Here is a 57671-nt window from a genome sequence, read left to right on the forward strand (position 1 = left end):
CGATTATGAAGTCCGACCTCGGACTTACGCCGGCCAATGACGGCAACATCATTCGTCTTTCGATTCCGCCGCTGACCGAAGAACGCCGCACGGAACTCGTAAAATTGACGAAGAAGTTCGGCGAAGAGGCGAAAGTGGCGATCCGCAACATTCGCAGAGATGCCAACGACGACATCAAAAAGATGGAGAAAACCGATATTTCTGAGGATGAATCGCACCGTCATCAGGAAGACATCCAGAAGACGACGGATAAATTTATTGCGGAAGTCGACAAGGTGCTCGTAGCTAAAGAAAAAGAGATCATGGAAGTATAAGAGACTTGCGGCCCCTCCTTTTATGGTGGGGTTTGTGTCTTTTTTGCAGAAACCCGCTTGGAGGAACTAGAATGATCAAACGAGTTCGATCGTGGTGGAAACAGAAGGACCCGCAGCTTTTGCCAGAGCGATCCGTGGACAACGTTCCTGAGCATGTGGCCATCATTATGGACGGCAACGGGCGTTGGGCCAAAAGTCGTGGGCTGCCGCGAATCGTCGGGCACCAGACCGGGATGAAGGCAGTGAAGCGGGCAACCATTGCTGCCGACGAGCTGGGCATTAAATATTTAACGCTGTATGCTTTCTCTACGGAAAACTGGAAGCGTCCCAAAGACGAAGTCGACTTTCTGATGCGTCTGCCGCAGGAATTTCTGGCGATCGAGTTGGACGAATTGATCCAAAAAAATGTGCAGGTCCGCATGATGGGTGACCGCGACGGTCTGCCGCAGCATACGCTGAATGCCATGGAGGAAGCGATGCGCCGGACGGCCGGCAATGACGGGCTTGTCCTCAATTTTGCCCTCAACTACGGCAGCCGTAAGGAAATGACGGATTGCATGAAGGAGCTGGGCAAGCAAATTCAGGAAGGCGCGCTGTCGCCTGACGACATTTCCCCTGAGCTGATTGACCGTCATTTGCTGTCGGGAGGCATGCCGGATCCGGACCTCATTATCCGGACGAGCGGCGAAATGCGGCTCAGCAATTTCATGCTGTGGCAGCTCGCATACAGCGAAATGTGGTTTACTGATATTTACTGGCCTGAATTTAACCGAAATCATTTATACGAAGCGGTTGCTGAATACCAGCGCAGAACGCGTCGATACGGCGGACTGACTTAGCCTGATGGGGGATGAATACCGTTGAAACAACGACTGATCACAGGAATTGTTGCGGGTGTCGTTTTTCTGGGATTTTGCCTGCTTGGCGGCCTGCCGTACCACATTCTAGTCCTGGCGATGGCAATGATCGGATATTATGAATTTGTAAAAATGACCCGGGTATCCCCGTTTAGCGGTACGGCCATGCTGGGATACCTGGGCGTGCTTGTGTTTATGTTCCCGTGGAAGCTGCTGGATATCAGCTTTCCGCTTCCACTTGGGCACGTCATCTGGCTGCTTCTGTTCCTGTTCCTGCTGGTGACCGTCGTTACCAAAAACAAGGTGGGCATTCAGATGACCTCCCTGCTCTTTCTGGGAGCCGTTTATGTGGGCGTCGGCTTTTCGTACATTGCCGAATCCCGCAGCGCCCCGGATGGGCACGGGGTGTTTTGGACGTTTTTGCTGCTGGTGTCGATCTGGGCGAGCGATGCAGGAGCGTACTTCGTGGGCAAATGGATCGGCAGCCACAAGCTGTGGCCGGCGATCAGCCCGAATAAAACGATCGAAGGCGCCCTTGGCGGTGTCATCATCGCCATGTTGACATCGGCGGTCTTTGCGCTTCTGTCGGGCGGTCTGCTCACGATCGGACGAGCGCTGGCGATCGGCCTGGCATGCGCGGTGGCCGGTCAGCTTGGGGATCTGGTCCAATCGGCGTACAAGCGTGTATACGGCATCAAAGATTCGGGAAATCTGCTGCCGGGTCATGGGGGAATCCTGGACCGCTGCGACAGCTGGATTATCGTATTTCCGTTCGTACATATCATGATGCTGATGCCTTATTAATACGAGAGAAGGTTCAATATGAAGAAATTAAGCGTTCTCGGCTCTACCGGCTCGATCGGCACGCAGACGCTGGATGTCGTATCGAAGCATCCGGAGCATTTTCAAATCGAAGGGCTTGCGGCCGGGTCGAACGTGGAGCTGCTGCTTCGGCAGGTTCATCAGTTCAGACCGAAGAAGGTTTCGGTCGCGACCAAAGAATTGGCTGAACAGGTGAAGACGCAGGTTTCGCTAGGTACGGAAATTTTCTATGGAAATGAAGGGCTGGTGGAGGTAGCGGCCGGCACGGACGCCGATACGGTAGTAACGGCAGTGGTAGGCAGCATGGGGCTCCATTCCACGCTGGCGGCGATCGAAGCCGGGAAGCACATTGGACTGGCCAACAAGGAGACGCTTGTAACCGCAGGACATCTTGTCACTGAGGCCATTAAGCGAAAAGGCGTGAATATGCTGCCGATCGACAGTGAGCACTCGGCTATATTTCAATGCCTGAACGGTGAACGCCGCGATGACCTGGCCGGCATCACGCTGACCGCTTCCGGCGGTTCGTTCCGGGATTTGACCCGGGAGCAGCTCCAATCGGTGACGGTGGAGGATGCCTTGAAGCATCCCAACTGGTCGATGGGGGCGAAAATCACCATCGATTCGGCGACGATGGTCAACAAGGGGCTGGAAGTGATTGAAGCCCATTGGCTGTTCGGCCTACCGTATGAGCAGATCCACGTGCTGCTTCACCCCGAGAGCATCATTCATTCTTTCGTGGAGTTCCGCGATACGAGTATCATCGCCCAGCTGGGCAATCCGGACATGCGCGTACCGATCCAGTACGCACTGACCTACCCGGAACGCTGGGATTCGCCTGCCAAACGGCTGTCGCTGGCCGATGTGGGCAAGCTGCATTTTAGAGAAATGGACATGGAGCGGTTCCCTTGTTTAAGACTTGCCTTTGAATGTGGTAAAATGGGTGGTACAGCAACCACCGCTTTTAACGCAGCCAACGAAGTGGCGGTAGGCCGGTTTCTAAACAGGGAGATTTCGTTTTTACAAATAGAGGATATTATTGAGGAAGTGCTTGACCGGCACGCCAACATTTCGAATCCGCAGCTGGCGGACATTGAGGAGTGCGACCGGAACACGCGGCTGCTTGCTGCCAAGTTGTAAGCGGGCACGCAAGCGGCATAACAATACATCACTCTACTCCCCTGATTTTAAAAAATGACGAGAATGTGATTCTCTTGTGCGGGACCGGAGAATAATGATAATCTATATAGACTGAATTAAAGACGAGCTTCTTTTCGCGCTGTGGGCTTTAATCCATCTGATGATATAGATGCGACAGAAACTTCGGTCTCAGACAAATTAAGGGGGATGCGACGCTTGGAAATGGTGCAGGTAGTATTTTTGACGGTACTCATGTTTTTCGTCATCGTGACGGTGCATGAATGGGGCCATTTTTACTTTGCCAGACGCGCCGGCATACTGGTACGGGAATTTGCGATCGGTTTCGGTCCGAAACTGTTTTCTTATAAACGGAATGAAACGCAGTTTACGCTGCGGCTGCTGCCTTTTGGCGGTTATGCCCGGATGGCGGGGGAAGATCCTGAAATCGTGGAAATTCACCCCGGCCAGACCATCGCGGTACGCGTCAGCGGCGGCGAAGTCAAGAAGATATATCTGGATCAGCTGGACAACCGAAAGAACGTCATCCGCGGGGAAGTGGAATTCATCGATATGGTCGATGATTTGAAGGTCCGCCTGAACGTGGACGGCGAGAGCCAGCAGTATCCGATTTATCCGAAGGCGATGCTGGTCGCCAAATCCCATGAGACGCAAATAGCCCCGAGAGACCGCCAGTTTGCCAGCAAGACGGTGGGGCAGCGCGCGCTTTCGATTTTTGCGGGGCCGCTGATGAACTTTATTCTGGCCTTCGTACTCTTCGGGGTCCATCTGCAGATGGCGGGGATTCCGCTGGAAAATCCGACGTACGTGCAGATCGGCGACATCTCCAAAGGAATGCCTGCCTATGAAGCGAACCTGAAGAAGGGCGACATCATCGAATCGATCGATGGCGTGCAGATCGGCGCGGATTATCAGAAAATGATCGATCTGACCTCCAAATCCAAGGACAAGCCGATGAAATGGACGATCCGCCGGGGAGACGAGGTATTTAATGTAACGCTGACACCTCGTGCAATGGAAGGCCAGGAAGGCGGCAAGGTAGGCATTACGCCGCAGCTGCCAAGCCGCAAAGCGTCGATCGGCGAAACGTTCAGCGGAGCGGGAGTCGCGATGGTCGATACGACCAAGATCATTTTCCAGGGCTTCGGCCAGCTGATCAAGCAGTTTAACATGGACGATCTGGGCGGACCTGTCCGGACGTTCGAAGTAACGGGCCAGATCGCGAAGCAGGGCATCGTGCAGCTGACGTATTGGGCGGCGATTCTCAGCCTCTACCTGGGGATCTTCAACCTGCTGCCGATCCCGGCGATGGACGGAAGCCGGCTGGTGTTCCTCGGTGTCGAAGCGCTGCGGGGCAAGCCGATCGATCCGAGCCGGGAAGGCATGGTCCATTTTGTGGGCTTCGCCATGCTGTTCCTATTAATGATTGCCGTAACCTACAATGATATATTACGATTGATTAACGGATAACTAATGATGTCCCCGGCTAGAACGGGGTGAACTTGGGAGGAAGTCCATTTTTATGTCAAACGATAAACAATTTGTGACGGAGATTACGCCGCAGGGAGAAGATTTCTCCCGCTGGTATATTGATGTAATCAAGAAAGCCGATCTGATGGATTATTCGCCGGTTCGCGGCTGCATCGTCTTCCGTCCGGACGGCTACGAAATCTGGGAGCACATCCAGCGTGATCTGGACCGCCGTTTCAAGGAAACGGGTCATCGCAACGCCTATTTTCCGCTCTTTATTCCGGAGAGCTTTTTCCAGAAAGAAAAAGAGCATGTCGAGGGCTTTAATCCCGAGCTTCCTTGGGTGACTGAGGCAGGCGGAGACAAGCTGGAGGAGCGTCTGGCGATCCGTCCGACGTCGGAGACGATGTTTGGGCACATGTACGCCAAATGGATCCAATCCTACCGCGACCTGCCGGTGCTCATTAACCAGTGGGCCAACGTCGTCCGCTGGGAGAAGCGCACGCTGCCGTTCCTCCGCACGAGCGAGTTTTTGTGGCAGGAAGGCCATACCGCTCATGAGACGGAAGAAGAAGCACGCGAAGAAACGATGAAGATGCTGGAAGTGTACCGTCAATTCGTGGAAGAGTTTTTGGCGATTCCGGTCATTACCGGCCAGAAGACGCCTTCCGAGAAATTCGCCGGTGCGGTGGAGACGTTCTCCATCGAGGCGATGATGAAGGACGGCCGCGCGGTTCAGGCGGGAACCTCCCACTACCTGGGCACGAACTTTGCGGTGGCGTTTGACATTCAATACTTAAGCAGAGACAACAAGCAGGAATACGTGCATACGACATCCTGGGGCACAAGCACGCGCCTGATCGGCTCGATGATTATGGTGCACGGCGATGACCGCGGCCTGGCGCTGCCGCCTAAGGTGGCTCCGACGCAGGTGATCATGATTCCGATCGGCCCGCCGAAAACATGGGATGCTGTCGTTGGCCGCACGGACGAGCTGTTCGCCGAGCTGAAGCAGGCAGGCATCCGCGTGCGCGTGGACGACCGCAGCGACCTTCGTCCGGGATGGAAATTCAACGAATACGAAATGCGCGGCGTTCCGGTCCGTTTGGAAATCGGTCCACGTGACATGGAGAACGGTGTCTGCGTGCTCGTCTCCCGGATTACCGGCGAGAAGAAGGTTGTCCAGCAGGCCAACCTGGTCGAAGAAGTTCAGACGATGCTGGATCAGGTCCAGAAGGAAATGTTTGATCGTGCGAAGCAGTTTATGAACGACCATTTCTATTCGGTGGATACGCTGGAGGAAATGAAGAGCAGCATGGAACAGCAGCGCGGATTTACCTTGGCGGGATGGTGCGGTTCGGAAGCCTGCGAGAGCAAGGTGAAGGAAGAGACCGGGGCAACCAGCCGGAACATTCCTTTCGAGCCTGCGGAAGAGAAGCATACCTGTCTGGTATGCGGGCAGCCTGCCAAGCACACCGTCGTTTTTGCAAGAGCGTATTAATACTGCGGCAGCCAAGCTGCGAGTTTGATTCGTTTCCCGCATAAGCAGGGAAGAACCCGGCGGATCGGTAGAGAGGCCGGATGAAATAATGATGAGGAGCTTCTGCCAGAAATGAGTCGGTGCACGAGATCGAGACATTTTTGTGAACAGAGGCTCTTCATGTTTATGGATTAGCGCTTTAAAGGGGGAGGAGAGCATGGAAAACGTGGGGGAAAAGAGAAAACGGTTCGAGCTGCTGATGAAGCAGGGGGAAATACCGCCCGCGATCGTGGATCCCTATTTTCTGGATGGTCATATCGAACAGGTGGAGATCAGCCGGAGCAATCAGGAATGGAGAATCACCATCTGGAAGGAAACCTTGGTCCCCGGTGAGGTGTACCGGACGTTCTGTCTGAGGCTTCAGGAGAAAATGCAGCATATTGCAAAGCTGTCGTTTGTGTTCAGATATGCAGAAGAAGTAGACCGCAAAGATATCGTCGGCGCATACTGGAACCTTTTCCTGGAGTGGGTTCACCGCGAAATTCCTTCCGTCAACGGCTGGATGGCCCGGGCTAAGCATGAGCTGGACGGAGAAACCCTGACGGTCACGATGTCCGACAATACGTCGCTGGAGCTGGCGAGAAAGAAGCAGATCGATCAGGCGCTCACTCGTTTCTTCGCGCATTACTTCGAGGTTCCTCTCCGCGTCAAAATTCAAGTTGGCGAAATCCAGCGGGAAATGTACGAGGAATTCGAGCAGAAGAAGCTCGAGGAAGAGCGTGAGGTCATCCAGAAGATGATCACCAGCATGGAGGCGGAGACGCGCGCCGCTGAGGGTGACGATGAGGAAGTCTTTCTTCAGGTCGGTTACGATATCAAGGAGCAGCCGGTTCCGATTCAGGAAATCCAGGACGAAGAGAAGAAAATTACGGTTCAGGGCACGATTTTTGGCCTGGACCGTAAAGAGCTGCGCAACGGCAGCACGCTGTTCATGTTTAACCTGACGGACTTTACGGATTCCCTGCAGATGAAAATGTTCGCCAAGACGAAGGAAGACGTCAAAGTTCTGAGCCTGCTCGCCAACGGCAAATGGGTGAAAGCCCGCGGACGCGTCGAGATGGACCGCTTTATGACGATTCCCGAGCTGGTCATGATTCCTTCGGATTTGATCGAAGTCCAGGCGCCGCCTACCCGCAAGGATAATGCTCCGGAGAAGCGGGTGGAGTTCCATTTGCATACAACGATGAGCACAATGGACGCCGTGACGCCAATCGACCAGTATATCAAGACAGCCGCCAAGTGGGGCCACAAAGCGATTGCCGTGTCCGATCACGGTGGCGTGCAGTGTTATCCCGAAGCGGCGAAAGCCGCGAAGAAAAACGGGATCAAGATGATTTACGGCGTCGAGGCCAATGTGGTGAACGATTCCGTTCCGGTCGTCATGCAGCCGAAGCCGATGGACTTGAAGTCTGCGACTTACATCGTATTCGATATCGAGACCACCGGCCTGTCGATCACGAACAACAAAATCATCGAGCTTGCGGCCGTCAAAATGCATGAAGGCAAGGAAGTCGACCGTTACGCTACGTTTGTCAACCCGCATGAAAAAATACCGTATCACATCCAGCAGCTGACCAACATTAACGACGAGATGGTCAAGGATGCGCCGGAGCTTGATCCCGTCATCCAGGACTTCGTCAAGTTTGTCGGTGACGGCGTACTTGTGGCTCACAACGCACGGTTCGACGTGGGCTTCATCCAGGCTGCCCTGAAGGGGCTCGGCATGCCAGAACTGGACAACCCGGCGCTGGATACGCTGGAGCTGGCCAGATTGCTTCACCCGACGATGAAAAACCACCGCCTCAACACGTTGGCGGATAAGTATAAAGTGGCGCTGGAAAGCCACCACCGGGCGATTGACGATACGATTGCCCTCGCCGGCATTCTGGACGGACTGCTCGCCGATGCCGAGAAGATCAAAGGGCTGACCCGCCTGGAACGCCTGAACGATTACGTCGGCAAGGATCTGTCCAATTCTCGTCCGTTCCACTGCGGAATCTACGCGCTGAACCCGATCGGCAAGAAAAACTTGTACAAGCTGGTGTCGATGTCGCACACCGAATATTTCAAACGGGTGCCATGCATCCCGAAATCGAAGCTGGAGGAGATGCGCGAAGGGCTGCTGGTCATCTCCGGCTGCGAGAAGGGCGAGTTCTTCGAAACCGTGCTGAACAAGACGGTGGAGGAGGCGACCGAGGTGGCGGAGTTCTATGATATTTTGGAAATTCAACCGCTGACGATGTACATGCACCTTGTAGATAAAGGGCTCGTCGGAAGCACAATTGAGCTGAAGAACGCCATCAAGACGGTGTGCGAGATCGGGGAAAAGCTGAACAAGCCCGTGATTGCCACCGGCAATGTGCACTATCTGGAGCCGCGGGACAAGCTGTTCCGGGACATTACGATACACGGCATTACAGGCTTCAGCCCGCTGAAGGATATCCGCAAGCCGGATGCCCATTTCCGGACGACGGAAGAGATGCTGGAGGAATTCGAGTTCCTTGGTCCGGAGAAGGCGATGGAAGTGGTTGTGAAGAATACCAACGATCTGGCCGACCGTTTTGAGGAATACGAGCTGTTCCCGGACAAGCTGTTTACGCCGATTATCGAGGGGGCGGATGAGGAAATCCGCAACACTTGCTATGCAACGGCGCGGTCGATTTATGGCGAAGACCTGCCGGAAGTTGTCGTCGCACGGCTGGAGAAGGAACTGGAGCCGATTATCAAATACGGCTTCTCCGCCAACTATCTCATTTCCGAGCGGCTGGTGAAAAAGTCGAACCAGGACGGCTACCTTGTCGGTTCGCGGGGTTCCGTCGGATCGTCTGTCGTCGCGACCTTCCTCGGCATTTCCGAGGTTAACCCGCTGCCCGCGCATTATATTTGCAAAAATCCGGAATGCAAGCACAGCGAATGGTTCCTGGACGGCAGCGTGCCGAGCGGATTTGACCTTCCGGACAAGCAATGCCCGAACTGCGGCCAAATGCTGAAGGGCGAAGGTCAGGATATCCCGTTCGAGACGTTCCTTGGCTTTAAGGGCGACAAGGTTCCCGATATCGACTTGAACTTTTCCGGGGAATATCAGCCGACGGCACACAACTATACAAAAGAGATTTTTGGCGAAAAATGTGTGTTCCGTGCAGGAACGATAGGTACCGTGGCGGAAAAAACGGCATTCGGTTATACAAAGAAATACGAAGAGGAGTACCATAAAAAGTGGCGCGGAGCGGAGCTGAACCGGCTCGCCGCCGGATGCACCGGCGTCAAGCGGAGCACGGGCCAGCACCCGGGCGGCATCGTCGTTGTCCCTGATTACATGGAAGTGGAAGACATCACGCCGGTTCAATTCCCGGCTGACGATACGAACGCGGAATGGAAGACGACCCACTTCGATTATCACGCCTTCGACGCGAACCTGCTCAAGCTCGATATCCTGGGGCACGATGATCCGACCATGATGCGGATGCTGCAGGATTTAACAGGGGTCGATCCGACGACGATTCCGATGAACGATCCGAAGGTCATGAGCATGTTCAACTCAACGGAGGCGCTCGGGGTAAGGCCCGAACAAATCCGGACACCGGTGGCCACCTACGGCGTGCCGGAGATGGGGACGAAGTTCGTCCGCCAGATGCTGATTGAGTCGAAGCCATCCTCCTTTGCCGACTTGCTGCAAATCTCGGGCCTGTCCCACGGAACAGGCGTATGGCTCGGCAATGCGCAGGAACTCATCAAGAACGGCACCTGTAACATCAAAACGGTAATCGGCTGCCGTGACGACATCATGCTGTTCCTGATTTACAAAGCTGGCATGGATGCGAGCCTGGCGTTTAAAATTACGGAAAGCGTGCGTAAGGGCAAGGGCTTGACGCCAGAGTGGATCGAGGAGATGAACCGGTGCAAGGTGCCGCAGTGGTATATCGATTCCTGTCTCAAAATCCAGTACATGTTCCCGAAAGCGCACGCCGCTGCATATGTTATCTCTGCGGTGCGCACGGCTTACTTCAAGCTGTACCATCCGATCGAATATTATGCCACTTACTTCTCGGTCCGGGCAGAAGACTTCGATATCGAGCTGTGCTGCCAGGGCTATGAGGCCATCTACCGGCAAATCGAAGAGATCGAGCAGAAGGGCTTCCAGGCGACGACCAAGGAAAAAAGCATGCTCTCGATCCTCGAGATGGCGCTGGAAATGACCGCACGCGGCTTTACGTTCAAGCCGATCGATCTGTACCGTTCCGATGCGACCCGGTTTACGGTGGACGGAGAATCGCTGATTCCACCGTTCTCGGCGCTGGCCGGTATCGGGGATAACGCGGCCAAGAACATCGCCGCCGCCCGTGAATACGGGGAGTTTCTCTCCATTGAGGATTTCCAGCAGAAATCCAAAGCGAGCAAGACGATCATCGAACTGCTCACGGGTATGGGCTGCTTCAGGGGGCTTCCGGAGAGCAACCAGCTTTCGTTATTTTAATTCCGTCTTTTGCGTGCAACGCCCTAACCCCTTGCTGCACAAGGTTTAGTCAAGGCATCATACTTGTCAGTACTGCCAGACTATGTTATAATTTTTTTGGTAATCATGTAGATAAAACCGTTGTTTAAAGAGTGGGGCGACCCACTCTTTACTCTTTGGTATATAGGATATTTGAAGCCTTGGAGGTTATAATCTTTGAGCACACCGAAGATCAAAGGAATTGTGGAACAAATGGTACAGCCCTATTTGGATGAGCATAACTTCGAGCTTGTCGACATCGATTACGTGAAGGAAGGCAGCAACTACTTTCTTCGCGTCTTTGTTGACAAGGAAGGCGGCATCGACATTGATGACTGCGGGATGATCAGCGAGTATCTGAGCGGGAAGCTGGACGAGAACGATCCGATTCCCGAAGCTTACTTTCTGGAAGTCTCCTCCCCTGGCGCCGAACGTCCGCTCAAGAAGAAGGAAGACGTAGCCAAAGCCGTCGGCAAAGATGTTTTTGTAACGGTTTACGAGCAGGTAGAAGGCCAGAAGGAATTTGAAGGCCGGCTTCTTTCGTTCGAGGACGACGTTCTTGTCATTTCTGCGGGCAAGAAGGAATACAGCATCCCGTATGCAAAAGTTGCCAGCGCCAGACTGGCGATTATTTTTTAAATACAAGGCTGCACTTTGAAAGGGGGAATTGATTTCCAATGAGTATGGATTTTATTGAAGCGATGAATGAGTTGGAAAGAGAGAAAGGAATCAGCAAGGACATTTTGTTCGAAGCCATTGAGGCAGCGCTGATCTCCAGCTACAAACGGAATTTTAACACGGCGCAGAACGTTCGCGTCGACATGAACCGGAATACCGGGGTTATCAAAGTGTTTGCCCGCAAGCTGATTGTGGAAGAGGTGCTGGATCCCCGCACCGAAATTTCCCTGCCTGCCGCCCGCGAAATCAATCCGCATTTCCAAATTGACGATATTGCGGAAATCGAGGTCACTCCCCGGGATTTCGGCCGGATTGCCGCCCAGACGGCCAAACAGGTCGTTACGCAGCGGATCCGTGAGGCGGAGCGCGGCCTGATTTATAACGCCTTCGTCGACAAAGAAGAGGATATCGTGACCGGTACGGTCCAGCGCCAGGATCCTCGCAACTTCTACGTGGATCTGGGCAAGGTGGAAGCGGTGCTGCCGCTCAACGAGCTGATGCCGAACGAAAAGTTCAAGCACGCCGACCGGATCAAAGCCTACATCACGAAGGTGGAGAATACGACCAAGGGGCCGCAAATCATGCTGTCCCGGACGCATCCGGGGCTCTTGAAGCGATTGTTCGAGCTGGAGGTTCCGGAAATTTTTGACGGTGTCGTGGAAATTCGCTCCGTCGCCCGTGAAGCCGGATTCCGCTCGAAGATCGCGGTGTATTCCCGCAACCCGGAAGTGGATCCTGTCGGCTCCTGCGTCGGGCCGAAGGGCTTGCGTGTGCAGACCATTGTCAATGAGCTGCGCGGTGAAAAAATCGACATCGTCCGTTATTCCGAACAGGTGGAAGAGTATGTGGCCAATGCCCTCAGCCCTTCCAAGGTTCTGGAAGTGATTGTATTTGAAGACGAGAAGATGGCACGTGTCATCGTGCCGGATTATCAATTGTCTCTCGCGATCGGGATCAAAGGGCAAAACGCCCGCCTTGCAGCCAAGCTGACAGGATGGAAGATCGATATTAAGAGTGAGAGCCAGGCGGAACAGGAATTCGGCAGACCGAAAACATCCTCGGGTGAAATGCATCAAGATTCCGTCTCCGTCGATTAATTCCAAACAGGACGGGGGTCGCGGCATGAAACAAAGAAAAGTCCCGCTGCGCAAATGCGTGGCATGCCAGGAAATGATGCCCAAGAAAGAACTGATCCGTATTGTCAAAACGCCGGAAGATGAAGTGCTGATCGACCTGACTGGCAAGAAGTCGGGCCGGGGGGCTTACCTCTGCGGCAAAGTATCTTGCTTTAAACTGGCACAGAAGAACAAATCACTGGATCGGGCTCTGAAGCATCATGTCAAACCGGAAATTTACGAACAGCTCGCAGATGACTTTGTGCTCGTGGAAGACGAATTTTTGGCCGTAAAGGAACGTTCGGTTGATGAGTAAAACTTTATCCCGCCTGGGTCTTGCCATGCGGGCGGGGAAAGTGGTCACCGGCGACGAAATCGTCCTGAAAGCGATCCGGTCTTCCGAAGCGAAACTGGTCATGCTGGCGGCTGACGCCTCAGCCAATACACAAAAAAAGTTCCGCGACAAATGCGGAACATACAACATTCCTCTGGTGATCGGATTTGACCGGGAAAGCCTGGGCACAAGCATTGGAAAGCCCGAAAGGGTTGTGCTCGCCATTACGGATCAAGGATTCGCAGAAATGATCTCCAAGAGTCTTGGAGATAATTCGGAGGTGGAGTATATTGAGTAAACAGGACAGTAAAGATAAGCTGCGCGTGTACGAATATGCAAAATCACTTAATATGAGTAGTAAGGAAATCATAACCATTTTGAAAAGGCTTGATATTCCCGTTAACAATCATATGAGCGTTATGGAGAATGATGCGGTCTCGAAGGTGGAACAATTTTTCAAGGATATTAAGTCGAATGCGGCCGCCAAGCGGGAAGGCGGAGACCGCCAGACCGTGGCGAGCACTTCCGCGGTCAGAAACGAGGCAGGCACTCAGCGTAACCAGGGCGGCCGGGCAGCCGGATCGGACCCATCACAAAAACAACAGGAAAAGCAGGTAGGTATGAATAATAAATTGAATAACACCACACAATCAGGGTCGCAAAGACCGCAGGGCGGGCAAGATTCCCGCAGAAGTCACTCAGGATCTCAGCAAAGCAGACCGCAAGGTCAATCGAATGGATCGGGCAACCGTCCGCAAGGCGCGGGTGCCGGATCGAATAACCGGAATCAAGGTTCCCAAGGAGGCCGTCCGCAAGGATCCGGCCAAGGCGGCAATCGCCCCCAAGGATCCGGTCAAGGCGGCAATCGCCCTCAAGGATCGCAGCAGGGTGGCGGCCAGCGCTCGGGCGCAGGACGCCCGCAGCAGCAATCCACCGGAAACCGCGGTCCGCAAGGAAACGCCGGCGGCGACAACAACTTCTCCAGAAGCAACGATAACCGCGGCGGCGGCAATCGCGGTCAGAACCGCGGCAACAGCAACGGTTCGAAACGCTTTGACGACAACCGCCAGGGCGGAGGATTTAACCGGAACAATCGCGGCGGTAAGAACAACCGCGGCAGACAACAGTCTCAGCAGCCGCCGCGCGAGAAGATCGACAACACGCCGAAGAAGATTATCGTCCGCGGCAACATGACCGTTGGCGAAACGGCCAAACTGCTTCATAAGGATGCTTCCGAAGTCATTAAGAAGCTGATCCAGATGGGCGTCATGGCAACGATCAACCAGGAACTCGACATCGATACGATTTTGCTGCTTGCCGGCGAATTCGGCGTCGAAGTCGAAGTGAAGATCGTGGTCGAGGACGATCGCTTCGAAACCGTCGAAGAGAACGACGATCCGGCTGATCTGAAGTCGCGTCCGCCGGTTGTCACCATTATGGGTCACGTCGACCATGGTAAAACGACGCTGCTGGATGCCATCCGTTCCACGAACGTAACCGGCGGCGAAGCCGGAGGCATCACCCAGCACATCGGTGCTTATCAGGTGGAGATCAACAGCAAGAAGATCACGTTCCTTGATACGCCGGGCCACGAAGCGTTTACGGCCATGCGTGCGCGCGGTGCGCAAATTACCGACATTACGATCATTGTGGTCGCTGCCGACGACGGCGTCATGCCGCAGACGGTGGAAGCTATCAACCACGCGAAGGCGGCCGAGCTGCCGATCATCGTTGCAGTGAACAAAATCGACAAACCGGATGCTAATCCGGATAAAGTGAAGCAGGAGCTGACCGAATACGGTCTCGTTCCGGAAGAGTGGGGCGGAGACACGATTTTCGTCAACGTATCCGCGAAGCAAAGAATGGGGCTTGAGGATCTGCTTGAGATGATCCTTCTGGTCGCCGAAGTGAACGAATACAAAGCGAATCCGGACAAACGCGCCCGCGGTGCGGTGATCGAGGCCGAGCTGGATAAAGGCCGCGGACCGGTAGCCCGCGTGCTGGTACAGCACGGTACGCTGAAAGTCGGGGATGCGTTTGTGGCAGGCAACTGCTTTGGCCGCGTCCGGGCGATGGTCAACGACAAGGGACGCCGTTTGAAGGAAGCCGGACCGTCTACGCCGGTGGAAATCACCGGTCTGACCGAGGTTCCGCTTGCCGGCGATCCGTTCATGGTATTTGAAGACGAGCGCAAGGCCCGTTCAATTGCCGAGAAACGCGCCATCACACAGCGTCAGTCCGATCTTGGCAGCAACGTCCGCGTCACGCTGGACGATCTGTTCAAGCACATCAAGGACGGCGAGATCAAGGACCTGAACGTCATTATCAAAGGCGACGTGCAGGGTTCGGTCGAAGCGCTGAAAGGCTCGCTCTCCAAGATCGAAGTGGAAGGCGTTCGCGTCAAAATCATCCACAGCGGCGCAGGGGCAATTACCGAGTCCGATATCATTCTGGCAGCGGCGTCCAATGCGATCGTCATCGGCTTTAACGTCCGTCCAGATCCGCAGGCTGGCGCAACCGCCGAGCAGGAAAAAGTGGATATCCGCCTGCATCGCGTCATTTACAACGTCATTGAAGAAATCGAGCAGGCCATGAAGGGCATGCTGGATCCGGAATATAAAGAAGTGGTTATCGGCCACGCGGAAGTGCGCAACCTCTTCAAAATCAGCAAAGTGGGTACGATTGCCGGATGTATGGTTACATCAGGCAAGATCGCGCGTAATGCCGAAGTCCGCCTGATCCGCGACGGCATCGTTATCCATGAAGGTAAGATCGATACGCTCAAACGTTTCAAGGACGACGCTAAAGAAGTGGCACAGGGTTATGAATGTGGCATTACTTTGGAAAGCTATAATGACGTCAAGGAAGGCGACGTTATTGAAGCGTTCATCATGGAAACGGTGGAGCGCAAGTAGAGAGGTGAACAGGCATGGCTAAAATTCGGGCTGGACGGGTTGGAGAGCAGATCAAGAAAGAGCTGAGCCAGCTTATCCAAAGCGAACTGAAGGACCCGCGCATCGGTTTCGTTACCGTAACCGGTGTGGATGTGACGAACGATTTGTCGCAGGCGAAAGTTTATTTAAGCGTTCTGGGGGATAACGAGCAGAAGAACAACACGCTGAAGGCTCTGGAGAAGGCGAACGGCTTTCTCCGCTCGGAGCTCGGCAAGCGAGTCCGGCTGCGCCATACCCCGGAGCTGATTTTCAAGTTTGACGAATCCATCGCGTATGGCAGTCACATCGAGAAGCTCCTCGGTGAAATCGGAAAAAACGAAGATAACTAAATAAAAGATTTAAAGGAGACGGCCAATGCAGACCTATGAACAATCGCTTGAGCAGGCAAAGGAGTTTTTGCTGACACATGATGATTATCTAGTAGTGTCTCATATTCAGCCGGACGGAGATGCAGTCAGTTCCACAGTTGCCGTGGGCTGGCTTCTCTCATGTCTGGGCAAAAAATTTACTCTGATCAATGAAGGGCCGATTCCTGAACGGATGAAATTTTTATGCCTGTCAGAGCAGATCGTGAATATGGAGCTTCATCCACCGGAACGTTCATTCAAGCATGTCATTTGTGTGGATTGCGCCGATTTTGGGAGAGTGGGATTAACGCAGCAATGCTTCGCTCCGGATGCCTTGATCTTGAACATCGATCACCACCCGACCAACAACGGTTACGGGAGCGCGACGCTGATCAAACCTGACGCTGCGGCGACGGCCGAAATTTTGTATGATCTGATCCATGCTTTCGGATTTCAATGGACGAAGGAGATTGCGACCGCGATCTACACCGGGCTGCTGACGGACACCGGCGGTTTCCGTTATTCCAATACGTCCCCTAAAGTGATGGCGGCGGCTTCCGAGCTGCTCGGCTATGGTGTCAACGGGCCGGAGCTGTCGGAAACCCTGCTCGAGGCAATGACCCTGCCCCAGATGAAGGTGCTGGTCAAAGCGTTGAATACACTCGAGATGACGCCGGACGGCAAAATCAGCTGGGTATACGTCACTCCCGAGCATATGGTGGAAGCCGGCGCGGCCAACGATGACCTGGAAGGAATCGTGAACTATCCGCGAAATATTCAGGGCGTCGAGGTCGGCATTTTATTCAAAGTGATCAATGACCAAGCGGTCAAAGTAAGCCTGCGCTCTGCAGGCAAAGTTGACGTGGCCGCCCTGGCGCAGACGTTTGGCGGCGGCGGGCATGTCCGCGCAGCGGGGTGCCGGATCGAAGGAACGCTGGATACGATTATTCCTCAGGTTATAGAACGGGTGAGACAATTTTTATGAGCAGCTTAGAAGGTGTATTGGCCATCGACAAGCCGGCGGGGATGACTTCGCACGATGTCGTTGCCAAGGCGCGCCGTATATTGAAAATGAAGCGGATTGGGCACACCGGAACCTTGGATCCCGAAGTTACCGGTGTTCTGCCGCTCTGCCTCGGCCGGGCGACCCGGGTGGTGGAGTACATGCAGGAGCTTCCGAAGGAATATGCAGCCACCCTGCGGCTGGGCATTGCCACCGACACTGAGGATTTGACCGGTACGGTCACAGAATCTGTGGACGAGGTCCATGTCACGCCGGAAGATGTGGAGAAGGTGCTCCGCTCTTTTAAAGGGAAGATTTCCCAGGTGCCCCCCATGTACTCTGCGGTCAAGGTCGGAGGCAAACGGCTCTACGAGCTGGCCCGGGAGGGTAAGACGGTTGAGCGCAAAAGCCGCGAGGTGACGATTCACGAAATTGAAATGACCGGCTCGGCCTGGCAAGGGCCTTATCTGGACATTTCCTTTCGGGTTCTGTGCTCCAAGGGGACGTACATTCGGACGTTATGCGTAGATATCGGACGGGCTCTGCATCTGCCGTCAACGATGGTGAAGCTGGAGCGCACGATGTCGGCAGGAATTCCGGCTTCGAAGTGCCTCACGCTCGAAGATATCGAGCGCCTGACGGCGACGGGTGAGCTGGACGAGCATTTGATTCCGGTCGACGAAGCGGTCCGGCATCTTCCGGCCCATACCGTGGCCGAGGACAAGGCGGCTGCCGCCTTGCAGGGTCAGAGGCTCTCGGGCAGAGCGGTTACGCCGGAGGTCATGCTGCCCGGATGCATACGACTGTATGATCCAAAGGGAACGTTTCTCGGTATTTTCGAAAAACAGGCAGAGACGGGGGCCATTGCTCCGGTCAAGGTATTTCTGCCAGAGTCATAATGATTATCTATGGAATTGCAGGTGAAAGAACAGTGAAGACCGTATATTTATCGTACCCGCTGCCTGCGGAGGTCATCCGGGAGCATACCCAGCCGCAGGTCGCAGCCATCGGACAGTTCGACGGAGTGCACCTTGGTCATGCCAGCGTCATCTCTTCTGCGGTGAATCTGGCAAAGGGCAAGCACATCCCTTCGGCCGTCATGACATTCCATCCGCATCCGAAGGACGTTATGAAGAAAGGGGACTACGAAGGCAGCCTGACGCCCCTGCAGGAGAAGCAGGAGCTGCTGGCCGGCCTGGGGGTCGATATCGTATACGTCGTTGAGTTTAACGATTCCTTTTCCCATGTAAGTCCGCAGGAATTCGTGGAAGGCGTGCTGTTTCCCTTGGGCATCGAGGCGGCCGTGGTCGGTTTCGATTTCCGCTTTGGCCACAAGGGGGAAGGCAATGCTGAGATGCTCCGCCTGCTGGGGAACGGCCGGCTGGACGTCGAAGTCATCCCGCCGTTCGAGCTGGAAGGCGGCAAGGTCAGCAGTACGGAAATTCGCAAAGCGCTGCAAAGGGGTGACCTGGAGCGGGCCGGCCGTCTGCTCGGCCGCAGCTACCGGCTGCGCGGAACCGTGGTCGGCGGAGAAAAACGCGGCCGCACCATCGGTTTTCCGACGGCCAACCTGAAACTGGACGATAAGTTCGTCATTCCGGTTAAGGGTGTCTACGCGGTACGAGCCTTTTTGAACGGAAGGATTTTTCCCGGCGTCATGAATGTGGGGGTCAAACCGACGTTTCATGAGAACGAAACGGTGCCAAGCTTTGAGGTTCACTTGTTTGACTTTGACCGGGAAATTTACGGCGAGCAGGTCTCGGTGGAACTGGTCCATTTTATCCGGAATGAGCGGAAGTTCCCTTCCGTACCGGAACTCATCGCCCAGATCCAGGCGGACGCGGATCGCGCAAGAGAACTTTTGAAGTCGGGCCGCTAAAGCTTACGCGCTGGCGAACATTTACTTTTGCCGGTGAAGTATGCTATACTGATAAACGTTGCTGGATGCCCATGGGCTGAAGGAAACCTTAGCTTGGATACACGATCTCACCGACGGTTTCTAGGCTAACGGCGATTATTTATGTTAAGGAGGTGAACAGGATGGCATTGACTCAAGAACGCAAACAACAACTGATCGAAGAGCACAAAACTCATGAGTCCGATACAGGATCTCCTGAAGTGCAAATTGCTATCCTTACGGAGAACATCGTTAATTTGACAGACCACCTGCGTACGCACAAGAAGGATCATCATTCCCGTCGCGGTCTTTTGAAAATGGTCGGTCAACGCCGTAAGCTGTTGGCATACTTGAAAAACAAGGATGTTAAACGCTATAGCGCTCTGATTGAAAAACTTGGATTGCGTCGTTAATAATCCATATTGTTCTACGGAAAGCAGCCTGGTTGTTCACCGTTTGTCCTTCTAGGAGTGACAGCGGGGCAACCGGGTTGCTTTTTATGCAGGACTATATGAATTATCCCCATCTGGGGAATACTGATTGAGTAATAAAGGAGGGATTTCATGGAAAGTCGTGTTGAAATGCAGTTGGGCGGCAGAACCCTGGTTATGGAGACCGGACGCCTCGCGAAGCAGGCTAACGCCGCCGTGATGGTCCGCTACGGGGAAACGGCCGTACTTTGTACAGTGACCGCCTCCAGCGAACCGAAGGATCTGGACTTTTTTCCGCTGACTGTAAACTATGAAGAAAGATTGTATGCCGTAGGTAAAATCCCGGGGGGCTTTATCAAACGGGAAGGCAGACCGAGCGAGAAGGCCATTCTGGCCAGCCGTCTGACCGACCGTCCGATTCGTCCGCTGTTCCCGGAAGGCTTCCGTAACGATGTGCAGGTGCTGAACCTTGTCATGAGCGTGGATCAGGACTGCTCGCCGGATATTGCGGCCATGATCGGTACTTCCGCAGCGCTGAGTATTTCGGACGTGCCGTTTGACGGACCGATCGGCGGTGTCATCGTAGGACGCGTAGACGGACAATTTATTATTAATCCGGACATCGCGCAGCAGGAGAAAAGTGACATTTACCTGGTCGTTGCAGGCACCAGAGACGCCATCATGATGGTTGAAGCCGAGGCGAACGAGGTTCCTGAGGAAACGATGCTGGAAGCGATTATGTTCGGTCACGAGGAGATCAAAAAGATCGTGTCCGTCATTGACGAACTGACGCAAAAAGCCGGCAAACCTAAAATGGAAGTGAAGCTCCATGCGGTTGACGCCCAGGTTAATGCCGAAGTACGCGAATTCGCTGCACAGCGCCTCGTAGAAGCGGTACGTATCGCCGAGAAGCATGCCCGCCAGGACGCAATTGATGCGATCAACGAAGAAACGGTAACTTTCTTTGAACAAAAATACATAGAGACGCCTGAGCTCTTGAAAGATGTCAAAGAAGTGCTGCATGATATTGTCAAAGAAGAAGTAAGACGCCTGATCACCCACGATAAAGTCCGTCCTGACGGCCGGGGTCTGGACGAGATCCGTCCGATCGAATGCGATACGAACATTCTGCCGCGCACGCACGGTACAGGCTTGTTCACTCGCGGTCAAACCCAGGCTCTCAGCGTATGTACGTTGGGTGCGCTCGGTGACGTGCAAATTCTGGACGGGATCGATTTGCAGGAAACCAAACGCTTTATGCACCATTATAACTTCCCTCCGTTCAGCGTAGGCGAAGCCCGTCCGCTTCGTGCACCGGGACGCCGCGAAATCGGCCACGGCGCGCTGGGTGAACGCGCTCTGTCGAAGGTCATTCCATCGGAGACCGAGTTCCCGTACACGATTCGTCTCGTTTCCGAAGTGCTGGAGTCGAACGGTTCCACATCCCAGGCAAGTATTTGCGCAAGCACACTGGCCATGATGGATGCCGGGGTACCGATCAAGGCGCCGGTTGCCGGTGTAGCCATGGGTCTGATTAAAGACGGAGAGCATGTATCCATTCTGACGGATATTCAGGGGATGGAAGACCATCTGGGCGATATGGACTTCAAAGTGGCCGGTACGGCTGAAGGGGTAACCGCCATTCAGATGGACATCAAAATTGCCGGCATTGACCGCCAGATTTTGAACGACGCTCTGAAGCAGGCCAAAGAAGGACGGATGTTTATCCTGAGCAAAATGATGGAAGCGATCCAGAAGCCAAGAGAGACGTTGTCTCCTTATGCTCCGAAGATCATCGTCATGAACATCAATCCGGACAAGATCCGCGACGTGATCGGCGCAGGCGGCAAGATCATCAACAAGATCATCGAGGAAACCGGCGTGAAGATCGACATCGAGCAGGACGGACGCGTCTTCATCGCATCGTCCAATGAGGAAATGAACCAGAAAGCCCGCTCTATTATTGAAGGCATCGTCCGTGAAGTTGAAGTCGGCGAAATTTATGTCGGCACCGTCAAACGGGTCGAGAAATTCGGTGCTTTCGTCGAAGTGCTTCCGAATAAAGAGGGACTTGTGCACATTTCCCAGCTCTCGACCGAGCGTGTCGGCAAAGTTGAGGACGTCGTGAATGTCGGGGATACGATCACCGTCAAAGTGACCGAGATCGACCAGCAGGGACGTATCAACCTGTCGCGCAAAGCGGTATTGGTTGCAGAATCCAAGGCTTAAATCAAGCGGAACGGCTTCGTCTAGAAGCCACGCTTGCTACCATATGCAGTCTAAGAGACAGAAAGTACTCACTTCTGGCTCTTTTTTTATAATATCAGAATGCATAAACTCCAGAGCCATTGCTTCCTGATATTGCAAGAAAAATTACCTTTGAATGCGGTCTGTCTTCTCTGAAGGTACATCGATAGACGCTTTTCTTATAATATCAGAATGTATAAACTCCAAAGCCATTGCTTCCTGCGGCCGCTCATTCATAATCCCGCTCGTCCCTTCATATGATGGGACAAAGTATGTTAAGGGAGATGAGCGGAAAAATGAACGGGAGACGGACAGCCATCGTGCTTGCCTGTTTTGCCACCATCGTCGGGCTCGCGCAGACCGGTGCGGTCGGGGACTATTTTCAGGACGTACGGCACCACCTGACTGCTCAGACCGCGTTTGAGCCCCAGACGGATGAGAAGCAGCTGGATCCGCTGTACAAGCAGATTCAGGAGAAGGCCGAGGCCACGCGGATTCCGCCGGTAGATGCGGTCGTGGACCGCGTCTGGAAGGCCATTCCGGGGTACAACGGCCTGGAGATCGACGTAGACGAGACCTATAAGCGGGCCAAGGCCCAGGGAGCCACGGCTCCGATTACATATGTGTACCGTCAAATTCCCCCCAAGGTGAACCTGGGCGATTTGGCGGTTGAACCGATTTATAAAGGGAACCCGAAAAAGCCGATGGTTTCCCTGATGATTAACGTCGCATGGGGGGACGAGTACATCGTTCCGATGCTCGATACGCTGGATGCGGAGAACGTAAAGGCAACCTTCTTCTTTGACGGTAGCTGGTTGAAGAAAAACCCGGAGATGGCCAAGGAGATTCAGAAGCGGGGGCATGAGCTGGAGAACCACGCGTATACGCATCCCAACATGAGCCAGCTGAGCCGCGAACGGGCAACGCTCGAAATCAGCAAAACCCAGCAGCTGCTGAAGGATACGCTGGGTGTGACGAACAAGTGGTTTGCGCCGCCTTCCGGAGACTTTAATCAGCAGACCGTCCAAATCGCCGCCAGCCTCGGCCTGAAGACGGTGCTGTGGACACTGGACACGGTGGATTGGCGGAAGCCTTCACCTGATTCCATCGTCAACAAGATCTCGGCCAAGGTGGAGCCGGGCACCTTGATTCTGATGCATCCGACCTCCTCCTCCTCCCAGGCGCTGAAGGGTATGATCCGGGTGATCAAGGCGAAAGGCCTTGTACTGGGCACGGTCAGCCAGACGCTGTCCCCCGAGAGGGTGACGGCGCCCAAGGTTGAGTGAGACGGCTTTTTTTGATAGGATAGGGATTGCGCTGGCTGTAGTCAGGAAAGTTACGGCTCGGCCATCATTTGCATGAAGAACGGATTACTAGTTAGAACTGGACAGGGGCAGCCTGGAGGTTCATTGGATTAATTTTAGGAGGGCCTCTCGCGTGAAAAAAATAAACTTAAGCAACGGCCTTAGAGTAGTCATGGAGAAAATTCCGACGATGCGGTCGGTGTCCTTTGGCATATGGGTTAAGACGGGCTCCCGCCACGAAACCTTAGCCAACAACGGCATTTCCCATTTTATCGAGCACATGCTGTTTAAAGGGACTGAACGGTTTGACGCCAAGGCGATTGCCGAGGAATTCGATGCCATTGGCGGCAATGTGAATGCCTTTACTTCTAAGGAATATACCTGTTTTTATGCCAAGGTGCTGGATGAGCATCTGCCGATCGCCGTAGACGTGCTCGCCGATATGTTCTTTCGTTCCAAGCTGGACGGTGAGGAGCTGGCCAAGGAGAAGAACGTCATTCTGGAAGAGATTTCGATGTACGAAGATACGCCGGACGACATGGTGCACGATCTGATGGCTAAGGCGGTCTACGGGGATCATCCGCTCGCCTATCCGATTCTGGGAACGAAGGAACAGCTGGAAAGCATGGGATCTTCCGACCTTCGGGCCTACATGGATGAGCACTATACGATCGAGAACACCGTCATCAGCGTGGCAGGTAACATTGACGATAACATTGTGGAGCTGCTGGAACGCCATTTCGGCGGTTTCCAAACCAGCGGGCGGGTGAGCGAATTGACCGTGCCTTCATTCCAGAGCGGGATCTTGTATCATAAAAAGAAGACGGAGCAGAATCATATCTGCCTGTCCTTCCCGGGGTGCTCGATCCATGACCCGCTTCAGTACGCCATGATTCTGCTCAATAACAGCATCGGCGGCGGGATGAGCTCTCGATTGTTCCAGGAAATCCGGGAAAAGCGGGGGCTCGCTTATTCGGTCTACTCGTACCACAGCTCCAACGAAGACAGCGGTTTGTTTACGATCTATGCCGGAACCGCGCCGAAGCAAACCAATGAGGTCATGGGCTTGACCAAAGAGGTGCTAGCGGATGTGGCCGTTCATGGGATGAGCGAGGACGAACTCCGGAAAGGGAAGGAGCAGCTGAAGGGCAGCCTGATCCTGAGCCTTGAGGGCACTGGAAGCCGCATGAACCGGCTCGGCAAAAACGAGCTGATGCTGGGCAAGCATTTCTCGCTCGATGACATGATCGAAAAGATCGAAAACGTGACGATGAACGATGTGAACGCCGTGCTAGACCGGATGTTCAGTCAGCCGTTCGCGCTGGCGATGGTCGGATCGACGGACCGCGCCATTGCAGGGTTAAGGAGGGACGATTTTGTCACACTACGTACAAATTCATAAATTGCCGGGTCACGAGGATGTGCGGCTGCCGGAGAAAATGTCCGGCTCCGCCTCCGGCTATGACCTGTACGCCGCTGTTGAAGAAGAAATTGTCCTCCAGCCGGGGGAGCGCAGGCTCATCCCGACCGGGTTTGCCATCGCCATGCCCGACGGGCTGGAAGCACAAATCCGCCCGAGAAGCGGGCTGGCGCTGAAGCACGGTATCACCTGCCTCAATACGCCGGGGACGATCGACGCCGATTACCGCGGGGAAATCAAGGTGCTGCTGATCAACCTCGGCCAGGAGCCTTTTGCGATCACCCGAAACGAGCGCATCGCCCAAATGGTGTTCATGGAAGTGCCGCAGGTGACGTTTGAGCAGGTGGACGTGCTGTCCGAAACCGTTCGCGGTGAGGGCGGATTCGGACACACCGGCAAATAATTTATAGTTCAATACAGCCTGGAGTTCGTTCCCGAAAGGGTTCGGTCTCCAGGCTTTTTTACATAGAAGGAAATATAAGCTTCAGAGACCCTGCTTCCTATATCGCAAGGGAAATTGCTGCTAAATGCGGTCCGGCTTCCTGAACAGTGCGCCTACAGACGTTTTTTATTTGACGGGCGTCTTTCACCCCTCCTTAGGCAGCGGCATATGATGGATTCATAACAGTGTTTTTGAAAGGAGTGACATCCTTGTGCTGACTGGAGTTCATATTGTGTTCCTAGGCGGGGATGCACGGCAGATCGAGGTGATCCGTAAATGTTCGGAGATGGATGCCACCGTCAGCGTAGTCGGATTCGACAAGCTGAATGAAAGGGTCCTGGGAGTCTCGTGGGAACGCCTCTCTTCTGAACTGCTTTCTGCGGCAGACGTTCTCGTGCTGCCTGTTGTCGGGTGTGATGATACAGGAGCGATCCAAACGCCATATTCTGGAGAGTCCTTAAAGCTGCTGGATGAGCATTTGGCCGCTCTTCCGTCGCATTGTACCGTTTATACGGGAATGGCCAAACCCTATCTGCGCAGCCTATGCGCAAGCCACGAGGTACGCCTGTTGGAACTGCTGGATCGGGATGACGTTGCCATTTTTAATTCCATCCCAACGGCGGAAGGCGCACTGGTGATGGCAATCCAGAATACGCCGTTTACGATCCACGGTTCGGATTGTATTGTGCTGGGATTGGGGAGAACCGGGTTTACGATGGCGAAAAGCCTGCAGGGACTCGGGGCGAAGGTGAGGGCCGGCGTCAGGTCGGAAAAGGATTTTGCCAGAGCGGAGGTCATGGGCTGGGAGCCTTTCCTGACAAGGGATTTGGAGGATCACGTGCGAAGTGTCGACTTGATTTTTAACACGATTCCGACTATGATAGTCACAGCGCAAATCCTGTCAAGAATGCCCCAAAGCGCCGTCATTATTGACCTTGCTTCGGCTCCCGGAGGATGTGATTTCCGGTATGCGGAGAAGCGGGGAATTAAGGCCTTGCTTGCTCCCGGATTACCTGGAATCGTAGCTCCCAAAACAGCTGGAATGATTATTGCCAATGCTTTGGTACAGTTGATTTCGGACGAGATCAAGATTCGGGGGGATGGGGAATGAACTTGCAGGGTAAAACGGTAGGTTATGCGATTACGGGTTCACATTGTACGCTTGCTGAAATTATGCCGCAGATTCAACGATTTATGGACGCCGGTGCCAAAGTGGTGCCGATTGTCTCCAATTCGGTGCAGGTAACGGACACCCGCTTCGGCACATCCGCGAGCTGGCTGGAACAGCTGAAGAACATCACGGGGAGCGAGATCATCACCTCAATTGTGGATGCGGAGCCTCTGGGACCGTCCAAACTGCTCGACGTGCTGGTCATTGCGCCTTGCACGGGCAATACGACAAGCAAGCTGGCCAATGCCATTACGGACAGTCCTGTCTTGATGGCCGCCAAGGCACAAATGCGGAATTTGCGTCCGCTGGTGCTGGCGATTTCCACCAATGACGGATTGGGATTAAACGCAGCGAATATCGCCAAGCTGCTTGTGACCAAGAACATTTATTTTGTTCCGTTCGGTCAGGATAATCCGGTGCAGAAGCCCAATTCGCTGGTTGCGAACATGGAGCTGATCCCCGAAGCGTGCGATGCGGCTCTTGAAGGAAGACAACTGCAGCCTATGCTGATTCAACGCATGTTTTCCGCGTAATCCAGATCGGCTGCATTCGTTTCGAGTTCCGGCACCCGAAACTGCATTGTCCAGCCCCTAGCAGATGCTGCGGGCGGTAATTTTGCGCCCCATGCCGTAAGACACGGGGCTGTTTGCATCGTTTATTCCGGGCCGCCGTAATCGGATAAATATCAGTGTACAGGACATAAGTTGAATGATCCAAATGGTCGTAAAGACCAAATAGTAAATGTAGGACGACTCGATCGAAGTGATCGCAGCCTGTTTTGCTTATCCCGATTGGATGCGGCACCGGATCTTGTTAGGATGCCGATTCGGGCGGGAACAGGAAACTAGGCTGCGATTACGAACTGCTGGCCAAAGCGCATGTGTTCATGCTTTGGCTCTGAGGAAGGTACAGCCGTCATGGCTGTACACGTCACAGGAAATCGACGCAGCTAAACGTTCTGCCGTTCTTATCTAGCATGGGGGAATTGAAATGAGCATCTTAGTACAGAAATTCGGCGGTACATCTTTGTCGACTCCGCAAGCAAGGGAACTCGTCATCAAGCACATCAGACGCGAGCTGGACAACGGTTATCAGCTTGTTGTCGTCGTTTCCGCTATGGGACGCAAGGGGGAGCCATATGCGACCGACACGCTCCTGGACTGGGTCTCCCAGAACGGGAACGCTCTTCCGTCGCGGGAGCGGGATTTACTGCTGTGCTGCGGTGAAATCATATCGGCTGCCACGCTGTGCAGCCTGCTGGAGGATGAAGGTATCACCTCCACAGTGCTGACCGGGGCTCAGGCCGGATTTGTCACCGATGATCAATACGGCAACGCGCGGATTAAGGACGTGCGTCCGGAGCGGATTGTGAAGGAGCTCGAAACGCATCAGGTGGTCATCGTCACCGGTTTTCAGGGTCAGACCGAAACCGGGGACTTCACCACTTTGGGGCGGGGCGGAAGCGATACTTCGGCAACGGCGCTGGGTGCGGCGCTGCGTGCCGAAATGGTTGACATCTACACGGACGTCAACGGGATTCTGACAGCGGATCCCCGGATCGTCGAAGACGCCAAACCGCTCTCCGTCGTAAGCTACGCTGAAATTTGCAACATGGCCCAATACGGAGCCAAGGTTATCCACCCGAGAGCCGTTGAAATCGCGATGCAGGCGCATGTGCCGGTGCGGGTGCGGTCCACCTTTTCGGAAGATGAAGGAACGCTGGTTACCCAGCCGGAAGGCTTCAGGGACGTTCAGCTGGGCTTCATGGACCGGTATGTGACGGGAATCGCCTACGTGAGCAACGTCACTCAAATCACGGTGGAATGCGAGAACGAAGGAGATAATCTCCAGCTCAGAGTGTTTAAAGCTATGGCTGAAAATTCCATCAGCGTCGATTTTATTAATGTTACCCCGACTGGGGCGGTCTATACCGTTTTTGACCATGATTCGGAGAAAGCGATCCGGGTGCTTCAGGATTTGGGATTCCGGCCTAAGAGCCTTTCTGGCTGCGCCAAGGTTTCCGTCATCGGGGGCGGGATCAACGGAGTGCCGGGTATCATGGCCAAAATCGTCGAATCCCTAAGTGAACAAAATATCCAAATTCTTCAGTCGGCAGATTCGAATACGACCATATGGGTGCTGGTGAAAAAAGAGGACATGGTACAGTCTCTTCGGGCGCTGCACGCCAAATTCGAGCTGCATCGGTAGTCATAAATCTGGAAAACGCACTTTTACGTCCTATTAGGAGGTTGTACAAGATGGATTTCGGTAGGTTGATTACGGCCATGGTGACTCCCTTTGATGAGCAGGGGAATGTGAACTGGACAGAAACCGCCAAGCTGATCGATTACTTAATTGAGGAGCAGCGGTCCGAATCACTGGTTGTCTGCGGAACGACCGGTGAGTCCCCGACGCTGACGGAAGAAGAAAAGCTCAAGCTGTTCGAATTTGCGGTGGACCATGCCAAAGGGCGCTGCAAAATTATTGCCGGTACCGGCAGCAACAGCACCGCGCATTCAATCCATCTGACCCAGGAAGCCGAAAAGCTCGGGGTCGATGGCGTTTTGCTCGTTGTGCCTTATTACAACAAGCCGAACCAGGAGGGGTTGTACCGTCATTTCGAAGCCATTGCCCACAGCACGAAGCTGCCGGTTATGCTGTATAACGTCCCTGGACGGACCGTCGTAGGCCTGAGCACCGAGACGACGCTTAGACTGGCTGAGATTCCGAACGTGGTCGCCACCAAGGAATGCGCTTCGCTCGAGCAGGTAACCCAGATCGCGGCCGGTGCGCCGGCGCATTTCCGGGTTTATTCCGGTGACGATGCAGCGGGTCTGCCAGCCATGGCCGTAGGAGCATACGGTATCGTGAGCGTGGCCGGACATATCATTGGCGCTTCCATGAAGGACATGATTACGGCCTATCTGGAAGGTGAGCAGGCGCAGGCCGCACGGCTTCACCAGAAGCTGTTTCCTGTATTCAAGGGCCTGTTTGAGTCCCCGACTCCGCTGCCGAATCCGGCTGCTGTCAAGTATGCGCTCAATTTGCTCGGTCATTCCGTCGGAGGCGTACGGCTTCCGCTCATTGGACCGAATGAGAAGGAAGCGGAATTTATCGAACGGTTGGTTCATTCGCTTGCGGAATAATTGAATCCTCTTATAAGCTGACAGAAACAGCGCCCTTACCAGGGCGCTGTTTTTTGGTGTTTAGGATGCATACCTTTGGGTTAAGGCCTAAGCAGGGACGCTGCTTTCGAACGGGCTTTTTGTCCATAAGGATATTTCAAATAAACAGCGTGGATTTGGGGAACTCTAATGCCTACTTTCAGGGTGACTTGTGTTTTGACTTTTTTATCATGTATAATGAGGTCAAGTGACTGGGTGCGGTATATTTTTGAAATATAAATATTAAATGGTACGACGTCCAAAACCATAGGAGGGTTAGATTCATTTGTCTAAAAAAAATAATAACGATAAATTGGCGATTTTCGCGTTGGGCGGCGTCGGTGAAATCGGGAAAAACATGTATGTCATCCAATACGGCAATGACATCGTAGTCGTAGATGCCGGATTGAAGTTTCCAGAGGAGGACATGCTCGGGATCGATATCGTCATTCCCGATATTTCCTACCTGACGGAGAATCGTGACAAGGTGAGAGGCATTTTGCTGACGCACGGACACGAGGATCACATCGGTGGATTGCCTTACGTGCTGAAGCATCTGAACGTTCCTGTATACGGAACCAAGCTGACGCTTGGCCTGGTGGAGAACAAGCTGAAGGAAGCCAATCTCCTTGGCGAAACGAAGCGGATTCTGATTCACGAAGATTCCGAAGTGGCGCTCGGCTCCACGCTGAAAGCAACGTTCTTCAGAACCAACCACAGTATTCCGGATTCGGTCGGGATTTGCATCTCAACGCCGGAAGGCAACGTGGTTCATACAGGCGACTTCAAGTTCGATCATACGCCGGTTAACGGACAATATGCGAACTTGCAGCGGATGGCCGCTATTGGAGAAGAAGGCGTATTGGCGCTTCTGTCGGATAGTACCAATGCTGAGAAACCGGGCTTCACGCCATCGGAGAAAAACGTGGGTGTCGTCCTTGAAGATATTTTCCGGAAATCATCCCAGCGCGTAGTTATCGCTACTTTTGCTTCGAATGTTCACCGGATTCAGCAGGTGGTCAATGCGGCGGAATCCACAGGACGGAAAATTACCGTCATCGGACGCAGCATGGTAAACGTCGTTTCCATCGCAGCCGAGCTTGGATACCTTCACGTGCCGGACGGCATGCTGATCGAGCCTGAAGAAGTTAACAAAATGGCCGCTGACCGCGTCGTCGTATTGTGCACAGGCAGCCAGGGAGAGCCGATGTCCGCATTGACGCGGATGGCCCGTTCCACACACCGCAAGGTTGATATTCTGCCGGGTGATACCGTTATCATTGCCGCGACACCGGTACCGGGAAATGAGAAATATGTCGGCCGTACGATCGACGAGCTGTTCCGTCTCGGAGCGGATGTCATCTACAGCGGTTCGAATTCCGGAGTACACGTATCGGGTCACGGCAGTCAGGAAGAATTGAAGCTCATGCTGAATTTAATGAAGCCGAAATTCTTCATCCCGATCCACGGGGAGTACCGCATGCAGCGCCGTCACGCACTGCTGGCCGAGTCTGTTGGCGTAGATCCGGACAATATTTTTATTACGGATATCGGCGAGATCGTCGAAATCCAGAACGGATCTGCCCGTAAAGCCGGTAAAGTAACGGCTGGCAACGTGCTGATTGACGGATTGGGCGTTGGAGACGTTGGCAACATCGTCCTCCGCGACCGTAAACTGCTGTCACAGGACGGAATTCTGGTTGTAGTCGTTACGCTGAGCAAACAAGACGGCACGATCATGTCCGGACCGGACATTATCTCCAGAGGATTCGTATATGTTCGCGAATCGGAAGGGCTGTTGGATGAAGCGAACCGCATTGTTTCCAGTACACTGCAGAAATTGATGAGTGAAAATGTTAATGAATGGGCTTCCTTGAAGACAGGCGTGAAGGATGCACTGGGCCGGTTCCTCTATGAGCAGACCCGCCGCAGACCGATGATTCTGCCGATCATCATGGAAGTGTAATCAATTGAATAAACCAGCGTCTTGAACAGCACACAGTCGCCCCCTTTCCGCAGGCAATATTGGACGGTTTCCTGCGGAAGGGGGCTTTTTGTCGTTTAATGACGATGTAATAGGAGATCTGAAAGGAACTGGAACCTGAAGAGACGGCCGGGCATAGGCTCTGTAAATAGGGTTATTTTTTCGGAATAATTCATGTCTTTCCTCCACCATACTACAATGACAGGAAATTATATGGTTAGGAAAGGACGAGGACATGATGACACAAAATACACGCCGTGCGCCGATGAGCGAAACGGAGGCGCCGGAACAAGCCCCTGCTGTAAACCCGGAACCGACGGCATTGGATACGCTGAAGCAGCTGGGACAAATGAACGTGCCGCAGGGGACCGAGTCGAACATTTTTTGCCTGACGATCATCGGGCAAATCGAAGGGCATCTGGTCCTTCCGCCGCAGAACAAAACGACGAAATACGAGCACATTATTCCCCAGCTGGTCGCTGCGGAGCAAAGCAAACAGGTGGACGGAATTATGATTATTCTCAATACAGTAGGCGGTGATGTGGAGGCTGGACTGGCCATCGCCGAAATGATCACGTCACTTACCAAGCCTACCGTCACCGTCGTCGTCGGGGGCGGGCACAGCATCGGTGTGCCGATCGCCGTAGCTTCGACGTACTCGCTTATCGCCGAGAGCGCCACCATGACCATTCACCCGATCCGCCTGAACGGACTTGTGATTGGTGTGCCGCAGACGTTCGAATATATGGAGAAAATGCAGGAGCGCGTCGTCCGCTTCGTTACCTCCCATTCGCGGATTAGTGAGGAGCGGTTTAAGGAATTAATGTTCCGCACCGGCGAGCTGAACCGGGATATCGGTACGGCGGTGGGCGGACTGGATGCCGTTAAATACGGCTTGATGGACGAAGTAGGAGGTATAGGCCAGGCTCTGGCCAAGCTGAACAAGCTGATCGATGAGCGTAAACAACCGGTTGAGGCGGAAGGGATTACTCAATGATGCTTCATACGATTATGCCGCTTGGTGCTGTCTGGGAGGAAGGCTTTACCCCTGTCCAAACGGCGGAGGTAAGGCTGCAGGGCGTCCTGATGGAAGTCAAACCGCTTGATGCGGGCCGGGCCGAAATCGTCCGGCTGCTCGACTGCCCGCTTGAATCGTACCTCAACCCGGCGTTTGCCCCAGGACAGGTGATACGCTACATTCCGACACTGTAAAATGGACCTTTAGCAGCAGAAACAGAACATAGGTGCCCCACGGTATTATATGGTATAATATTGGCCGGGGGTGACATTTTGGCTAAGCGAAGAAAGAAGAAGAAGGCAGTACTGACCAATGTGCTGAAATACGAAATATACGGAATTATACTGATCACCCTTTCCGTTATCGCCTTATCCGGTGAAGCGACGGTAGGGTGGTCATTATCCAAAATGTTCGGACTGCTGTTAGGGCGGTTTTATTTTGTGATCCCCCTGGTGGGAATCTACTTGGGCCTCAGCGTCATGATTCAGCGAAAATGGCCGAAACGGTGGAATACGCGGAGAAGCGGAATTCTGCTGTTGGTACTGGCCTTGGTACTTATGAGCAGCATTTCTTCATTGGAAAAGAAACTGGGTCCGGTTGGCGCATTGAGCACCGGGAACATATTATCCCAGGTACATACGGACTTGCAGGGAGCGCTGCTGTCGTCATCGGCCCGCGGCGACCACTCTATGCTGAATAAGGACATCAGCGGAGGCTACATCGGCGCCATCGAGTTTGCGGCGCTGTATTGGCTGTTTGGGACCTTGGGCTCGATGCTGATGATGATCGTTATGTTTATTATCAGCTTTATGCTGATTACGAATCTGTCGTATGTCGACCTGATGCGAATCTTCCGCAGCAGGCTGGTGAAGGCCGGCGAGAATGTCCAGAAGCGGATGGACAACCGCCGCCAGTCGGCCAAGGTCGCTTCCAAACGGGCGGCTTCGTCCAGGCAGAAGAAACCGCAGCCGCTCCCGGCTGACGACGATGAGGATGAATTGGACGAGGATTTCGTGCCGCCGAAGCCGAAGCGGAGCGCCCCTGTGTTCTTCCAGCTGTTCGGAAGCAGGTTTGCCAAGAACGAAGCGCAGCCTCCGCTTGCTGATGATGAGCTGGACCGCAGCGATATTCTTGAACCGGTCAGGGACACCCGTTCCGCGGCAGACGGGCGGTTCAGCGAGGCGGTGGAGCCGGAGGAGAACGATGCATTCGACCTGCACGAGGAGCCGCTGTGGGTGGAGCCAAAGCGGAACGAATCTTCGCCGATCATCCGCGACTTTTTCGAGCATGTGAAATCCGAAGGCAACGTCGATCCGGAGGAATCGGACGAAGCATACGCCGGAGCTGCCGGAGCCGCTTTTCCGCCTGAAGGCATCAGTGCGGAATTCCATGAGGATACCGCTGGGACGCCGGACGGCGGGGCGCCGGTAACCGCTGCGGATCTCCAGGGAGAATCCGCGGGAAGTCCGGCTGAGCCGGCGGAGGCGCTGGAGCTTGCGATGACCCCGCCTGCGCCTCCGCCGAAGCCGTACAAGCTTCCGCCCTTCAGGCTGCTCTCCAAGCCCCAGAATGGCGGCAAGGCAGGCGATCAGAACGATTATAAGCAAACCGCCCGCAAGCTGGAGGCGACGATGGAGAGCTTCGGTGTACGGGCGAAAGTGCTTGAGGTCGTTCGCGGGCCAGCGGTGACGCGGTACGAAATCCAGCCGGATATCGGCGTGAAGGTCAGCCGGATTGTCGGGCTGACGGACGATATCGCGCTGGCTTTGGCCGCGAAGGATATCCGGATGGAGGCGCCGATCCCGGGCAAATCGGCCATCGGCATCGAGGTGCCGAACAATGAGGTTTCGCTCGTGACGATGCGCGAAGTTATGGAAACGCCGGTCTTTCAAGACGCCTCGTCGAAGTTGTCGATCGCATTCGGCCGGGACATTTCGGGACAGACGATCGTCGGCAATCTGGCAAAAATGCCCCATTTGCTCGTCGCCGGTGCGACCGGTTCCGGTAAATCGGTCTGTATTAACGGCATCATTACGAGCATCCTGTATAAGGCTAAGCCGGATGAAGTGAAATTTCTGATGGTCGATCCGAAGATGGTCGAGCTGAACGTGTATAACGGCATCTCTCATCTCATGGCGCCAGTCGTGACCGATCCGAAGCGTGCTTCCCTGGCGCTGAAGAAGATCGTGGTCGAGATGGAAAAGCGCTATGAGCTGTTTTCCAAATCCGGCACGCGCAATATAGAAGGCTATAACAATCTGATGAAGGACAATCCGGCAGCGGTGCTGCCTTATATCGTGGTCATCGTCGACGAGCTGGCCGACCTGATGATGGTCGCCGCGCATGATGTCGAGGAAGCAATCACCCGCCTCGCTCAAATGGCGCGGGCTGCGGGCATTCACCTGATCATCGCCACCCAGCGGCCGTCCGTCGACGTCATTACGGGTGTCATCAAGGCGAATATCCCGTCGCGGATCGCTTTTGGGGTATCGTCCCAGGTCGACTCCCGGACGATTCTCGACATGGCGGGCGCCGAGAAGCTGCTGGGCCGCGGGGATATGCTCTTCATGCCGATGGGAGCGTCCAAGCCGATCCGCGTGCAGGGGGCATTTATGACCGATCAGGAAGTCGAGATCATCGTTAACTATGTCCGCGACCAAGGGGAAGCCAAATACGATGAAAGTCTCGTTCCCGAAGTGGAGGAAACGTCGCAGGATGCCGACGACCAGCTGGACGAGCTGTACGATCAGGCCGTTCAGATCGTGCTGGAATCCAAACAGGCATCCGTGTCGCTGCTGCAGCGCCGGATGCGGGTGGGGTATACCCGTGCTGCCCGCTTGATTGATTCGATGGAAGCGCGGGGGATTATCGGACCTTACGAGGGAAGCAAACCGCGTGAGGTGCTCGTCTCCCTGGAGCAGTATCAGCAGCAGAACCGCATCAGCTCATAGTCCGGTAATTATTGCCGGATGTGCTATATCTTCCTTGGAGGCCTCTCATGATCGTTCATGAGAGGCCTTTTTGGCGGTGATTTGCATGGGAATACGCTTGAAAGCTTACATCAGCGGTACACATTCTTTCTCCTGGGCAGGGTGTATAGGAAATGGGGCCTGTTGTCATAATAACCGTAGCCATCCTGTCAAACCCACAAGAGAAAGGTAGAGCTAACCCATGAAAAACGCAAAATTATGGATCATCATCGGTTTGGTGTTTCTATTGTCTGCGGCGGTCTATGCAGGTGTAAGACCCCATACGGATTCCAAAGCTTCGTCCAAAGCGGCGGTGGAGCCTGCGGAACAAACCATACCTACATTCGGATCAACGGTTTTGAAGTATGGATCCTCAGGCCAGGATGTGTATGAACTGCAGGGGCGCCTGAAATTTTTGGGCTTTTATAACGGAAAGATTGACGGACAATACGGATGGAGCACGCTGAAGTCCGTCAAATGGTTCCAGTCCGAATTCGGGATGAAGGTGGACGGAACGGTCGGAGCCAAAACCAAGCTGAAGCTGTACAATGCCACCAAAAATTGGCAACCATCCGCAGCCGAGTCCGGAAACGCCGCCGGCAAACAACCGAGCACAAGCGGCAATCAGAAAAACACAAGCGAACCGATGGCTTCGGCCAACACGATGGGCCTATCTGAAAACGATCTGAAAATTATGGCTAATGCGGTGTACGGCGAATCCCGCGGTGAACCGTTTGAAGGACAGGTTGCCGTGGCGGCGGTCATTCTGAACCGTGTCAAATCGCCAAGCTTCCCAAATACGCCCCATGGCGTTATATTTCAGCCGGGTGCATTTACGGCGGTAGCCGACGGACAGATTTATCTCACGCCGAACGAAACGGCCCGCAAAGCGGTGCAGCAGGCGTTAAACGGCTGGGATCCGACCGGCGGATGCCTGTACTACTTTAACCCGAAAACAGCCACTTCGAAGTGGATCTGGTCCCGGCCTCAAGTCTTGACGATCGGGCAGCATATTTTCTGCATGTAAAGAATTGAACGTAAGTTTGGCACCGTAACTTCGTTCGTTCCTTGAAGCAGATTGCGCATGAGGAAAACAGCAACCGGAGGGTTTGTCTTCGGTTGCTTCTTCACTTTCCAATGGTATAGAATGGAACTTAATCAAAAGCGTGACGCTTTATAAATTCATGGCTAAAGGAGTTTTGGACCTTGAATACAACTGCTTTTCAACATGGAAACGCCAAGCGGATCCGGATTCACGTTCTGCCGACGAAACGCTTTAAGACGTTTGCAATATCGCTCTACGCAGGCATCCCGCTTGCAGAGGACACCGTAACGCCTACGGCCTTGACTCCTTTTGTACTCCGCCGGGGTACCGTTACATATCCGGAGACCCGCCAGTTCCGCGAGCAGCTGGAGCAAATGTACGGGGCCGGCTTCGGTTTTGATGTGTATAAAAGAGGCAACTACCAGATGGTGCACTTCCGGATGGACACAATTAACGATTCGTTCGTAAAGAGCCAGGAGAGCCTGCTCGCATCCTCATTCGCTTTTCTCGGCGAAGTGGTGACGCGTCCCGTTTTGGAGGGCGACCGTTTCCGCAGTTCTTACGTTCAGGCGGAGAAGGAGAACGTCCGCAAAAAGCTGGAATCCATCGTCAACGATAAGATCCGCTACGCCTCCGAGCGCTGCATCGAGGAGATGTGCCGCAATGAGCCTTACCGTCTCCACGCGCTCGGACAGCGTCAGGACCTGGAGAAAATTTCGCCGGAGAGCCTGCACGACGGGTACCGCAAATGGCTGAGCGAAGCCAGCATGGACCTGTATGTGGTCGGGGACACGACGCTCGAGGAAGTGGAGAAGCTCGTCAACTCGCACTTTGATCTCGGTTCTGAACCGGGTATTACGTACAAGACCGAGACGCCGGTGCGCCAGTCGGGCGAGCCTCGTACCGTAGTGGAGAAAATGGAAGTGAGCCAGGGCAAGCTGAATCTCGGGCTGCGCACTTCCATCACTTATGGGGATGATCATTATGCGGCAGCATTAATGTACAACGGCATTTTGGGCGGATACCCGCATTCCAAGCTGTTCATGAACGTAAGGGAAAAAGCAAGCCTCGCCTACTACTGCTCTTCTCGCTATGACGGGCACAAGGGAATTGGAACGATCCAGTCCGGCATTGAAGTGCAGAACTACGAAAAAGCGCTCGATATTATCAAGAGCCAGCTCGAGGAAATGCGCTCCGGGCGCATTACCGATCTTGAAATGTCGCAGACAAAGGCGATGATCCGGAATCTGCTTCTTGAAATTGAGGATTCGGCTTTTGAAATGATCGCTTACGACTTCAACCGTCAATTCTCCGGCAAAGACCGGTCAAGAGAAGAGCTGCTGCAGCAGGTGGAAGATATTCAAGTCGCGGATGTTCAGGCGGCCGCGTCGACTTTTGATTTGGATACGATTTATTTTCTGAAGGGTCAGAAGGAGGAATAGCCGGTGGAAAAACTTCAGTACGACAATTTGCAGGAGACTCTCTATTATGAAGTGATGGATAACGGCCTTCACGTCTACGTGCTTCCGAAGCCGGGTTTCCAGAAAACCTATGCGACGTTTGCCACTAAATACGGTTCTGTCGACAACCACTTCCGGGTGGAGGGACAGGACGAAATATCGGTTCCGGACGGGATCGCCCATTTCCTGGAGCATAAAATGTTCGAGGAGCCGGAAGGCGACATTTTCGCCACATTCGCCTCCCACGGCGCATCCGCCAACGCATTTACGAGCTTCGACCAGACCGTGTACCTGTTTTCAGCAACCGAGCACATTCCCGAGAATCTGGAGACGCTCGTGAACTTTGTGCAAAATCCTTATTTCACCGACCAGAACGTCGACAAGGAAAAGGGGATTATCGGGCAGGAAATCAACATGTACCAGGATAACGCCGACTGGCGCGTCTATTTTGGCCTGATCGAAGCGATGTATAAAATCCATCCGGTGCATATCGATATTGCCGGTACGGTGGAATCCATCGGCACGATTACGAAGGAGACGCTGTACACCTGCTATAACGCCTTTTATCATCCGAGCAACATGCTGCTGTTCGTCGTCGGCGGAGTAAAGCCGGAAGAAGTGTTCGACCTCGTCCGCGCCAACCAGGCGAAGAAGGATTATCCGCCTCAAGGTAAAATCGAGCGTATCTTTGAGCCGGAGACGGTCGGTGTTGCCGAAAAACGCCGGGTTAACAAGCTGCAGGTGTCCATGCCGAAATGCTTGTTCGGTTTCAAGGAAAAAGAAGTGGGGCTGACCGGCAAGGAACTGCTGAAGCGCGACCTGACAACAAAGCTCATGCTTGATTTGCTGTTCGGGTCAAGTACGGAGCTGTACCAAAAGCTGTACGACGAGGACCTGATCTCCGACAGCTTCTCGCATGAATACAGCAGTTCTCCGCAGTATGCTTTTTCGGCCGCAGGTGGAGACACCCGTGATCCCGACCAGCTTCTTGCCCGGATCCGCGAAGAGGTCGACGGCATTCTGGCATCCGGCTTCAAGGAAGAAGATTTCGAGCGCGCCCGCAAGAAAAAAATCGGCGGATACCTGCGCATGCTGAATTCTCCGGAAAATATCGCGCATGAATTCACCCGCTACCAGTTCCGCGGCGGCGACTTCTTCAGCGTGATTCAGCTGTATGAGTCCATCACGCTCAGCGATGTGAACAATCGCTTGAAAGAGCATGTGGACTGGGATCAGCTGGCGGTATCGGTCGTGGTGAATCCTTAATGCAGCATAGGGGAGAGGAGAGCCTGCACAAGCCGATCGGAGAGACGACGGTGCTCGTCACCGGGGCGAGCCGCGGCATCGGTGCCGCCATCGCCGAGCGTTTTGCAGCGGTAGGGATGAACGTAGTGATCCACTACGGTTCGTCCCACGAAGCCGCCAATGACGTGGCCCGGCGCTGCATGCAGTCCGGAGCCAGGGTCATGACGGTCTCCGCCGATTTGCGGGATAAAGAGCAGATTCTGCGCATGCGCGACAAGCTGGACACCCACGGTTTGCTGCCGGACATTTTGGTGAACAATGCGGGCGTCTCTCACTACGGCCTTCTTTCGGACGTGACCGAGGAAGAATGGGACGAAGTGATGTCCGTTAATTTAAAAGGCATGTTTCTGTGTACACAAGCTTTTATGCCCTATATGATTTCCCAGCGGAGCGGCCGCATTATCAACATATCCTCCGTCTGGGGGATTTCGGGCGCTTCCTGCGAAGTGCTGTATTCGACCACCAAAGGCGGTATTAACGCTTTTACCAAAGCGCTTGCCAAAGAACTTGGCCCTTCTGGCGTCACGGTGAACGCGGTAGCTCCGGGCGCGGTGGATACCGAGATGCTGAACCATTTGGACGACGAGGAAAAACGAATGCTCGAGGATGAAATTCCGGCCGGACGGCTGGCGAGACCCGACGAAATTTCGTCCCTCGTTTATTTTCTCGCGCTTCCCGAATCCGGCTACATCAACGGTCAGGTAATAAGCCCCAACGGTGGATGGATTACCTGAGCCGCCAGGACGGTCTTCCCTGCATAGGCGCGCCCCAAACAGGTTATATTACAACTGTTGATTTCAAATCTCATGCGCCACAGCAAAGGGAGGACTTATCAATATGTCAACAGTAGTAAAGAACTTTGATGCCTGGAAAAAGTTTCTTGGGGAACGCGTCGCACAAGCCGAAAAAATGGGGATGAGCGAAGACACCATCGCCAAGCTGGCTTACGAGATCGGTGATTTTCTCGATGAGAAAGTCGATCCGGCCAACGCTTCCAACCGTGCGCTGAAGGAGCTGTGGGAAGTGGGCAACCGTGAAGAGCGCCAGACGATTGCCCGGCTGATGGTTAAATTAGCCAAGAAAAACGCTTAACTTTAGGAAAAAGCCCCCATTTGGGGGCTTTTCTCTAATGTTTACAGAGTTGACCTTGTTTTTCATATGTATTTTATATATCATTAACGTGACCCATGAAATAAAGGCGATTTTTTGGAAGCCTCACCCGAAAGGGTTGCAGGTTTATTTTATTGGAAAACATGGGAAAAGGTCAGATGGGGTGTCGAAGTGGAAGCGAAACAATGGTACATGGAGTATAAGATACATAAGAACCGTCCGGGACTGCTCGGGGATATTGCATCCCTGCTCGGTATGCTGGAGGTTAACATATTGACAATTAACGGGGTTGAAGGCAAAACGCGGGGAATGCTGCTGGAAACCAATGATGACGAGAAGATCCAATTGATGGGTGCCATGCTGAAAAAGGTCGACAGCATAACGGTCTCCGCGCTGCGGACGCCGAAGCTTGTCGATATTTTGGCTGTGCGCCACGGCCGGTACATCGACCGCGATTCCGATGACCGGAAAACATTCCGTTTTACGCGTGACGAACTTGGGTTACTGGTTGACTTTTTGGGTGAAATATTTAAGAAGGAAGGAAATCAGGTCATCGGGCTTCGCGGGATGCCCCGCGTAGGCAAAACCGAGTCCATTATCGCGGGCAGCGTGTGCGCCATGAAGCGCTGGACGTTCGTATCCTCGACATTGCTGCGGCAGACGGTCCGAAGCCAGCTCTCTGAAGACGAAATGAACCGGAACAACGTGTTTATTATCGACGGAATCGTCAGCACCATCCGTTCCAACGAACGCCACTACAACCTGCTGCAGGATATTATGAACATGCCGAGCACGAAAGTGATCGAGCATCCCGATGTGTTCGTGCAGGAGTCCGAGTATACGTACGATCATTTCGATATTATTATCGAGCTGCGCAACAATCCGAATGAAGAAATTATTTATGACACTTTCACAAGCACATACAACGACGATCTGTAAGTAATTTGATGAGGAGGTGATGGTGTTGTCTGAACTGGGTCAACAGTTAAGAGAAGCCAGACTGCAGAAGGGCATGAGCCTGGACGACGTGCAGGAAATGACAAAAATCCGCAAAAGATACTTGGAAGCCATCGAAGCAGGGGATTACAAGGTGCTCCCCGGCAGTTTTTATGTGAGGGCTTTTATTAAAACATATGCCGAAACCGTGGGACTCGATCCGGACGTTCTGCTCGAAGGCCACAAGAAGGAAGCTCCTCCGGAGCCGGAAGCGACAATGGAGCCGGTCATTCAGAAGCGGTCCAGCAGCCGCTCCTCGTCGCCTGAACGAAACGTAAAGTGGCTGTCGACCGTGCTGATGTGGACGTTCCCGATTCTGATCATTGTCGTTATTTATTTGTACGCGAACAATGCAAGTTCGCCAAAGAAAGACAACAGCATCGATTCGTCCAAGGTTACGGAGCAGCAGGATCCGACAACGGCGAAGAATCAGGATCCGCCCGCAACAACAACTACGCCGCCGGACAATGCCACCAATCCGGGGGATGACGGCAGCAAGGACAATTCCGGAAATTCGGATACCACAACTACGGATAACACGAACACGGACAGCGGAAATACCGGGGGCAAGGACACAACCACACCGCCGTATCAAAATGGCACGGACCCTTCAGGCACCGGAACAGATCCTTCGGGAACCGGTACGGACTCGACGGATTCGACGAACCAAGGCAATCAAGGCGTAACCGTGGCTCAGGACGGCAAGAAGGGCAAAACGACGATCTTTAAGGTTGCAGCAGCCCAGGGAACACCGGTTCAGGTGGAAATCAAAGCGACGGGCAAGAGCTGGCTTGAAGTGTACAAAGGCGAAAATACTTCCGGCGAGAAGCTTTCCTTCGGTAATACGAAGGAGGGGGATACGCTGACCTTTACGCTGGATTCTTCCGGTATATACATTAAATCGGGATATTCTCCCGCAACGACGATTACGGTAGCAGGGCAGACGGTGGAGGACGGTAAATCGACTTCGCGCATTCTGCTGAAGCTGGACGACTCCGGTGCGAGCGGTACTTCGACCGGTAATGATTCGTCGACAGGGGATTCCTCCGATCAATCGGATAGCAGCAACGGCTAAACGGCGGGACAGGCTCGACTGAATAATGCCATACACTCCGGGGGACAATAGTTCTAGCTTTAAGTCCTTCTTATTCCGGATAGAAATGAGGTGTATGGTTATGACAGTCAGCTGGATCACCACGATTGTGGGGATTATCGTCAGCCTGCTCGGTTATTACCTCACTCCCAGCGCTTGGGGGTACGGCATTCTTGGATTTGGACTGGCATGGATCGTATTGGGCATCTTGGATATGTTCCGCCAACCAACCCGTGACCGCAGCCGATCGTAAAATAAGAACAAGGCATTCCCGGGGACCCATGAGCCGGCGAATGTCTTTTTTTTTGAGGTCCATGTTCATTGCTTGTAGGCTTCCGCTAATCGCGTCCTGTCTTCTGCCTAAGCCGTGCCTAAGCAGTGCCGAACGCCGTGAGATAATATCCGTGAACGGAAGGAACGCTGTTTAGGATTAGACTTGTCCCGGGTAATTTCATATAATATGACATGAAAAGGAACTGAAAGGGCGTGTAATGATGAGTTCGGAAAATTCGTTTGACATTGTTTCCAAATTGGACTTCCAGGAAATGATCAACGCGATCAACCAAACGGAGCGTGAAATCGAAACCCGTTTTGATTTTAAAGGGAGCAAGAGCAGCCTGAAGCTGGAGAAGGAGACACTGGTCATCACCTCTGATGACGAGTATAAGCTCAATGCGGTGATTGACATTTTGCAGTCCAAAATGATCAAGCGCGGTTTGTCGCTCAAAAACGTGGATTACGGCAAGGTTGAGCCAGCTTCGATGGGAACCGTCCGCCAGCGGATCACCCTGAAGCAGGGAATCGATCAGGACAACGCCAAGAAAATCAACGTGCTGATCCGGGATTCCAAGCTGAAGGTCAAAAGCCAAATCCAAGGCGATCAGATCCGGGTGACCGGGAAGAGCAAAAACGATCTGCAGGCGGTCATGCAGCTGCTCCGCAAGGCGGATCTGCCGCTGGACCTGCAGTTTACCAATCTAAAGTAATGCGGGCGTATACCGCACGGCAAACGGGCGGGAAGAGGAGCTTACTCCTCTTTTGACAGTGTATAAATTGATATATTATACTGTAACTTGTCCCGCTGTCTTGGCGGGGTTGCCGGCCTGCCGCAAGCTGTGCCTGCTGCCCCCAAGTAGAGGATTCATACATAATGGATGGTCTGGGTGCATTATTATTCATTTTCGGCCTGCCGTGCATGTGAATGTCGTTTCTTAGTTTGATTTATCCGGGGAGGGTTTACAGTGAATCTGCCCAACCGTATTACCATTTCAAGAATCTGTTTGATTCCGGTCATGATGGTGTTTCTTCTGGTCGACTTCAAGTTCTATCCGGAACCGATTACCTGGAATTCATTCGAGCTGCCGTACAATCAGCTGATCGCTGTAATTATTTTTATTCTGGCAGCAAGCACAGACGGTATAGACGGTTATTTGGCGCGCAAAAACAACTTGGTTACAAATCTCGGAAAACTGCTGGACCCGCTGGCCGACAAGCTGCTTATTACGGCGGTGCTGGTTTCGCTCGTCGAAATGGGGAAATGCGACTCCTGGATCGCTGTGGTTATTATCAGCCGCGAGTTTGCCGTTACCGGCCTGCGCCAGATTGCGCTGCTTGATGGGGCTGTCGTGGCGGCCAGCAAATGGGGCAAGGTGAAGACAGTCATTCAGATTGTCGCCATCGTGGCGATTCTGATCAACAACTTCCCGTTCGAGATGATCGGCCTGCCGTTCGACGATATTGCCATCTGGGCAGCGGCTTTGATCACGATTTACTCGGGGATCGATTATTTTGTTAAAAACAAAAAACTGCTTCATCTTTCCAATGTGTAAGGCAATAGGGATATCCTATTGCTTTTTCTTTCCACCAAACGCTGTGGTGCGGATAGGCTAAAAACGTGTAAAGTGTTCAATATAGGTATATCCATTCTACTTTACGATAACAGGGAGGCCAATCAAGGATGAAAGCAGAAATCATTGCAGTCGGTACGGAGCTGCTGCTTGGACAAATCGTGAATACCAACGCGCAGTACTTGTCGCAGGAGCTCGCGGCAATGGGAATAGACGTCTATTACCAGACAGTCGTCGGGGACAACGCCTCGCGGCTTCAGGGTGCCATTGAGCTTGCTTCGCAGCGCGCGGATATCCTGATTCTGACCGGAGGCATCGGCCCGACCCAGGACGACCTGACCAAGGATGCCCTGGCCGCGCATGTCGGCCGCTCCCTGCACATTGACCGGCTGGCGATGGATCAAATCGAAAGGTTCTTCGCAGGGCGGGGGATCGACATGACGGAGAACAACCGCCGTCAGGCGCTCGTCATCGACGGCAGCACGCCGCTTCCGAATGAAACAGGATTGGCCGTCGGACTCGCGCTTGCCCAAGAGGATAACTTCTACATCGTTCTGCCTGGTCCTCCAAAAGAGATGAAGCCGATGTTCGACCAGCAGGCGAAGCCGTGGCTCCTTCAGCACGCCCTGACCGACGAAATGCCGATTTACTCCAAAATGCTCAAGTTTGCCGGCATCGGCGAATCGCTGCTGGAGGATCGGCTCCTGGACCTGATCGACGGGCAGACCGATCCAACGATCGCTCCTTATGCAAAGGAGGGTGAAGTGACCGTACGCATCTCCACCAAAGCGCCTACAGAGCAGGAAGCCATGGAGAAACTGAATGCGATGCAGGGGCAAATTCAAAGCCGGCTCGCAGACCATATGTACGCCAGCATGGACGTGCCGATCGAACGGATCATCGTTGACATGATGGCGGACCGCGGGATTACGCTGAGCGCCGCTGAGAGCTGCACAGGAGGCATGCTGATGGAGAGCATCACGTCCATTCCGGGCAGCGCCACCATGTTCGTGGGAGGGATCGTCTGCTACTCCAACGAGATGAAGGAGAAGCTGCTGCATGTCCCGCATGAGCTGCTGGAGGGAGACGACGCACCGGGAGCGGTGAGCGCCGAAGTGGCTGAGGTGCTTGCTGAGAACGTGCGGATGATCACGGACAGCGACTTCGGCTTATCCGTCACGGGTGTAGCGGGTCCGGGGTATTCCGAACGCAAACCGGTCGGCCTCGTGTACGTCGGGATCGCCCAGCGCGGACAGAAGACCGAAGTGTTTGAGTTGAAGCTGAACGGCAACCGCGAAACGATCCGGGTCCGCTCGGTCAAAACGCTGCTGTACCGGTTGTGGCAAAGACTGGTATCTACCGATCCGGCCACCGGGGAGTCCAAGGATCAGGTTTGAAGTTGTGCAGCCGTCCGCCAGGCGGTATAATATAACCATACGGAAGAACCGTGCAAAAATAAGTTTGCCGCGGTTCTTTTTCTTATGGTTGGAGTAGGGGTGGAAGCCTGTTCCAGTTCGGACTCTAGCATCCGATCATCATAGAAGAACAAACGCCCACCAGGGACCCCCCATATTTGGCGGGCTTTCCTTGCGGCGGTTGGTTTGAGGTACGGCGGCATGATGATGAGAGGAGAATGCCTGGCAAAAAAAACGAATGTATGTTCGAAAAAATGCTTGGCAAACGTTCCAAAACAAGGTATCATAATAGTATAAACGGTGAAGGATGTGAGTTTATTGTCAGATCGTCGTGCTGCGCTTGAAATGGCGCTTCGTCAAATAGAGAAACAATTCGGTAAAGGTTCAATCATGAAACTCGGTGAGTCGACACATATGCAGGTGGAAGTTGTTCCCAGCGGCTCCCTGGCTCTAGATATAGCACTTGGTATTGGCGGACTTCCAAGAGGCCGCGTTGTTGAAGTATATGGACCGGAATCTTCCGGTAAGACGACGGTGGCCCTCCATGCCATCGCGGAAGTACAGAAGGTCGGTGGACAAGCTGCTTTCATCGATGCGGAGCATGCGCTTGATCCGTCGTATGCCAACAAGCTTGGCGTCAACATTGACGAGCTGCTGCTGTCTCAACCGGACACTGGTGAGCAGGCGTTGGAAATTGCGGAAGCCCTCGTACGTAGCGGCGCCGTTGATATTATCGTCGTGGACTCGGTTGCCGCGCTCGTACCGAAAGCGGAAATCGAAGGCGAAATGGGTGATTCCCACGTAGGTCTGCAGGCTCGTCTGATGTCCCAGGCACTGCGTAAGCTGTCCGGTGCGATTGCGAAGTCGAAGACAATTGCGATCTTTATCAACCAGCTTCGTGAGAAAGTCGGCGTCATGTTCGGTAACCCGGAGACGACCCCCGGCGGCCGTGCGCTGAAGTTCTATTCTTCCGTTCGTCTGGATGTACGCCGTATTGAGAGCATCAAGATGGGCAATGATGTAGTGGGTAACCGGACGCGGATCAAGGTTGTCAAGAACAAGGTGGCGCCTCCGTTCAAGCAGGCGGAGATCGACATCATGTACGGCGAAGGCATTTCCAAGGAAGGCAGCATTATCGATATCGGTACGGAATTGGATATCGTCAATAAGAGCGGTGCCTGGTACTCTTATGAAGGCGAGCGCTTGGGTCAGGGCCGCGAGAATGCGAAGCAGTTCCTGAAAGAAAATCAGCCTATTTCGGAAGCGATCGAGAACAAGATCCGTGAGGCAAGCAATTTGACGACAACGGTGAACGCGCCGACCGCAGAGGAAGCGGCGGCCGAGGAACGCGAAGAACAGGAATTGTTAGAGCTGGAATAGGGTTGTCGTTTGAAGTCGTATTGAGAATAGAGACTATAATGAGGACGCTCCGTGATGACCTGTCACTGGGCGTCTTTTCTCATATAGAAGGTGCGGTGCTGTTACAGGATAACATTGAACACGTGATGGGATGTGAGAGAGATGCGAAAAGGAAATAGCCATGAACATCAGGAAGGGCAAGGGATTCATGAAGAGCAGGGAATCCATGAAGAACGGGGAATTCATGAAGAACAGGGAATTCATGAAGGACTGGCCGGTTTCCCGGACGATGAAACCCTTTGGATCACGGAGGTAGAGCGTCTGGCCAAGCCGAGAGGGCGCTATTTGATATCGTTCGGACCCTACACCCTTTCCGTCCACGAAGACGTCCTCGTGAAGTACCGGATGGTCAAGGGGAACGCCTTTACGAAGCAGGAGCTGGAGGAAATCGTCGTAGCGGACGAGCGGCAGCAGGCTTATGTCGAAGGCTTAAAGGCGCTGGAGCGGAAGCCGCGGACACGCAAGGAAATTGAAATGAAACTGCGGCAGAAAGGGATCGAAACGGGATCGATTGAGTATGCGCTGAACCGGCTGGTGGAAGAAAGGCTGGTGGACGACGAAAGCTATGCCAGGCAGTGGGCGCAGCAGCGAATCAGGAACCACCGCAAAGGCAAGGCCTGGATCAGGCAGGAGCTTCAGCAGAAAGGCGTCGATAAGTCGATTATATCCGAGGCGCTGGCCGAAGTCAGTTCCGATCAGGAATTTGAGGCAGCCCTGGCAGCCGGCCGAAAGAAATGGAACCAGACGAAGGGCGAAGCCGCCGATCGCAAGCGCAAAACGGGGGCTTATTTGATGAGGCGGGGATACTCCGGAGAGCAGGTCCGAAAGGTCATCAATCAGCTGCTCAAGGAGGATGCGTATCCCGAGGATGAAGAGGAATATTTTTCATTCGACTGAGGAAGAAGTTGACACAATATGAAATGCCCTCTCTTGACAATATCTTTTCACAAATACTAAAATGAAGAGGAATCTATTCCTGTAAAAAGCTCTTTTTTCCTTCCAAAAAAAGGTTTTTTATTGAAAGATTCTAATTTCTCTCCAATTCATATGAACTACCCCCGCCTTATCCCGCCTCTAGGGTAGCACGGGTTTTGTACAACCTTCCCATGGGGAAGTTGTGCAGATGGAAAATGATTGAAGTACGTATGATGAATTGAAATGAATGGACAACTGTAGAAGATCCCAAGGAATACCTTGGAGGAACCAACGAGGAGGTGAACTGAATGCCTATATGGCTATGGGTCGTTCTCGTTGTTGCCGCATTGTTCTTGGGGTTCGTGATTGGATATTTTATTCGCAAATCTCTTGCAGAGGCTAAAATTTCTAGTGCTGAAGAAGCTGCTGTACAAATCGTGGAAAACGCGCGTAAGGAAGCAGAAGCACTGAAGAAGGAAACGGTACTGGAGGCTAAAGACGAAGTACACAGAATCCGGACCGAAGCTGAAAAAGACACTCGTGAGCGTCGAAATGAAATTCAACGGCAGGAAAGACGATTGTTGCAAAAAGAAGAGTCGCTGGATAAAAAAATTGAATCGCTTGAACGTAAAGAAGAGCAAGTGGCCAACAAAGAGAAACGCATCGAAGAGACTCAACAGCAGATCGATTTGATTTACAAGAGCCAGGTCACGGAACTGGAACGTATTTCCAGTTTGACCATGGAAGACGCACGAAGCATTATTTTGAGCAATGTAGAGCAGGAAGTTCGCCATGAAACCGCTCAAATGATTAAAGATATTGAGCAGCAGGCGAAAGAAGAAGCTGACAAGAAATCCCGTGAAATCGTAACGCTCGCCATCCAGCGCTGCGCAGCAGATCATGTGGCGGAGACCACCGTATCTGTGGTGACGCTGCCGAATGAGGAGATGAAGGGACGGATTATCGGGCGTGAAGGCCGGAACATCCGTGCACTGGAAACTCTGACCGGTATTGACCTCATTATTGATGATACGCCTGAAGCTGTAATTTTGTCGGGATTTGATCCGATCCGCCGGGAAATTGCCCGGACCGCTTTGGAGAAATTGGTAGCAGACGGACGCATTCATCCCGCTCGGATTGAAGAGATGGTGGAGAAATCCCGTAAAGAGGTTGATGAGCGGATTCGCGAGTATGGCGAACAAGCGACATTCGAAGTGGGTGTACATGGTTTGCATCCGGATTTGATCAAAATTTTGGGACGGCTCAAATTCCGTACCAGTTATGGTCAGAACGTGCTGAAGCATTCCATGGAAGTGGCTTATCTGTCCGGTCTGATGGCCGGAGAGCTCGGCGAAGATATCGTATTGGCCAAGCGTGCAGGCTTGCTGCACGACATCGGTAAAGCGCTGGATCATGAAGTGGAAGGCTCACATGTTGAAATCGGCGTGGAGCTGGCCAAGAAATACAAGGAACATCCGGTGGTTATCAACAGTATCGCATCCCACCATGGCGATGTAGAGGCAACTTCGGTTATCGCGATGCTGGTTGGCGCAGCCGACGCCTTGTCAGCTGCAAGACCAGGAGCGCGCCGTGAAACGCTCGAAACGTATATCAAGCGTTTGGAGAAGCTGGAGGAAATCTCCGAATCGTTCGAAGGCGTCGAGAAATCGTTCGCGATTCAGGCAGGACGCGAGGTCCGCGTTATGGTACAGCCTGAGAAGATCGATGATGCCGAAGCATTCCGGCTGGCTCGGGATATTACGAAGACGATTGAGAATGAACTGGATTATCCGGGGCATATCAAAGTGACGGTCATCCGCGAGACTCGCGCGGTTGAATACGCGAAATAATGTAAATGATGAAAAGTGGCCGCTTTGGGGGCCACTTTTCATATTTGTTCATCTTAAGGGGGAGACCGACATTAACGTATTATTTATTGGAGATATCGTGGGCAGTGTAGGCAGAAAGGCGCTTAAAGCGACGCTGCCGTCGTTAAAAACGAAGTATAACCCTCATATCATCATTGCGAACGGAGAAAATGCTGCTTCCGGTCGAGGGATCACGCAGTCGATTGCCAAAGACTTTTTCGATTGGGGTGTCCATGGGATTACGCTGGGCAACCATACGTGGGATAACAAGGAGATTTTTGACTTTATCGACGACGAGCCGCGCATGGTGAGACCGGCCAATTTTCCGCCGGGGACGCCGGGATTGGGGCATACGATCATTAAAGCGAACGGCAAAGAACTGGCCATCGTGAATTTGCAGGGACGTACGTTTCTGCCGGCCATTGACTGTCCGTTTCGGGCCAGCGACGAGATCGTCGACCAGCTCCGCAAGAAGCACAAGCATATTCTTGTTGATTTTCATGCCGAAGCCACATCCGAGAAAATCGCCATGGGCTGGCATCTGGACGGCCGTGCTTCGATCGTCGTAGGAACACATACCCACGTGCAGAGCAATGATGATACTATTTTACCGAACGGAACGGCCTATCTCACGGATGCCGGCATGGTCGGTCCTAGAGAAGGCATTTTAGGCATGGAACGCGATGCGGTACTCCGCAAATTCAAAACACAGCTGCCGGTCCGGTTCCAGGTCGACAACGGAAAATGGCACTTCCACGGCGTATTTGTCCAGTTGGACGATGCAACCGGCAAGGCGCTGAAAATGGAAAAAATTCGGATTCTCGAAGACGATTGGATCATGGATTGACCGAGTTTTCCTCTGAGACTATTGGCGGATTTATGGCTGAAAAATTGTCAGAAAGAAGGAATTATTTCCGGACTCCCGAATAACATCTAGTATGTGGAAGCTTATCATCATTCCCAGGGGAGGTACTTACCATGGAAGTATTAAAAGTTTCAGCAAAGTCCAATCCAAATTCTGTTGCCGGTGCTCTGGCAGGCGTGCTTCGTGAACGCGGGGCGGCTGAACTGCAAGCCATCGGAGCAGGCGCACTCAATCAAGCGATTAAAGCGGTAGCCATTGCCCGGGGATTTGTAGCACCCAGCGGAGTAGACTTGATTTGTATTCCAGCCTTTACGGATATCGTTATTGACGGGGAAGACCGAACGGCGATCAAACTGATCGTAGAGCCCAGATAAGGGAAATGGCAGGATATGCCATCATTTGATGAAACCTGTTTATTGATATAAGCTGAATGAAGCCGGATTAGAGGTGCTCGGTGAGTACCCGGACTTTGATTCAGTTTATATGGGATAGACAGGTTTTTTTGCTTGCGTACGACGGAAAGGAGAGGCTTAAGCATGACAATTCCGGTGGTGGATTATCATTGTGATGTACTAAGTAAAATGGTGAAGGATAAAAGCATCTCCTTTGCAGACGATCCGAAGCTCGATGTGACCTACAAGCGTCTGCAGGAAGGAGGGGTGGCGCTGCAAACCTTCGCTATCTTTTTGTCTGAGGAACGGGGGATTCCCCGCTTTGAGCATATATTGGATCAGATCGACGTGTTTACCTCCCGTGTCGTTCCCGTGCAGGAAGGCGTCCGGTGGATGAAATGGAGAGAAGACGCAGCCTCGCTTGAGCATTCGATGAAGGCGGCGGAGCAGCTCCCGCTTCAAAGCCACGCCCTTCAGCCGTGGGGGCTTCTGTCCGTGGAGGGCGCCGACGGATTCGAGGGAAACTTGTTTTATGTCAAAGTGTGCTATGATCTGGGCGTGCGGTTCCTTGGGATTACGTGGAATCATGCGAACTGGGCTGCCGACGGCGTTATGGAGAAGCGCAAGGGAGGCTTTACCGAAAAAGGAAAACAGCTGATTGAGCTGTGCAACGAAACCGGTTTGCTGCTGGACGTATCCCATTTATCGGAGGCCGGGTTTTGGGAGCTGGCCGAACGATCGAAACGGCCGTTTATCGCTTCCCACTCCAACGCAAAGACGGTGTGCCCGCATCCCCGCAATTTGAACGATGAGCAGATTCGGGCGATCGCAGCGATGGACGGGCGCATCGGAATTACGTTTGTGCCGTATTTTGTAAAAGAAGGTCCAGGGCCGGTCGTTCCTGCAGATGTTCTTCCCCATATTGAGCGGATGTGCGAGCAGGGAGCGGGTAACATGCTCATGTTCGGCTCGGATTTTGACGGGATCGAGACTTGGATTCAGAATTTGGAGCATCCCGGACGCTATCCGGCGTTTATCGATCTACTGCTTGCCCGCTATCCGGAGGATATGGTCAAAGGATGGATGTCGGGCAATGCTCTCTCTTTTCTGAGCAGGCATCTTCCGGCTAAACCGGTTTGATTTGAGTGGAATTAAACCATGTTTTGGCAATACGGAGCAGACATTTTGACAATCTTGTAGCAGAATGGCAGGAAATGCATGAAAGTTGGAATGAAAGCGGTGACGTCTTTTTCTTTTTTGGGTAAAAGGATGTATAATGAGTCTGGCCTGTACAGAACATAGAGAAAATTTAAGGAGTGATCCACGTGAGTAAAACTGTACCTGTAGGCGTGTCCGCACGACATATCCATCTTACCCAAGAACATATTGAAGCTTTGTTTGGTCAAGGCTATCAGCTGACCGAATTTAAACCGCTATCCCAACCCGGACAATTCGCCGCCAATGAAACGGTGGCCGTTATCGGTCCGAAGGGTCAATTTGATAAGGTTAGAATTTTAGGGCCTGCCCGTTCGGCAAGCCAGCTGGAAATTTCCCGTACGGATTCTTTCGCCATCGGCGTGAAAGCTCCAGTCCGTGAGTCCGGAAATATTGAAGGAACCCCAGGCATCAAGGTAAAAGGCCCGCAAGGCGAGATCGAACTGGAGCAGGGCGTGATCGTTGCTGCTCGTCATATCCATTTTCACACGAGCGACGCGGAAGGCTGGGGCATTGCCGACAAGCAGCATCTGAAAGTGCGCATCGGTGGCGAGCGCGGACTGGTGTTTGAAAACGTCATTGCGCGCGTATCCGATTCGTTTGCGCTCGACATGCATATCGACACGGACGAGGCCAACGCAGCCGGTGCCAAAACCGGAGATACGGCTGAAATCATTGACTAACAACGACTGACCAGGCCGGCAGGCCTGTAGAACGGGGGAGCCATCCTCCGTTTTTTTGTTGTTTAACCAGTGGCGTGATGAACGAAAGATGTCTTTCGATCCAACGATTCGGCTATGCTTATACATAGATGGAAGTCCTGGCAATCAGTAGATATGCCATTAGGTTCATGCTATAATTTATTAGAATGTCGTTTAACAGGGGTTCCCTGGATTAAAGGAGTGGTCAACAGCATGGCGAAGGAAACGAAGGATTACTCCAAATATTTTGATTTCTCCGATGCCAAAGTTCTGTCAGAGGACGAATTCGGAAAGAAGATCCGGATCAAGGGCCGTGAGATTCATATTATTTCGGAGCCTAACCATAGACAAAGCAAGAAACGGCGCAAGGAAGATGTTCAAGTGCTGTATGAGAACGCGGTGCCGGAAGAGCTTCAAGGGATTGGAGCAGGGAAGCATTATATCGTATACACGTTCGGCTGCCAGATGAACGAGCATGACTCCGAGACGATCAAGGGCATGCTGGAGATGATGGGCTACACCGCTACCGAAGACCGCAAGGAAGCTGACATCATTCTGCTGAACACATGCGCCATCCGTGAGAATGCAGAAGACAAAGTGTTCGGCGAGCTCGGCCATCTCAAGCACCTGAAGACGGAGAAGCCCGATATGCTGCTTGGCGTTTGCGGCTGTATGTCTCAGGAGGAAGGTGTCGTCAACCGGATTATGCAGAAGCACGGCTTCGTGGACATGATCTTCGGTACGCACAATATTCACCGGCTGCCGATGCTCATCAAGGAAGCGCTGTTCAGCAAAGAGATGGTCGTGGAAGTGTGGTCCAAGGAAGGCGACATCATTGAGAACCTGCCGAAGAAGCGTGAAGGACTGCGGGCGTGGGTCAACATTATGTACGGCTGCGACAAATTCTGTACATACTGCATCGTTCCGTTTACCCGGGGGAAAGAGCGCTCCCGCCGGCCGGAAGACGTGATCGCCGAGGTTCGCGATTTGGCGCGCCAGGGCTTCAAGGAGGTTACCCTTCTCGGCCAGAACGTGAACGCTTACGGAAAGGATTTTGACGATATCCGGTACACGTTTGCCGACCTGATGGACGATATCCGCAAAATCGATATCCCGCGCGTGCGGTTTACAACGTCACATCCGCGCGACTTCGACGATCATCTGGTGGAGGTCCTCGGCAAAGGGGGCAACCTCGTTGAGCATATCCATTTGCCGGTGCAGTCGGGCAACAACGAAATTCTCAAAATCATGGGCCGGAAGTACACCCGCGAAATTTACCTGGAGCTGGTTCGGAAGCTGAAGGCAACCGTGCCAGGGTTGGTGCTGACGACAGACATCATCGTCGGCTTCCCGGGCGAAACCGAAGAGCAGTTCGAGGATACGCTGAGCCTGGTGCGCGAAGTCGGCTTTGACTCGGCTTACACCTTTATTTATTCCCCTCGGGAAGGTACGCCGGCGGCTGTCATGGAAGACAATGTGTTCATAGAAGCGAAGAGCGAGCGCCTGCAGCGCCTGAACCGGACGATTGAGGAGTACAGCCGCAAGAGCCACGAAAATCTTCGTGGGCAGATCGTCGAGGTGCTGGTGGAAGGCGAGAGCAAAAACAACGCCTCCATCCTGGCGGGAAGAACGCGCACCAGCAAGCTCGTCCATTTTGAAGGCGGCAAGGAATTGATCGGCAGCTTCGTAAACGTCAAAATTACGGATGCGATGACGTGGTACATCAAAGGCGAAGTCGTGGATGTGCCGCAGGCCGAGGCAGCGATAACTCAGTAAATTCCATAACAGAATAGGGGTATTGAACCAAGATGGAGAAGGGTCATATCAATAAATACGGCATGATGTCTTATGATACGAAGGATCTTGTGATCCGCGACGATATTATGTCCAAGGCCAAGGAACTGGCCGAACTGATTTCCGGAAGCGAAGAAGTGCAGCAATTCCAGAAGGCCGAGGAGAAAATCCGCAATCATGAGCGCGTACAAAACCTCATTGCCACCATCAAGAAGAAACAGAAAGAGATCGTGGCCTTCGAATCCTTCCAAAATCAGGAAATGGTTGCCAAAATCGAGAAAGAAATCGAAGCGCTGCAGGATGAGATCGATGGGATCCCTCTCGTGAACGAATTTCAGCAAAGCCAAAGCGATATTAACTATTTGCTGCAGCTGGTCATTTCCGTCATCCATGATACGGTATCGGAAAAGGTCAACGTGGAAGCGGGAACGGAAGCGCCTCCTTCCAGCTGCGGCTAACCTTTACAAGGCTGCGGACGAGACGTCCGCGCCTTTTTTTCAAATGCAGATCGCATGGCTTTCGTGGTTTCGCTGAGTACCAGAATAACATCGGAGCGAAGGCCCCACGCCGCTGTGGGGTTATTTTTCGTCATCGGGAAACAAGAGGGAATCAAGCCAAGAGGTAGGCTATCCAGCCGACTTATGGGATAGAGCAGACGAATTTGGTTAAACATGAACGTAAACAGTTATCGCTGACAACATAGAGCAACGAAGGCGGTTCCTCCGGCAAAAGGATGCTGGGCGAATACGCGAAAAATGACAGCATGGGGGAGACGACAATGAACGCATTGGAACAAATGGTGGCCCGGGGACAGGATTCGTTCTGGGCGTATCTCGGCTGCGAGCTGGTGTCCGCAAACAAGGAAGAAGTGGTCATTGCGCTCGATGCCAAGCAGCACCACACCAATTCCATGGGCATCATCCATGGAGGTGTACTGACATCCTTGATGGACCAGGCGATGGGAATGGTAGCGACGGCGGCTAAAAATATCGACAGCTGCGTTACCACCGACATTAACGTGCACTTTATGAATGCGATGGTTCCGGGGAGATTAACGGTGACGGCCAAGGTGCTGCACGAAGCGGGCCGGTCTCTCGTCACCGAAGCAAAAATTAATGACAGTGAAGGAACCCTGGCTTGTATGGCGACGGCTACGTTTCGGGTAGTAAACCGCAAGTAGCCATTAACGGGGGATCCTTGCTTTCTTATGCAGGACCAAACAATCAGAACGCGGCTTACACAACATAGACAGAATGACTTGACTTTTTTTATCTATAGTTCATAATGAAAGTATCAAAAAGACGTTATGTGGTGATAAGATGACTGAAAATGAGAAAGCAAGCGGCAGACCGAAAGAGAAGACCGCCGAGGAGATGGGGTACTCCCCGAAGAAGTACCGCACGCCTGACGGTGTACCCGCAGACATTGTGATGTTTACGCTGACCAAGCGCGAGCGCAAGACCGTGACCAAAACGCTGCCGATCCGGGAGCTCAAGGTCATGCTGATCCGCCGGAAGTCGTGGCCGTTCGCGGGGATGTGGGCGCTGCCCGGAGGATTCTGCCAGGAAAGCGAATCGATCTATGACGCGGCAAAGCGTGAGCTCAAGGAAGAAACCGGCGTCGACGGAGGACACCTCGAGTATTTAGGCGTATACAGCAAGCCGGGAAGAGACCCCCGCGGCTGGATTATCAGCAACGCCTTCTTCGCCCTGGTGGAAGAATGGATGCTGGAGAGCAGACAGGCGGCGGACGATGCCGGCGAGGTTGGCCTGTTCGGCATCGATGAGGTGCTGAACGAGCTGGAGCTGGCCTTTGACCACCGGGAAATCATCCAGGATGCGTACCACCGGATTCAGCAGCAGATGCTGCATTCCACGATTGCGCGCCAATTTTTGCCCGAGCAGTTTACGTTAAGCGAGCTGTACCAGGTCATCCAGACCGTTGTTCCGGAATTCAGCGAGCCGAATTTTATCCGTAAAATTACGTCTACGCGCAGCCGGCAGGGGATCCTCGAAGAAGTACGCGACGAGAACGGAAAGCCGCTGAGCTCCAACCAGTATTCCCAGCGACCGGCACAGCTGTACCGGTTCACCGATTACGTGCCGCTGCTGTCCATTTATACCTAAGGGAGTGAAGGTAGATGAAAGCACTGATCGTTATCGATTTTACGAATGATTTTGTCGACGGAAGCCTGCCTGTAGGCCAGCCTGCGGTGGATATCGCGCCGGCGGTAGCCGCCATCACTAAAGAATTCATCGATCGCGGCGACTGGGTCGTCATGGCTGTGGATCTGCACGAGAAGGACGATCCCCATCATCCGGAGACGAAGCTGTTTCCTCCCCACAACCTTCGCGGCACGCGGGGAAGAGAACTGTATGGCCCGCTGGAGAAGGTATACAACGACCATCGCGATGCGATTTACTGGATGGACAAAACGCGGTACAGCGCTTTTTGCGGAACGGATCTCGAACTCAAATTGAGGGAGCGCAGCATCACCGAAGTGCACCTGATCGGGGTATGCACCGATATTTGCGTGCTGCACACCGCTGTAGAGGCGTACAATAAGGGCTTCGGCATCACGGTGTACGAAGACGCTGTAGCCAGCTTCAACCCGGATGGGCATACGTGGGCATTGCAGCATTTTAAAAACAGTTTGGGTGCGCAGGTTGTCAAAGGAGCAGAGAAGTAAAGACGATGGCCCGGGACACCGGGCCTGCCTGATATGACAGGCGTACCAGCAAGGAGGAACTCGGGATGCAGACGATGGGTCTGGCCTTACACACGGATAAATACCAAATCAACATGATGTACGCGCATTGGGTGAACGGCTCGCACCGACAAAAGGCGGTGTTCGAGGCGTACTTCCGCAAGCTTCCTTTCGGAAACGGGTATGCGGTTTTCGCAGGCCTGGAGCGTATCGTGCATTACATAGCCAATCTCCGATTTACCGATGAGGATATAAAGTATTTATCCGAGCAGGAAGAGAATTACGATTCGGCGTTTTTGGAGGAATTAAAGCAGTTCCGGTTTTGCGGCACGCTGCACTCGATGAAGGAAGGCGCGCTCGTCTTTCCAAACGAACCGTTGGTCCGTGTGGAAG

Annotated in this window: 53 protein-coding genes (2 of these 53 running past the window's edge); all 53 read left to right on the forward strand. The window is 53.3% G+C overall.

Annotation, left to right across the window (positions count from 1 at the left end; translation table 11 throughout):
• Positions 1-314: the 3' portion of a ribosome recycling factor gene (gene frr / locus GCU45_RS28375; protein WP_076168076.1), read on the forward strand. 241 nt of this gene lie to the left of the window's left edge; 314 of the gene's 555 nt are visible here — the last part of the coding sequence; the start codon falls outside the window, past its left edge; its stop codon occupies positions 312-314.
• 71 nt (positions 315-385) lie between these two features.
• Complete coding sequence (locus GCU45_RS28380; RefSeq protein ID WP_152402262.1) at positions 386-1153, forward strand: undecaprenyl pyrophosphate synthase; 768 nt, start codon at positions 386-388, stop codon at positions 1151-1153.
• Positions 1154-1174: 21 nt separating this feature from the next.
• The gene (locus GCU45_RS28385) at positions 1175-1975 is read left to right on the forward strand and encodes a phosphatidate cytidylyltransferase (RefSeq protein WP_152402264.1); all 801 of its coding nucleotides are present in this window, start codon (positions 1175-1177) and stop codon (positions 1973-1975) included.
• 18 nt (positions 1976-1993) lie between these two features.
• Complete coding sequence (locus GCU45_RS28390; RefSeq protein ID WP_152402266.1) at positions 1994-3133, forward strand: 1-deoxy-D-xylulose-5-phosphate reductoisomerase; 1140 nt, start codon at positions 1994-1996, stop codon at positions 3131-3133.
• Between the two features lie 216 nt (positions 3134-3349).
• Positions 3350-4621: an RIP metalloprotease RseP gene (gene rseP / locus GCU45_RS28395; RefSeq protein ID WP_152402268.1), complete on the forward strand. Its 1272-nt coding sequence runs from the start codon at positions 3350-3352 to the stop codon at positions 4619-4621.
• 52 nt (positions 4622-4673) lie between these two features.
• On the forward strand, positions 4674-6122 hold the full coding sequence (gene proS, locus GCU45_RS28400) for a proline--tRNA ligase (protein WP_116231234.1): 1449 nt from the start codon (positions 4674-4676) through the stop codon (positions 6120-6122).
• A 196-nt stretch (positions 6123-6318) separates the two neighbouring features.
• The gene (locus tag GCU45_RS28405; protein WP_152402270.1) at positions 6319-10635 is read left to right on the forward strand and encodes a PolC-type DNA polymerase III; all 4317 of its coding nucleotides are present in this window, start codon (positions 6319-6321) and stop codon (positions 10633-10635) included.
• A 195-nt stretch (positions 10636-10830) separates the two neighbouring features.
• Positions 10831-11292, forward strand: a complete 462-nt coding sequence (gene rimP, locus GCU45_RS28410; protein ID WP_145021880.1) for a ribosome maturation factor RimP — start codon at positions 10831-10833, stop codon at positions 11290-11292.
• A gap of 38 nt (positions 11293-11330) precedes the next feature.
• The gene (gene nusA, locus GCU45_RS28415) at positions 11331-12428 is read left to right on the forward strand and encodes a transcription termination factor NusA (RefSeq protein ID WP_105443609.1); all 1098 of its coding nucleotides are present in this window, start codon (positions 11331-11333) and stop codon (positions 12426-12428) included.
• Positions 12429-12453: 25 nt separating this feature from the next.
• On the forward strand, positions 12454-12762 hold the full coding sequence (rnpM, locus tag GCU45_RS28420) for an RNase P modulator RnpM (protein ID WP_076168056.1): 309 nt from the start codon (positions 12454-12456) through the stop codon (positions 12760-12762).
• A complete protein-coding gene (locus tag GCU45_RS28425) occupies positions 12755-13078 on the forward strand; it encodes a YlxQ family RNA-binding protein (protein ID WP_076168054.1) in 324 nt (107 codons plus the stop codon). The genes rnpM and GCU45_RS28425 overlap by 8 nt, the downstream gene beginning before the upstream one ends.
• A complete protein-coding gene (gene infB, locus GCU45_RS28430) occupies positions 13071-15695 on the forward strand; it encodes a translation initiation factor IF-2 (RefSeq protein WP_152402272.1) in 2625 nt (874 codons plus the stop codon). Before GCU45_RS28425 ends, infB begins: the two co-directional genes overlap by 8 nt.
• A gap of 14 nt (positions 15696-15709) precedes the next feature.
• On the forward strand, positions 15710-16063 hold the full coding sequence (rbfA, locus tag GCU45_RS28435; protein ID WP_076168050.1) for a 30S ribosome-binding factor RbfA: 354 nt from the start codon (positions 15710-15712) through the stop codon (positions 16061-16063).
• 25 nt (positions 16064-16088) lie between these two features.
• Complete coding sequence (locus GCU45_RS28440) at positions 16089-17066, forward strand: DHH family phosphoesterase (RefSeq protein WP_145021874.1); 978 nt, start codon at positions 16089-16091, stop codon at positions 17064-17066.
• Complete coding sequence (gene truB, locus GCU45_RS28445) at positions 17063-17983, forward strand: tRNA pseudouridine(55) synthase TruB (protein WP_152402274.1); 921 nt, start codon at positions 17063-17065, stop codon at positions 17981-17983. The genes GCU45_RS28440 and truB overlap by 4 nt, the downstream gene beginning before the upstream one ends.
• The gene (locus GCU45_RS28450) at positions 17983-18963 is read left to right on the forward strand and encodes a bifunctional riboflavin kinase/FAD synthetase (RefSeq protein WP_425281235.1); all 981 of its coding nucleotides are present in this window, start codon (positions 17983-17985) and stop codon (positions 18961-18963) included. The genes truB and GCU45_RS28450 overlap by 1 nt, the downstream gene beginning before the upstream one ends.
• A gap of 161 nt (positions 18964-19124) precedes the next feature.
• Positions 19125-19394: a 30S ribosomal protein S15 gene (gene rpsO / locus GCU45_RS28455; protein WP_076168040.1), complete on the forward strand. Its 270-nt coding sequence runs from the start codon at positions 19125-19127 to the stop codon at positions 19392-19394.
• 150 nt (positions 19395-19544) lie between these two features.
• Positions 19545-21641, forward strand: a complete 2097-nt coding sequence (gene pnp, locus GCU45_RS28460; RefSeq protein ID WP_152402278.1) for a polyribonucleotide nucleotidyltransferase — start codon at positions 19545-19547, stop codon at positions 21639-21641.
• Positions 21642-21955: 314 nt separating this feature from the next.
• Complete coding sequence (locus tag GCU45_RS28465; protein ID WP_145134886.1) at positions 21956-22945, forward strand: polysaccharide deacetylase family protein; 990 nt, start codon at positions 21956-21958, stop codon at positions 22943-22945.
• Between the two features lie 190 nt (positions 22946-23135).
• A complete protein-coding gene (locus GCU45_RS28470) occupies positions 23136-24365 on the forward strand; it encodes a M16 family metallopeptidase (protein WP_234489635.1) in 1230 nt (409 codons plus the stop codon).
• Positions 24340-24786: a dUTP diphosphatase gene (gene dut / locus GCU45_RS28475; RefSeq protein WP_152402280.1), complete on the forward strand. Its 447-nt coding sequence runs from the start codon at positions 24340-24342 to the stop codon at positions 24784-24786. Before GCU45_RS28470 ends, dut begins: the two co-directional genes overlap by 26 nt.
• A 250-nt stretch (positions 24787-25036) precedes the next feature.
• Positions 25037-25936 carry a dipicolinate synthase subunit DpsA gene (dpsA, locus tag GCU45_RS28480; protein WP_076168027.1) on the forward strand — a complete coding sequence of 300 codons (900 nt, stop codon included), beginning with the start codon at positions 25037-25039 and terminating at the stop codon, positions 25934-25936.
• Positions 25933-26529: a dipicolinate synthase subunit B gene (locus tag GCU45_RS28485; protein WP_116231223.1), complete on the forward strand. Its 597-nt coding sequence runs from the start codon at positions 25933-25935 to the stop codon at positions 26527-26529. Before dpsA ends, GCU45_RS28485 begins: the two co-directional genes overlap by 4 nt.
• A gap of 457 nt (positions 26530-26986) precedes the next feature.
• On the forward strand, positions 26987-28204 hold the full coding sequence (dapG, locus tag GCU45_RS28490) for an aspartate kinase (protein WP_152402282.1): 1218 nt from the start codon (positions 26987-26989) through the stop codon (positions 28202-28204).
• Positions 28205-28254: 50 nt separating this feature from the next.
• Complete coding sequence (gene dapA, locus GCU45_RS28495) at positions 28255-29142, forward strand: 4-hydroxy-tetrahydrodipicolinate synthase (protein WP_152402284.1); 888 nt, start codon at positions 28255-28257, stop codon at positions 29140-29142.
• Between the two features lie 304 nt (positions 29143-29446).
• Positions 29447-31126, forward strand: coding sequence for a ribonuclease J (locus tag GCU45_RS28500; RefSeq protein WP_076168017.1), 1680 nt, complete (start codon positions 29447-29449; stop codon positions 31124-31126).
• A 253-nt stretch (positions 31127-31379) separates the two neighbouring features.
• Positions 31380-32141, forward strand: coding sequence for a ClpP family protease (locus tag GCU45_RS28505; protein ID WP_152402286.1), 762 nt, complete (start codon positions 31380-31382; stop codon positions 32139-32141).
• A complete protein-coding gene (locus tag GCU45_RS28510; RefSeq protein WP_152402288.1) occupies positions 32138-32356 on the forward strand; it encodes a YlzJ-like family protein in 219 nt (72 codons plus the stop codon). The genes GCU45_RS28505 and GCU45_RS28510 overlap by 4 nt, the downstream gene beginning before the upstream one ends.
• A gap of 78 nt (positions 32357-32434) precedes the next feature.
• Positions 32435-35113 (forward strand): DNA translocase FtsK, encoded by a 2679-nt coding sequence (locus tag GCU45_RS28515; RefSeq protein ID WP_152402291.1) that lies wholly within the window; start codon positions 32435-32437, stop codon positions 35111-35113.
• Between the two features lie 220 nt (positions 35114-35333).
• A complete protein-coding gene (sleB, locus tag GCU45_RS28520; protein ID WP_076168007.1) occupies positions 35334-36158 on the forward strand; it encodes a spore cortex-lytic enzyme in 825 nt (274 codons plus the stop codon).
• A 179-nt stretch (positions 36159-36337) separates the two neighbouring features.
• The gene (gene yfmF, locus GCU45_RS28525) at positions 36338-37618 is read left to right on the forward strand and encodes an EF-P 5-aminopentanol modification-associated protein YfmF (RefSeq protein ID WP_152402292.1); all 1281 of its coding nucleotides are present in this window, start codon (positions 36338-36340) and stop codon (positions 37616-37618) included.
• Between the two features lie 3 nt (positions 37619-37621).
• Entirely contained in the window at positions 37622-38902 is a 1281-nt protein-coding gene (yfmH, locus tag GCU45_RS28530; RefSeq protein WP_152402294.1) for an EF-P 5-aminopentanol modification-associated protein YfmH, read from the forward strand.
• Positions 38902-39675, forward strand: a complete 774-nt coding sequence (gene ymfI / locus GCU45_RS28535) for an elongation factor P 5-aminopentanone reductase (RefSeq protein ID WP_152402296.1) — start codon at positions 38902-38904, stop codon at positions 39673-39675. Before yfmH ends, ymfI begins: the two co-directional genes overlap by 1 nt.
• A 103-nt stretch (positions 39676-39778) precedes the next feature.
• The gene (locus tag GCU45_RS28540) at positions 39779-40033 is read left to right on the forward strand and encodes a DUF3243 domain-containing protein (RefSeq protein WP_076167995.1); all 255 of its coding nucleotides are present in this window, start codon (positions 39779-39781) and stop codon (positions 40031-40033) included.
• A 189-nt stretch (positions 40034-40222) separates the two neighbouring features.
• The gene (locus tag GCU45_RS28545; RefSeq protein ID WP_076169541.1) at positions 40223-40990 is read left to right on the forward strand and encodes a DUF3388 domain-containing protein; all 768 of its coding nucleotides are present in this window, start codon (positions 40223-40225) and stop codon (positions 40988-40990) included.
• Between the two features lie 25 nt (positions 40991-41015).
• Entirely contained in the window at positions 41016-42122 is a 1107-nt protein-coding gene (locus GCU45_RS28550) for a RodZ domain-containing protein (RefSeq protein WP_152402298.1), read from the forward strand.
• 100 nt (positions 42123-42222) lie between these two features.
• Positions 42223-42393: a hypothetical protein gene (locus GCU45_RS33925; RefSeq protein ID WP_163872676.1), complete on the forward strand. Its 171-nt coding sequence runs from the start codon at positions 42223-42225 to the stop codon at positions 42391-42393.
• A 241-nt stretch (positions 42394-42634) separates the two neighbouring features.
• Entirely contained in the window at positions 42635-43126 is a 492-nt protein-coding gene (locus GCU45_RS28555) for a YajQ family cyclic di-GMP-binding protein (RefSeq protein ID WP_076169539.1), read from the forward strand.
• 255 nt (positions 43127-43381) lie between these two features.
• On the forward strand, positions 43382-43969 hold the full coding sequence (gene pgsA, locus GCU45_RS28560; protein ID WP_152402300.1) for a CDP-diacylglycerol--glycerol-3-phosphate 3-phosphatidyltransferase: 588 nt from the start codon (positions 43382-43384) through the stop codon (positions 43967-43969).
• Positions 43970-44097: 128 nt separating this feature from the next.
• Positions 44098-45384: a competence/damage-inducible protein A gene (locus GCU45_RS28565; RefSeq protein ID WP_152402302.1), complete on the forward strand. Its 1287-nt coding sequence runs from the start codon at positions 44098-44100 to the stop codon at positions 45382-45384.
• Positions 45385-45720: 336 nt separating this feature from the next.
• A complete protein-coding gene (gene recA / locus GCU45_RS28570; protein WP_105443594.1) occupies positions 45721-46782 on the forward strand; it encodes a recombinase RecA in 1062 nt (353 codons plus the stop codon).
• 141 nt (positions 46783-46923) lie between these two features.
• Complete coding sequence (locus GCU45_RS28575; protein WP_152402304.1) at positions 46924-47718, forward strand: regulatory protein RecX; 795 nt, start codon at positions 46924-46926, stop codon at positions 47716-47718.
• Positions 47719-48044: 326 nt separating this feature from the next.
• Positions 48045-49586: a ribonuclease Y gene (gene rny / locus GCU45_RS28580; RefSeq protein WP_076167981.1), complete on the forward strand. Its 1542-nt coding sequence runs from the start codon at positions 48045-48047 to the stop codon at positions 49584-49586.
• Positions 49587-49656: 70 nt separating this feature from the next.
• On the forward strand, positions 49657-50451 hold the full coding sequence (locus GCU45_RS28585) for a TIGR00282 family metallophosphoesterase (RefSeq protein ID WP_145023162.1): 795 nt from the start codon (positions 49657-49659) through the stop codon (positions 50449-50451).
• A 131-nt stretch (positions 50452-50582) separates the two neighbouring features.
• On the forward strand, positions 50583-50843 hold the full coding sequence (locus GCU45_RS28590; protein WP_006286829.1) for a stage V sporulation protein S: 261 nt from the start codon (positions 50583-50585) through the stop codon (positions 50841-50843).
• Positions 50844-51005: 162 nt separating this feature from the next.
• The gene (locus GCU45_RS28595; protein WP_152402306.1) at positions 51006-52001 is read left to right on the forward strand and encodes a dipeptidase; all 996 of its coding nucleotides are present in this window, start codon (positions 51006-51008) and stop codon (positions 51999-52001) included.
• Positions 52002-52186: 185 nt separating this feature from the next.
• Positions 52187-52759, forward strand: a complete 573-nt coding sequence (gene pduL / locus GCU45_RS28600) for a phosphate propanoyltransferase (RefSeq protein WP_152402308.1) — start codon at positions 52187-52189, stop codon at positions 52757-52759.
• Positions 52760-52990: 231 nt separating this feature from the next.
• Positions 52991-54553, forward strand: a complete 1563-nt coding sequence (gene miaB / locus GCU45_RS28605) for a tRNA (N6-isopentenyl adenosine(37)-C2)-methylthiotransferase MiaB (protein ID WP_152402310.1) — start codon at positions 52991-52993, stop codon at positions 54551-54553.
• 32 nt (positions 54554-54585) lie between these two features.
• A complete protein-coding gene (locus GCU45_RS28610) occupies positions 54586-55029 on the forward strand; it encodes a YlbF/YmcA family competence regulator (RefSeq protein WP_152402311.1) in 444 nt (147 codons plus the stop codon).
• Between the two features lie 320 nt (positions 55030-55349).
• Entirely contained in the window at positions 55350-55751 is a 402-nt protein-coding gene (locus GCU45_RS28615; RefSeq protein ID WP_116231765.1) for a PaaI family thioesterase, read from the forward strand.
• A 193-nt stretch (positions 55752-55944) separates the two neighbouring features.
• On the forward strand, positions 55945-56697 hold the full coding sequence (locus GCU45_RS28620) for an NUDIX hydrolase (RefSeq protein WP_076169533.1): 753 nt from the start codon (positions 55945-55947) through the stop codon (positions 56695-56697).
• 14 nt (positions 56698-56711) lie between these two features.
• The gene (locus GCU45_RS28625; RefSeq protein WP_152402313.1) at positions 56712-57260 is read left to right on the forward strand and encodes a cysteine hydrolase family protein; all 549 of its coding nucleotides are present in this window, start codon (positions 56712-56714) and stop codon (positions 57258-57260) included.
• 65 nt (positions 57261-57325) lie between these two features.
• Positions 57326-57671, forward strand: partial view of a nicotinate phosphoribosyltransferase gene (locus GCU45_RS28630; protein ID WP_152402315.1) — the 5' end (the start) only. Its footprint extends 1106 nt past the window's final position; only the first 346 of its 1452 coding nucleotides appear in the window; its start codon is at positions 57326-57328; its stop codon lies off the right edge, out of view.

Source organism: Paenibacillus cellulositrophicus, from assembly GCF_009363095.1.
Classification (GTDB): Bacteria; Bacillota; Bacilli; order Paenibacillales; family Paenibacillaceae; genus Paenibacillus_AQ; species Paenibacillus_AQ favisporus.

Bases quoted from the DNA above. Each gene is read 5' to 3' on its own strand.
- GCU45_RS28380 (WP_152402262.1), top strand. From the start codon at position 386: ATGATCAAACGAGTTCGATCGTGGTGGAAACAGAAGGACCCGCAGCTT.
- GCU45_RS28390 (WP_152402266.1), top strand. From the start codon at position 1,994: ATGAAGAAATTAAGCGTTCTCGGCTCTACCGGCTCGATCGGCACGCAG.
- proS (WP_116231234.1), top strand. From the start codon at position 4,674: ATGTCAAACGATAAACAATTTGTGACGGAGATTACGCCGCAGGGAGAA.
- GCU45_RS28405 (WP_152402270.1), top strand. From the start codon at position 6,319: ATGGAAAACGTGGGGGAAAAGAGAAAACGGTTCGAGCTGCTGATGAAG.
- nusA (WP_105443609.1), top strand. From the start codon at position 11,331: ATGAGTATGGATTTTATTGAAGCGATGAATGAGTTGGAAAGAGAGAAA.
- rnpM (WP_076168056.1), top strand. From the start codon at position 12,454: ATGAAACAAAGAAAAGTCCCGCTGCGCAAATGCGTGGCATGCCAGGAA.
- GCU45_RS28425 (WP_076168054.1), top strand. From the start codon at position 12,755: ATGAGTAAAACTTTATCCCGCCTGGGTCTTGCCATGCGGGCGGGGAAA.
- rbfA (WP_076168050.1), top strand. From the start codon at position 15,710: ATGGCTAAAATTCGGGCTGGACGGGTTGGAGAGCAGATCAAGAAAGAG.
- GCU45_RS28440 (WP_145021874.1), top strand. From the start codon at position 16,089: ATGCAGACCTATGAACAATCGCTTGAGCAGGCAAAGGAGTTTTTGCTG.
- truB (WP_152402274.1), top strand. From the start codon at position 17,063: ATGAGCAGCTTAGAAGGTGTATTGGCCATCGACAAGCCGGCGGGGATG.
- GCU45_RS28450 (WP_425281235.1), top strand. From the start codon at position 17,983: ATGATTATCTATGGAATTGCAGGTGAAAGAACAGTGAAGACCGTATAT.
- rpsO (WP_076168040.1), top strand. From the start codon at position 19,125: ATGGCATTGACTCAAGAACGCAAACAACAACTGATCGAAGAGCACAAA.
- pnp (WP_152402278.1), top strand. From the start codon at position 19,545: ATGGAAAGTCGTGTTGAAATGCAGTTGGGCGGCAGAACCCTGGTTATG.
- GCU45_RS28465 (WP_145134886.1), top strand. From the start codon at position 21,956: ATGAACGGGAGACGGACAGCCATCGTGCTTGCCTGTTTTGCCACCATC.
- GCU45_RS28470 (WP_234489635.1), top strand. From the start codon at position 23,136: ATGGAGAAAATTCCGACGATGCGGTCGGTGTCCTTTGGCATATGGGTT.
- GCU45_RS28485 (WP_116231223.1), top strand. From the start codon at position 25,933: ATGAACTTGCAGGGTAAAACGGTAGGTTATGCGATTACGGGTTCACAT.
- dapG (WP_152402282.1), top strand. From the start codon at position 26,987: ATGAGCATCTTAGTACAGAAATTCGGCGGTACATCTTTGTCGACTCCG.
- dapA (WP_152402284.1), top strand. From the start codon at position 28,255: ATGGATTTCGGTAGGTTGATTACGGCCATGGTGACTCCCTTTGATGAG.
- GCU45_RS28505 (WP_152402286.1), top strand. From the start codon at position 31,380: ATGATGACACAAAATACACGCCGTGCGCCGATGAGCGAAACGGAGGCG.
- GCU45_RS28510 (WP_152402288.1), top strand. From the start codon at position 32,138: ATGATGCTTCATACGATTATGCCGCTTGGTGCTGTCTGGGAGGAAGGC.
- sleB (WP_076168007.1), top strand. From the start codon at position 35,334: ATGAAAAACGCAAAATTATGGATCATCATCGGTTTGGTGTTTCTATTG.
- ymfI (WP_152402296.1), top strand. From the start codon at position 38,902: ATGCAGCATAGGGGAGAGGAGAGCCTGCACAAGCCGATCGGAGAGACG.
- GCU45_RS28540 (WP_076167995.1), top strand. From the start codon at position 39,779: ATGTCAACAGTAGTAAAGAACTTTGATGCCTGGAAAAAGTTTCTTGGG.
- GCU45_RS33925 (WP_163872676.1), top strand. From the start codon at position 42,223: ATGACAGTCAGCTGGATCACCACGATTGTGGGGATTATCGTCAGCCTG.
- GCU45_RS28555 (WP_076169539.1), top strand. From the start codon at position 42,635: ATGAGTTCGGAAAATTCGTTTGACATTGTTTCCAAATTGGACTTCCAG.
- GCU45_RS28565 (WP_152402302.1), top strand. From the start codon at position 44,098: ATGAAAGCAGAAATCATTGCAGTCGGTACGGAGCTGCTGCTTGGACAA.
- GCU45_RS28575 (WP_152402304.1), top strand. From the start codon at position 46,924: ATGCGAAAAGGAAATAGCCATGAACATCAGGAAGGGCAAGGGATTCAT.
- rny (WP_076167981.1), top strand. From the start codon at position 48,045: ATGCCTATATGGCTATGGGTCGTTCTCGTTGTTGCCGCATTGTTCTTG.
- GCU45_RS28590 (WP_006286829.1), top strand. From the start codon at position 50,583: ATGGAAGTATTAAAAGTTTCAGCAAAGTCCAATCCAAATTCTGTTGCC.
- GCU45_RS28595 (WP_152402306.1), top strand. From the start codon at position 51,006: ATGACAATTCCGGTGGTGGATTATCATTGTGATGTACTAAGTAAAATG.
- miaB (WP_152402310.1), top strand. From the start codon at position 52,991: ATGGCGAAGGAAACGAAGGATTACTCCAAATATTTTGATTTCTCCGAT.
- GCU45_RS28610 (WP_152402311.1), top strand. From the start codon at position 54,586: ATGGAGAAGGGTCATATCAATAAATACGGCATGATGTCTTATGATACG.
- GCU45_RS28615 (WP_116231765.1), top strand. From the start codon at position 55,350: ATGAACGCATTGGAACAAATGGTGGCCCGGGGACAGGATTCGTTCTGG.
- GCU45_RS28620 (WP_076169533.1), top strand. From the start codon at position 55,945: ATGGGGTACTCCCCGAAGAAGTACCGCACGCCTGACGGTGTACCCGCA.
- GCU45_RS28625 (WP_152402313.1), top strand. From the start codon at position 56,712: ATGAAAGCACTGATCGTTATCGATTTTACGAATGATTTTGTCGACGGA.